Raw genomic sequence first — 57,671 nt, forward strand, 5'->3', positions numbered from 1 at the left:
GCTCCTGCGCTTCGATCGGCCGGTCGCGCGGGTCCTGCACCGACAGCGCGCTGGCGATGATCAACACCTCCTTCAACGCCTGCTGATCGCGCGCGGCCAGAATCATCCGGCCGACGCGCGGGTCGAGCGGCAGGCGCGCGAGTTCGCGGCCGAGCGGCGTGAGGCGGTTGTCGTCGTCGACGGCGCCGAGCTCGTTGAGCAACTGATAGCCGTCGGCGATCGCGCGGCCTGGCGGCGGCTCGATGAACGGGAACGTCTCGATGGCGGTCAGGTGCAGCGACTTCATCCGCAGAATCACCGAGGCCAGCGACGAACGCAGAATCTCCGGATCGGTGAAGCGCACGCGGCCCGTGAAGTCGCTCTCTTCGTACAGACGAATGCAGATGCCGTCCGCCACCCGGCCGCAACGCCCGGCGCGCTGATTCGCGGCGGCCTGCGAGATCGACTCGACCTGCAACTGCTCGACCTTGTTGCGATACGAATAGCGCTTCACGCGCGCGAGGCCGGTGTCGACCACGTAACGGATGCCCGGCACCGTCAGCGAGGTTTCGGCGACGTTGGTCGCCAGCACGATCCGGCGCGCGTTCGAGGTGCGGAACACGCGCTCCTGATCGGCGGCGGACAGCCGCGCGAACAACGGCAGGATTTCCGTGTGCGGCGGATGGTGTTTGCGCAGCGCCTCGGCGGCATCGCGAATCTCGCGCTCGCCGGGCAGGAACACCAGCACGTCGCCGGGGCCTTCGCGGCACAGCTCGTCGACCGCGTCGACGATCGCGTCCATCAGGTCGCGGTCGGCTTCGCGCTGGGTTTTCGGGCGCTCCGCGCGATCGCGCGAACCAGCCGGCGCGTTTGCCGGAGCGCGCGTGCCCTCCGCCGCCTTCACCGCCGGACTGTCCTCGACGACTGGCCGGTAACGCACCTCGACCGGGTACAGACGGCCACTCACTTCGATCACCGGCGCGGGCTTCTCCTCGCTGCCGAAGTGACGCGCGAAACGATCGGCGTCGATGGTCGCCGAAGTGACGATCAGCTTCAGATCGGGCCGCTTGACGAGGATTTCCTTCAGATAGCCGAGCAGAAAATCGATGTTCAGGCTGCGCTCGTGCGCTTCGTCGATGATCAGCGTGTCGTAGGCCTTCAGCAGCGGATCGGTCTGCGTTTCGGCGAGCAGAATGCCGTCGGTCATCAGCTTGACCGATGCGCCTGGCGCCAGGTTATCGGTGAAGCGCACCTTGTAGCCGACCACTTCGCCGAACGGCGTGCCGAGCTCCTCGGCGATGCGGCGGCCGGTCGCCGACGCGGCGAGCCGGCGCGGCTGCGTGTGGCCGATCAGGCCCGTGCCGCCCGCGCCGAGACCGCGCCCGAGCGCGAGGCAGATTTTCGGCAACTGGGTGGTCTTGCCCGAGCCGGTCTCGCCACAGACGATCACGACCTGGTTCGCGGCGATCGCCCTGGCAATTTCCTCGCGGCGGCCGGATACCGGCAACGCTTCGGGAAACGTGATCGGCGGAATCGGGTTCGGTTCGACAACGCGCTGAGGACGCGCGGAACGCGGAGGACGAGGCTCGCGCGGTTCACGTGGTTCGCGCTGCTCGCGCGATTCTGGCGATTTCCGCTCGTCGGAGCGGCCGCCTTGCGGCCCGTTTTCCTTGCGCGACGGTGCCTCGCCGCCGCCTCGCGGACGACGCGCTTCGCGCGCCGTGTGCGGCGTGTTCCGGTTGGCGTCCTGCGCGGGACGGCGTGCGGCATCGCCGGTGTTCTTTCGATCAGCGGCCGGCGCCGGATTCTCGTTCGCCGCGGCGGGACTTTTGGGTACATTCGACATGGGGGCGCATTATAATCCCCGGCATGAATTCCCAAACCGACCTCGTCCCCGCGCCCGCGAGCGTTCCGGCCCCCGCCGGCGACACGGAAACCCTCGCCCAGCACGCGCAATTCGTCGACTGGATGCGCTCAGTCGCCCCTTACATTCACGCGTTCCGCAACAAGACGTTCGTCGTCGGTTTCGGCGGCGAAGTGGTGCATCAGGGGCTCCTGAATGCGCTCGTGTCCGACATCGCGCTGTTGCAGGCCATGGGCATCCAGATCGTGCTGGTGCATGGTTCGCGGCCGCAGGTCGAGGAGCAGATGAGTCTGCACGGCGTGGAGTCCGAGTTTTCGCACGGCATGCGCATTACCGATGCGCGCGCGCTGGAGTCCGCGAAAGAAGCGGCCGGCGAAGTGCGTCTGGATATCGAGGCCGCGATCAGCCAGGGCTTGCCGAACACGCCGATGGCACACGCGCACATCAGCGTCGTGTCGGGCAACTTCGTGACCGCGCGGCCGGTCGGCATTCTGGACGGCGTCGACTTCGCGCACACGGGCGTGGTGCGCAAGATCGACGCGGATTCGATCCGCCATTCACTCGCCAGCCGCAAGCTCGTGCTGCTGTCGCCGCTCGGCTTCTCGCCCACCGGTGAAGCCTTCAATCTCGCGATGGAAGACGTGGCCTCGGCCGCGGCGATCGCGTTGCGCGCCGACAAGATCGTGTTCCTGACCGAAACGCCGGGCTTGATGGAAGCCGGCGAGGAAGGCGCCGAACTGATCCGCGAACTCTCGCTCGACGACGCGTACAAGCTGCACGAAAGCGGCGAAGTCACCGGCGACGCGGGCTTCTATCTGAAGCATTCGATCCGCGCGTGCCGCGGCGGCGTGGCACGGGCGCACATCATTCCCTACGCGCTCGACGGCAGCCTGCTGCTCGAACTGTTCCTGCACGACGGCGTCGGCACGATGATCTCCTACGAGAATCTGGAAAGTCTGCGCGAAGCCACGCCGGACGACGTCGGCGGCATTCTCGCGCTGATCGAGCCGCTGGAATCGGACGGCACGCTGGTGCGGCGCGGCCGGCATCAGATCGAACGCGACATCGACCATTTCTCGGTGATCGAGCACGATGGCGTGCTGTTCGGCTGCGCGGCGCTGTATCCGTACACGCAGGAACGTATCGGCGAAATGGCGTGCCTGACGGTCGCGCCCGAAGCGCAAGGCACCGGCGACGGCGAACGCCTGCTCAAGCGCATCGAACAGCGCGCGCGGGCGCGCGGCCTCACGCGTATTTTCGTGCTCACCACGCGCACCGAACACTGGTTCCTCAAGCGCGGCTTCGTGAAGGCCACCGTCGACGATCTGCCGGAAGATCGCCGCCGGCTCTATAACTGGCAACGCAAATCGCTCGTGCTGATGAAACAGCTTTGAGCGGCGCGCCGTGCATGCGCGCGGTTCTCCCGCGATTCACGCGCCGCTCAAGCGTCACTCACACTAAATACTGCCCCACATCGATACAGCAACCGGACGAAGCGCAACACGCGAGCGCCGGTCGACACAGGAGAAACACAGCATGACTCGTATGGTTCAATGCGCGAAGCTCGGCAAGGAAGCCGAAGGCCTCGATTTCCCGCCGCTGCCGGGCGAACTCGGCAAGCGGATCTACGAAAGCATTTCGAAGGAAGCGTGGCAGGCCTGGTTGAAGCAGCAGACCATGCTGATCAACGAAAACCGCCTGAACATGGCTGATCCGCGTGCGCGTCAGTATCTGATGAAGCAGACAGAGAAGTTCTTCTTTGGCGAAGGCGCGGATACCGCGCAGGGTTACGTGCCGCCGTCGGCGTAAGGCCGATCGGGCGAACATTCTGCCCGTTACGATTCACAACGAAAAGACCCGGTCACTTGCGTGATCGGGTCTTTTTTCATGCGCCGCGATGCGAATTTTTGGGCGTCAGTTGTAGTAAAGATTGACGGTGGCCAGTGCGCTGACGCGTCCCGCCTTGACGGGCGTTGCGTCGGGACGCACGTAGCGCGCCTGAAACGGCACCGTCTGAACGCCCGACAGCGTGCCCAACGATACGCCGTTCACGGCCGGCGTATTGCTGGCCGTGTACGTGTAGGCGGCGGGCCCCACTACCAGCGGTTGCATACGATAGAGAATCTGCACGCCGACGCCGCTAGCGGTCGAATCTGGCGCAAGCGTCAGCGCGTTGGTCTGATTGAACGGCATGCTGGAATCGGTCAGGCTGATCGACGGTTTTGCGTTGTCGTCGCATAGCAGGCCGAGGTTAAAGGACGTCAAGCCGGCAGTCTGCCCTACCGCGGAAAAGGCCGAGGTCGACACCGTCGGCAAGGTGACGGCGACGTTCGTCGTGGTGAGCGAACAACTGGCGACGGTGGTGGGGAGGAGCGTGTAGGAAAATTTCAGCGTGCTTGCGTCACCGCTTCCGCCGTTCGCGTATTCCTGGCCCGGCACATGGATGTAGTCCGCGAAACTAAAACTCCCTGCCGTCGTGTTGCCTGTTTTTACAAGCTCAAAGGTGGCACGTATCGAATTGCTCCCCTTCTGTGCCGTTCCGAAGACAAAGGTGGTGACCTTGCCGCTATACGAAATGGGAGCCATCACCGCCCCTCCCGCATTGCGAATGCGAAAGCCAATACCAGGAGTCATGCCGGCGATCGTATAGACATCGCTAAACCCCGGCACCAAGGTCACACCCGAGCTGTAGTTGTCGGTCATATACCATTGACCATTAGGCGTAACCGTGCAGTTGATTTGAAGGTCGAACGCCGCGACGGCGCCCGGAATCGTCTGCCCCACGGGCAGTTTCGCGGGAACGCTGACCGCCGGCAGATTGACGGTCATCGGCAATGGCGCACTGCAGTCGTTGTACGCCGCGAACGCATATGACGGCGCGCCAAGCGACATCGCGATCAGCAATAGAATTTTCAGGTTTCGGAAAAACATGGGATATCCCCGGTTGAAGACGAGGCCATGCGAGTGGTCTCGCCTCGTCAAAAACGCTTGCGCGGCTCATCCGACAGCATGCGTCGACCTATCTCGTATTTCTGTCAGATCATTCTTAAACCGGTGCCGAAAACATTGCGCTTGATGCGCCCACGTACGCCGCCGAAAGCCCCGCCCATAGGGCGACTTGCACGATCCTCCGTCATCGTGCTATCATGTTCATCTTTCGAACAGCATTTCACTGTCAATTCGCGTTCTTTGAACATGGCCCGTACTGCGCGTTTGTTGTTTGCTGCAAAGCGTGCGCCACGTTAAAAGAACCTGTTTTATACAAGAAGGCTCGTCGGTCGTTTCACCACCCTTGATTGCCCGAACGCACGTTCAGGCGCGCTCAGCGGGCGGCGAATAAAAACACCGGCCTTTTTCGTTTCAAGCCTTCCAGCGGCGTGTGGGCCAGCTTTCAGCCACCCCATCGTCCTCATGCACCTGCCCCCCATCCACGGCCACGCAGGTGCAACAGCAAGCACAATCTAGACGAGTGTTTTTTCGCGAGATGCCTCGCGAGGCACGGGCGTTCTGTTTTTTCTTCGCGTCCACTTCGCTCCTTCGCCGGCTCCGGCGCAGGCGCTGCCTTCGCTTTTGCTCGCGAAACTGCACTTCCCCAGCACCCGTGGCGGAACGTTCATGCGCATCATGAGTTTCGTCGCAGTCATTGGAGTTTTCACCTTGACCGCTTCCAGCAACGGCTTCTGGCGACACAACAAAGAAGAACAACGCCTTTCTCTCGACGACATCACCGTCGTCGACAAATCTCTCCTCAAGCGGGCCGTCGGCGCCATGGCGCTCGGCAACGCGATGGAATGGTTCGACTTCGGCGTGTACAGCTATATCGCCGTGACGCTCGGCAAGGTGTTCTTTCCGTCGGCGAGCCCGGCCGCGCAGCTGATCGCCACGTTCGGCACGTTCGCCGCGGCGTTCCTCGTGCGTCCGGTCGGCGGCATGGTGTTCGGGCCGCTGGGCGATCGCATCGGACGGCAACGCGTGCTGGCCATGACGATGATCATGATGGCGCTCGGCACCTTCGCGATCGGCCTGATTCCGAGCTATGCATCGATCGGGATTTTCGCGCCGGTGCTGCTGCTGGTCGCGCGGCTGGTGCAAGGCTTCTCGACCGGCGGCGAGTACGGCGGCGCCGCGACTTTCATCGCCGAATTCTCGACGGACAAGCGCCGCGGCTTCATGGGCAGCTTCCTCGAATTCGGCACGCTGATCGGCTACGTGCTCGGCGCGGGGACGGTGGCGGTGTTGACCGCGACGCTCTCGAACGACGCCCTGCTCACCTGGGGCTGGCGCGTGCCGTTCCTGATCGCGGGTCCGCTGGGTCTGGTGGGTCTGTATATCCGGATGAAGCTCGAGGAAACGCCCGCGTTCAAGAAGCAGGCCGAGCAGCGTGAAGCAGAGGACAAGGCGCTGCCGAAGCAGTCGTTCGGCCAGTTGCTCGCGCAGCAATGGAAGCCGCTGCTGCTGTGCGTCGGCCTCGTGCTGATCTTCAACGTCACCGATTACATGGCGCTGTCGTATCTGCCGAGCTATCTGTCGGCCACGCTGCATTTCGACGAAACGCACGGCCTGTTTCTCGTGCTGCTCGTGATGGTGCTGATGATGCCGATGACGCTCGCCGCCGGCCGCCTGTCCGACGCGATCGGCCGCAAGCCGGTGATGCTGTTCGGCTGCGTGGGTCTGTTCGCGCTGTCGATCCCTGCCCTGCTGCTGATCCGCATGGGCACCACGCTGCCGGTGTTCGGCGGCCTGATGATTCTCGGCGTGCTGCTGTCGTGCTTTACCGGCGTGATGCCTTCCGCGCTGCCGGCGCTGTTCCCGACCAAAATCCGTTATGGCGCGCTCGCCATCGGCTTCAATATTTCGGTGTCGCTGTTCGGCGGGACGACGCCGCTGGTGACCGCATGGCTGGTCGACCGTACCGGCGATCTGATGATGCCCGCGTACTACCTGATGGGCGCGTCGCTGATCGGTATCGCTTCGGTGGTTGCGTTGCGCGAAACGGCGCGCAAGCCGCTGCTCGGTTCCGGCCCGTGCGTGGCGACGCGTGCGGAAGCGCATGCGGTGCTGCGCGGCGAGCGTGAAGCGGCGGAGATGGATGAAAGTTACGCGGCGGCGGCAACGGCGCGCGCTTGATACGCGCCAGAATACGCGCTCGATGAGACCTTCCGCGGCGATGCCGACGTGAGCAGCAATGCGCGGGCGACGCCGTGAGTTTTACGCGCGGCGTGCCGTGACGTAGCGCATCCGATGCGGCGCGAGTCTCGACCATCGAGCGACTCGCTCATCACGATTGAATTGATTTGCCTCGAATGGGCCGACAGCGATGTCGGCCCTTTTTTTCGTCTTTCTTCCGGCTTTAACGCCGGCCTAAGACAGCAGCGAATCGAAGCGCGCGCTCGCCTTCGATCCATCGATCAGCAGCATGCCCGCGCTGACGGGCAACTTGAAGCGTCGCGGGCCCGCGCTGCCGGGGTTGACGAACAGGACGCCATCGCGCTCGCTGACGGACGGCTTGTGCGAGTGCCCCGTCACCACCACGCCGATGCCCGCGCCGCGCGGATCGGCGCTCACGTCGGCAATGTCGTGCACGACGAGGATCGTCACCTGCTGAACGGTCAACGTGACCTGCGCGGGCAGCGACGCGACCCAACCCTCCGTATCGTTGTTGCCGCGCACGGCGGTGACAGGCGCGATCTGCGTCAAGGCGTCGAGCACCTCGCGACGGCAAATGTCGCCCGCGTGGATGATCGCGTCGCAGCCTGCCAGATACTGTAGCGCCTCGGGACGCACGAGGTTATGCGTGTCGGAGATCAGACCGATGCGGCGGATGAGCGGCGCCGCGGTCGTCGGCGTAGCGGGCGTGGCGGGTTTGCCGGGTTTGGCAGGTTTGGCGATGCGTGACGACATACGGTCTCCAGGCGCGGCGGCAAGAGTCGATGCGCGGATCGATGCCCGCGCCTAGGCTTCCAGCACGTGCTCGATGCGCCGGTCCGGCACCAGCCACCATATGGCCGCCAGCGTGTACAGCGCGACCGAACCCCACGGCACGACAAAGGCCAGCGCGATACCCGCGAGGTAGATCACCACCGACACCTTGCCCTTGAAATCGCTACCCACCGCGCGCGCAAGCGTCGAGTCACGCCCATGCTCGCGGATCAACGCGCGGGTCAGGATGAAATACGCGATCGCCGACATGAACAGCACGACGCCATACAGCGCGGTCGGCCAGGCGGCCAGATGGTTTTCGCCGACCCAATGCGTGACGGCCGGCAGCAGCGACAGCCAGAACAGCAAATGGAGGTTAGCCCACAACACCGCGCCGTTGACCTTCTGCACCGCGTGGAACATGTGGTGATGGTTGTTCCAGTAGATGCCCACGTAGATGAAACTCAGCACGTACGCGCAGAACACCGGCACCACGGGACGCAGCGCGGCGAGGTCGAAGCCCTCCGGTACTTTGATCTCGAGCACCATGATGGTGATGATGATGGCGATGACGCCATCGCTGAAGGCTTCGATGCGGCCTTTGCCCATGGGTGGGTTCCTGTGATGAGTGCGGCGGATGGTTGGAGGATTATCGGAGATGGGTTGACGGTTGTCGATGCGAGGGCCCTGCGCCGCGACGACGGTAAGCAGGGTGTCTATCGATGTTGTCGAGGCCAATGGGTAATGCTTTTGGGCAGCAAGCAGCCGCCGATCCAGATTGCAGCGCGCGGAAAACGACCGGGCGTTATTCATTTCGCAAACCCTACATGGACGTATCGCACGTCATAAAATCCATATCGCATACAAAAAACATACAAATGACAAAAATATCATTCTCAAGTCACACGTACCGTTCCGCGGTTTTCTAGCATTTTCATAACAAACGGCGATGACAGCCAGCGGCAAAAAACAACATCGAAAATACATCAATCTATCAAGTTGCAATTCAAGCAGGCAGCCGCTGAGTCGGGATTTTTTTAATTTATTGCCCAATAACCATCCCGCAGTTTTCGATTTGAAGACGCAACAATAATAACCAGGCTTCCGGGCTCACACCGATTATCAACGCAGGACAGGGTTAACACCCAAAATATACGAATTGCATTGTGAAATACGGTCGTATAAGAATGCATCTGCCGAAGCGGTTCGACCGATACGACAGGACCTTGAGGAGGCGATCCATGGAGAAGCACGTCTGCGCCGTCGTTTGCAACTTTTCTTCAGATCGCTGGCATGACAGATCAACCTCAAATTATGCCAATTGCTTATCCCGCAAGGAGATTTCCGACACGAATACCATGTGCAAGAAGCATCAGAGGAAATTCACAATTAACAAGATCGATAGCTTGAAATCGACTATCAAAAACAGTCAAACACAGTTTTTACAGATCGACTCCGCCACCTTAATCAAAATAAGCGTCAAAAATCATTTTTCAACCATCCAAACACATCTGGAGGACATTGTCGTGCTGACATAACGAACACTTCCAGTCAATTCAAGACTGCGCAGATACCGCGCCGGTATCGCGCTGATACGAGGCGTCGCCCGGCAATACCGCGCGACGAAATAACAGCCGTCACGGACCAGGCCCGAACACATCTGGAATCAGATGCGGCCGTTGAACGTGACTCTCGACGAGGGTTTTACTGCTATGCGTATTTTGATCGTAGGGCGGACGCATCATATGGGTGAATACCTGACCAGGGCGTTGTCAGAGGCGGGCTTTGTCGTCGACTGGATGCGTGATGGCCCGGATAGTCATATACAGGCGGGATCCGAAGACTATGACCTTGTCATTCTGGACCTGGCTCTATCGTGCGCCGAGGCGTGGCTCGGCCCAGGCCACGACGATCGGGGAGAAGGCACGCCGTTACTGTTATTGGGTAGTTTGCAGGAAAATAATGCAGACGGACGACAGGATGCCGTCGACGCCAACCGCGGCACCCGATTCGAATTCCCAAAACTACTTAAGCAAATCCGCAATCTTCTTCATTGCGGAGACGACGCGTCGATCCTGAAGCTAGCCGATCTTCAGTTGAACCTGAAACGCCGCAGTGCAACACGTCAAGGACGTTCGATACTCCTGACATCAAAAGAATTCTCGCTACTGTGGCTACTAATGCGACATCAGGGCGAAATTCTGCCTCGCGCGATTATTGCCTCCCAGGTATGGGATATGAATTTTTCCAGCGGCACGAATGTCGTCGACGTATTGGTGCGACGGTTGCGCCTGAAGATTGACAACGGACAGTTCCCAAAGCTGATCCACACGGTCAGAAATATGGGGTATGTATGCGAGGATCGCTCGGGGAAGCTGGGCATGCCGCCAGACCCGAACGGTAGACCCATTGCCGTTTAGCCGTTCTTTTACGGTTCACGTGTTTTTACCTGGTCTCATTCAACGCACCGGGATCTGATTTCCCCGGTGGCGTTGTGCGCGAACCGGTTCTGGCGCACACACGCATGACAAAAACATCACGGTCAATTCACGCCATTCAAGCCGATTTTTGTATCATACAAAAACAGTCTTTTCGAACAGGCAAACTGATAATAAAGGCTGAGCCGACCACTTTTCCCGGACATCAAAATCATCATGTCGATCATTTACTCTTCCGCATTCAACGAACTGGGTAGCGTCGCTGGACAACCGGACCCGAGAACTGGAATCTATTCGAAGAAAATCAGTCTTGGGCAGATTATCGGGAGCTATGGATTGGGACCTAAGTTTTCCTTAAATCTTCAGTTCAATCCGCTCGATACGATCGGCATGATTTCGACTCCATTTGGTTGTGGATGGAGTTTGACTATTCCATGTTATCAATATGATTCAAGTACGAGCAGCGGCCAGCTGATCGTACTTGACGGACAAAATTACGTGATGAGGAATGCCTTCGCCGGCAGACAGCCCACGCTGGACGGGTACACGCTACAGAACATGAAAGTGTCAATCCCGGATCCGCAAACTATCTCCGTCATTTACGCAAGTGGAGAAAACCTGATTCTCACTTATGACAACACCACGTTCGCATCAATCAAAACACTCACAAACAAACACGGCCGCAGTTTAAATTTTAATTATCTTGTCCAGAACGACGCGTCAACCCTGACTTCCATCAAGGACGATACAGGCGCGACGCTCGTCACCATGACCTATTCGGGACCAAGCACGACGATCACCTTCTTCCCGGACTATGAGTCCGAGACTTATTCCGTGGTGCTCAGCATGCTCGGCTCCCTTCTCGATAATGTCTCTTTTTCAAACGATCTTCATACGTCTAATTTTTTATATCAATCGATCGTTACCGGCACCGAAGCCATTAATTATATTTCCGGATACAACGATTCCAATGGCCTTTCTGAACAGGCGACATATTCGAGTACGCTTGCCCTGCCCAACGGCGCCCCCGTTCCGGCCATGTATGCGGTCACGACATTTACAAGCGATCCGGGAGCCGGCCAGCCGGCCAGTTACACGACGTATGAATACGGCGTCGGATCCGACGATCAGTCCGACGCGCAGGCGAACAACTATTTCGGCAACAACACGAACGTCATGTTCGCAAGTAACGTCGATACCCTCTCGAATTACCCGCGAGCGTACAGCTATACGAACAGGCTAACGCAACGTATTGACGGCAATCTCGCCAACGTGGAAACCTACACCTACGACAAGTTTCACTCACAAGTGAAACTTGTCACGACTCAGGACAATGGCGCGCATTTGAAGACGGAAACCGCCGAATATTATGTGAGCGAGGCCGATCCGATCACGAATCAGTCGCCCATCTACATGTTTCCCAAGCAAAAAAAAACCTTGTACGAAGCGGACGGAAAGTCGCGGGAGGAAGTGATCCAGTTCGAGTGGGATGAAACGAGCGGCAATTTGCTGAAGAAGACCTCGGCAACGGGGATCGTCACCACCTTCGAGTACTACCCGGCTGACGGCGAAACCGGCCTGTGCCCCCCCGACCCCAATCAATTCTCAATCTATCTTAAGGAAAAGATCGTCTATCCGGTCCCGGATCTTGCGGCCGCGCCTATTCGCCATCGCACGTACACATACGACCAGCACCCGCGTGTCGATAGCGCCGACGGATACTACGTCGCGGTCACGACCCGAACGGAGGCCGACGATGACGGAAATATCTATCACCGCCGCAGCCTCGAGTATTACGACGACACCACCCAGTTATTCACCGCGGGCCGCAAGAAACAGATCACCGACACCTTCCTGTCTCCAGAGTCCGGCTCGACAACTTACGATACAACCCATCAACTCACCTATACACAGGACACAGCCCTCTGCCAGGTAACGTCCACCCACGCGACCAAAGGCTTTGACGGAACAATCGACAGTTCGGCGAGAACGAAATCCTATCTGTCGGGTTTGCTTTACTCGACGGAAGACGTCACATCGGCAAACGTCGCCCTCAAGACCGCCTACTCGTACGATGGTCTGCGCCGCATCACCTCCCGCACGGTCTGTCCCGGCACACAGTACGAAGCGAGCAATCAGTACGAGTACATCAACGCCGGCGACAACACGCCCACGCAAAAAATCATCACCAAGGCAAACGGGTCGAAAACCAGGCAATCAGTCGATGGACACGGCAAACTGGTCAAAACCGAGACGCTCGACATCGACAACATACTGAGTACCGGCACACCGCAGTATTACGTGACGGCCGAATGTCTCTATGACGCCCTGTCCCGCAAAGCGTCCGAATCCGGATACGACTACGTCGCGGGAGATACCGCCGACGCGCCGTCGGTTTCCGTCACCACCACCTACTCGTACGATTCATGGGGTGAAGTAGAATCGACGCAGGTCAACGGCGGTTACACGGTAATCGGACAAAGCGATCCGATCGCTCAAACGCGGTCAAGAACGGTCGTCATCGACGACGTCCCGCAGCAGCAGTCTCTCGTCGAATACGACCCGTTCAACAATCCGAAGACTCAGACTCAATTCGAGGCGGACGGCACCACGCCGTACGCAACGACCAGCTCGGTTGGCGACGGCGCCGGGCGGACGATCAGCAGCACCGACGCGCTCAGGAATGTCACGCAAACCAGCTACGACTTCTTCGATCGAAGCGTACAAACGACACATCCGGACGGCAGCCGGGAAGCGTTGACCTACGCTCCCCACTCCGATCAGGATTTGCCCACGTCGTTCACCTGGTTCGCCGACGAAAGCGACACCACGGGCATCGTGGCTGGCGAGCAGGAGTTCGACGGGCTTGATCGAGTCACGACGGTACAGATTGGGCAACGAAAATTTCTGTCTGAATATACCGGCAACGCGCCGGTGCCCGATTCGATCACCACACCCGCACAGAACACCTTACTTTTCACGCGTCAGCCTGAACTTGGGTACGCGACGCTCGAAAGCAGTCTCGCCGCGCCGCCGCCGTCTACGTCGGATGAAGCCGGGTTGACCTATACCTATGATCCCGTGAGCGGCGCATTACTGACTTCCAGTGCACTCGCGCCTGATGGAGACGAAGTGCGGCGGACGGTTACCTACTACCCGTCAGGCAGAGTCAAGACGAACCAATACGACAGTACGCTTGCTTCCAGCAAGGCGACGGGTTGTGCCACGTACAGTTATTCCCTCGGCGGTTCGATTACGTCGTGGACAGATGCAGTCGGCAACTCGCATACGATCAAATATTCGCCCGAAGGGTTCAAGAGCGAGCATCACGTCAACGACCAGCTTTCCGCTATCTACCACTGCGACAACTCCGGACGGGTCACGTCGACGCAAACCAGCGATGCGGACGGCAACACGCTGACGTGCGCCCTCGCCTTCGATACTCAAGGTCGCGAAACGACCCGAACGCTGACTCTGCCGGGTAACAGCGTACAGCAGCAGGTTCTGGGTTACGACCTGAACGACCGTGTCATCAGCCGGAACTGGACACGCGACGGAACCTTGGTACGCGCCGAAACCTACACGTACGATTCTGTGAATCGCTTGACCGACTATGGCTGTACGGGGCCGGAATTACCTGATCTGCCCGACGGCTACAAGTTGACCGCGCAACACTTCGAATTCGATGTCTGCGGCAATGTATCGTCAGTCAAGTCGACTTTGCTGAACGACCAGCAACTAACGATTACGAATACAGCCACACTCAGTTACTCGAGTGCGGAGCCGACACAACTCACGCAGATTTCGAATGACAGTGTTAGCGAATGGAACGTGACGCTGCAATACGATGCCGATGGCAATATGGTCACCGACGATCGAGGTCGGCAATTAAGCTTTAATGCGCGCGGACAATTGCTCGGTCTATCGGCATCCGCAGGCACGGGCGCCGCGCAATTGTGGTACGACGCGAGCGGCTTGCTGGTCGGCGAGAAATGTGAAGACGAAACTGATGCAACGCTGTTGTACTACGCCGGCTCTCAAGTGGTCAACGAAGTCCAAGGAGCGGCCAGCGCAACCTGGCTGGAGTCTCAGGCACGTTTGCTGTCGGGTTTCTCGGCGCAGGACAGCCAGCAGCTTCTGGGCAGCGATCAACAGGGATCGATCGTCAAGGCCTATGAAGGCGGCGAGGAAACCAGCCTGGTTTATTCGCCGCACGGCTATTGTGCCGTGACCGGCGAAACGCTGAACACTGTTCCGGCAAGCTATACCGGCGCAAGGCGGACGCGTGCGTCTGGCTATTACTTGCTTGGTAACGGGTATCGCGGCTATAACGCCGTACTAGGAAGATTCGCGAGCTGGGACAGTTCAAGTCCGTTCAACATCGGCGGCGGCAATGGGTATATTTATTGTGCCGGCGATCCTGTCAACAGGATTGACCCTTCGGGACACGGAATTTTCAGACTCGTAAGAAGAATCGTGATGCGCACTGTAACGCACGTGATAAGTGAAGCCGCAGATGCAGGTGTCATGAGCGAAGATGTCGCGACAGGCGTGGAAGCTAAAATAATCGCTGTGGATGAAAGCCCTTTTACCGAGATTCCTCAGACCGTACTGGATAATTTTGATCCACTCGACACGTTTGGCGTGAAAGTTGCCACCGAATTTGCCGGAGATGCCACGGATTCTGGCATCGAAAATGGATTTGAGATAATCAAGCGAGGACTAGGACGCCAGAATGAATATCGCCTGCGAAAAGCTCGTACGCTCCGCGAGGAAGTGTGTAAACAAACCAGACTCGCTGCAAGCCACCTGAAATCGGCAGTCTGGAAAACAGCTCAAACATCCGTTCAAGAATACCGGGATACGGTCGAAACAATCTCGCCGTTTGGCCACAATAATCTGTTAGAACGGACATTTGAAAACGCAGAAAAAAACGCAATTAAAGGAGCAAGCCAAGAAGCGTTAAGCGATAAAGAAACACTTAAGCGCGCGAATGATATCCAGCAAATTAATGCTTACGCGACTCACAACGGCATGCCGAAAGAATCCGGGGCGCACTCGACGAACACGATTTATCACGATAATAAATCACCCGTACAATTAACCGGCTACTATGCAAATTCTCGCGAATCCTATATTTGAGTTACAACGATATTTTGCGTTTTTTTCGAGAGCATTTTTCACAGCGACGCTCGAATCCGTGATCGAAATAGTATCGGGCCAAACCGACAGCGACACGCGGCGTCCTCCTTTCTCTTCCGAGCCAGCCCATCATGCTTACCCGCCTCCGGCACACCGCCCCCCTCTGGCTCGTCCTCCTGACGAGCTGCACCTTCGTCTCCATCGAAGGCAACTCGAACACGGTCAGCGACACCGGCGGGCATGGCGGCGGCGTGACGCTGCCCGCCGCCTCGTCGCAGCCGACGCTCGCCGATCGGCTGCACGAGTGGAACGCCAAACCGAACTAACCCACCCTCACGCCAACACTTCACCGCAACACCTCCAACCCATCCAGCAACGTCGGCACCAACTCCCCCACCGTGGGATGCACATGCATCGCAAACTGCAACGTCGGATACGTCGCGCCCGCCGTCATGATGTCGATAAACGTGTGAATCGCCTCATCCCCTTCTATCCCATGAATCGCCGCGCCGAGAATCCGTTTGCTCTGCGCATCCACCATCACCTTCATCAGCCCATCGGTCTCGCCGCGCTCGCGCGCGCGTCCCACACGTGACATCGGCAGGGTCGCGAACAGCGCCGCGCGCCCGTCCTTGCGCACCTCGGCCTCCGACATCCCGACCCGCGCCAGCGGCGGATCGACGAACACCGCATACGCCATGATTCGCGTGTCGACGCTGCGCGACCCACCGTCCAGCAGATTCGCCGCGACGATCTGAAAATCGTCATACGACGTATGCGTGAACGCGCCGCGTCCGTTGACGTCGCCGATCGCCCAGACGCCCGGCACGTTGGTGCGCAACTGACCGTCCACGGGAATCGTGCCGTGCCGGTCCGTCACGATGCCGGCCAGGTCGAGCCCGAGATCGTCGGTATTCGGCTCGCGGCCGGTCGCGAACAGCAGATGCGACGCCTCCAGCGCGGGCACGTTCTGCTCGAAGCCGATACACACCTCATGCTCGCGATGCGGATGCGGCTCGACCCGCACCGGCTGCACGCCAAAACGGAACACCACGCCTTCGCGGGTCAGCACCTTCTGCACGGACTCCGCGAGATCGGCGTCCTCGCGCGTCAGCACGCGTTCGCCGCGCACCAGCACGGTCACTTCGCTGCCGAAGCGTCTGAAGATCTGCGCGAATTCAAGCGCGATATAGCTGCCGCCGACAATCGCCAGATGTCGCGGCAATGCCGTCAGTTCGAGCAGGTTCGAGTTGGTGTAATAGCGAATCCGTTCGAGGCCTTCGAGCGGCGGCACGACCGCGCGCGTGCCCGTGTTGATGAAGATTTCATCGGCGCGGAGTTCGTCGAGCAGGGCGCCGTCCGCCCCGCTGATGGATAGCGTGTGCGCGCCCGTGAAGCGCGCGTGGCCGGTGAACACGGTGACGTTGTCCGCGCCGCGCAGCCACTTCTCGACGCCGTCGCGCGACTGGCCGATGATCCGGTCCTTGCGCGCCTTGACGGCCGCGAGATCGACGCTGACCGCGCCGCTCACCTGCACGCCGAGTTCCGCCGCATGACGCGCCACGTGCGCCGCGCGTGCGCTCGCCACATACGACTTGGTCGGCGTGCAGCCGACGTTCACGCACGTCCCGCCGAACGCCCCTCGCTCGATCACCGCGGTTTTGCGGCCGCTCTTGCCGAGACGCACGGCGAGCGGCGCGCCGCCCTGGCCCGTGCCGATCACGACGGCGTCGGAGTGCTGTGTCATGGCAACGCTCCCGATGCTGGTGTGCAGGTCGAAGCATCTTACGCCGCGGCGGCCGGCTCGCGCCGGATCGAACGCGCGCTCAGCGCGCCTGATCAACCGTCGTCACTCGACGTCGCGCTCAGCGCGCGTCGGGCACGGTATCGGGCACCGCCACCACCTGAACGGCCTGCCGCGCGTCGCGCAGGCCGCGCGCATACGCGCTCGCCCCCACCGGACGGCTGTACAGATACCCCTGCTGCTTGTCGCAATGGATCGCTCGCAGAAACGCCGCCTGCTCGACGGTCTCGACGCCCTCGGCGGTCACGTTCATGCCAAGCGAATGCGCCATCGCCACCACCGCCTGCGTGATCGCAATCGAGTCGCGATGATCGGGCAAGCCCGCGACAAACGAGCGGTCGATCTTCAGGTTATGCAGCGGAAAGCGTTTCAGATACGACAGCGACGAATACCCGGTGCCGAAGTCGTCGACGGAAATGCGCACGCCCATCGCGTTCAATGCGCTCAGGATCGGCAGCACGGAGTCGCTGTCGTGCATCAGCAGCCGTTCGGTGATCTCCAGCTCAAGCGCGGACGGCTCCAGTCCCGAACGCGACAGGCAGCGTTCGATCCGTTCCAGCAAACCGTCGTTGAACTGACGCGGCGACAGATTCACCGCGACGATCAGTTCCGGCGCCAGCGTGTCGCGCCACATCGCGGCCTGTTCGCATGCGCGCGCGAGCACCCACTCGCCGATCTCGGCGATCAGCCCGGAGTCTTCCGCGACCGGAATGAATTCGGCCGGCGACACGTTGCCGAGTTCGCCGTTGTACCAGCGCAGCAGCGCTTCGGCGCCGATCGTGCGGCCGTCCCGGCTATCGACGATCGGCTGATACACGAGGCTCAGTTCGTCAGCGGCCAGCGCGCGACGCAACGCCTGCTCGATCGTGAAGCGGCGTTGCAGATGCTGGTTCAGCTCGGCGGTGAAGAACTGGAAGTTGTTGCGCCCGCGCTGCTTCGCGTGATACATCGCCGAGTCGGCGTTGCGCATCAGCGTGGCGACGTCCTGGCCATCTTCGGGGAACAGACTGATGCCGATCGACGCGCCCAGGTAGTACTCGGTATCCGCCACCGCGAACGGCAGCGCGATCATGTCGAGAATGCGATGCGCGAGGCCGATCAGATACGCGGTGTTGTCGTACGAACTGACGACGATCACGAACTCGTCGCCGCCCACGCGCGCGAGCGTGTCGTCGCGTCCAATGCATGCCGACAGACGTTCGGCGACGCTGCATAGCAACGCGTCGCCGGCTTCGTGCCCGGCGGTGTCGTTGACCTTCTTGAAGCTGTCCAGATCGACGAACAGCACCGCGACGCTCGCCAGTTCCGGCATGCCCGGCGACGAACCCGGCTTGAACAGATCGCGCATGCGCTCGGTCAGATACGCGCGGTTGTAGAGACCGGTGAGCGAATCGCGGGTGGCGAGAAACTTGAGCTGGCGTTGCGCCTCGCGCACCGGTCCGATGTCGGTGAACGAGATCAGAACGGAGCCCGGTTCGGTTTCGCCGGGCTTGACGATCGGCACGACGTTTTCGGTGATCCACACCACGTCGCCGTTCACGAGTTCCACGCCGATCGTCACGCCGAGCTTCGGGCGGCAGGTCGCGAGCACTTGAACAGTCGGCAGGTCGGCCTGCGCGATGATGGAACCGTCCTCGTGAAAAGCGCGCTTCATCACCGTATGGATGCTGCGGCCGATCACGCGCGCGGTGGTATGCAGCAGACGCTGCGCGCTCGGATTGCAGGCGAGCACGATGCCCTCGCGCGACTGCACGACGATACCTTCGATCAGATGATCGACCACCAGCCGGTGATGCTCCTCGCTGTGTTCGAGGCGCTGCATCATCGCGTCCTGGTGAACGGCCAGACCGACGCTGCGGCTGATGTCGCGCAGCAGGGTTTCTTCCTCGACGGTGGGCCGGCGCGGCGCGCGGTGATAGACGGCGAATGCGCCGAGCACCACGCCGGCGTCGTTCTCGAACGGCACCGACCAGCAGGCGCGCAGCCCGAGCGGCAACGCGAGGTGGCGGAATTCATCCCACAGTGGATCGGTTTCGATGTCTTCGACGGCGACGAGCTGGCGCTCGAACATGGCCGTGCCGCACGAGCCGTTGTGCGGGCCGATTTCGGCGCCGTCGATCGCGGCGTTGTAGTGCGCCGGCAATGAGGGCGCGCCGCCGACCCGGATGTGCAGACCGTCGGCGTCGAGCAGCAGGATCGAACAGGTCGCGCCGCCGCCGATCAGCGCTTCGGCGCGGCGGCAGACTTCGTCGAGCAAAGCCGGCAGCGGCGTATTGCAGGCGATCAGCCGCAATACGCTGCGCTCGCACGCCAGCATCTCCTCGGCCAGATCCGGCCGGGCGCGCGTGTTCTCAGGCGTTGCTCCCGTTGCGCTAACGGATGTCGCTTCACAAGTCATATGTGCGCCCCCCCATCCCAACATCGGCAGCTTAGTGTACGCGGTACACCGGGGTTTACGCGAATCGGGCGCGATTTAATGCAGATGCTTTACTTCAAACGCGCAATACCCGGTCGCGCGAGGTGCAAAACCTCATAAACCGTGCGCCCCGCCGACTCGACCGGCGCCGCCGACGACAGCGTCAGCCGGATCAGCCGCCAGTTCGCGACGTCGAGCGCGGAGACCACCGCCACCGTGTCGTCGCGCTCGGCGATGCGGCGGTTCCCGGCCGCGTGTTCGGCGCGCAGACGCGCGCGGTCGTCGTGCTCGCCGATCGGCTGCTCCTCGCGGTGCAACGACAGCGCCTGTTGCGCCGGACCCTTGCGCGCGTCGAGCGGCAACCAGGTTTCGACTTCCGGACGGCCGAAGTCGTCGATCACGTTCTGGAAGCGCGCGCCCATGAAGAAGTCGGCGGTCTGCTCCGCGTCGAGCCACAGATACACGGCGGAATAGACGTTCGCGGTCGCGCCGAAACGGCCGCGTTCACGGACGACGAACGCCTTGAAACCCAAGCCCTCGGTGGCATCCCAAAGCGGGCCGCGGCGCGTCGCGCGCTCGCGGATGATGCCCATGTCATAGCTCGACGGCAAACGGTGCGAATACTGTTTGGCAAACATCGCTGACTCCTGATGAGAAGAACTGGCGATCAGCTTGCGCCCGCCCAGTCATTAGAGCAACATATGACCGAATATATCTACGATAAATTTTTGATATGTCTACCCTGCCCCGTCCACTCGATCTCGATTCGATCCAGGCGTTCGTGCTGGTCGCCGATCTCGGCAGTTTCACGCGCGCCGCCGAGATCATGGATACGTCGCAGGCCGCGATCAGCCTCAAGCTCAAGCGGCTCGAAGAGCGGCTGGGATACCGTCTGCTGGAGCGGACGCCGCGCGTGGTGCGGCTGTCGGCACGCGGCGACAGTTTCATCGGCGCCGCCCGGCAGTTGCTGCTGGCCCACGAGCAGGCGCTGGCCGGCGCCGCCGACGCGCCCGAGCGCCGTCTCAAACTCGCCATCAGCGATCACGTGGCGGGGCCGAATCTGCCCGCCTTGCTGGCGCGGCTCGCCGCTTACGATCCGTTGCTGGTCATCGAAGTGCGGATCGGCGCGTCGCGCGACGTGCTGGCGTGGTTCGAGCGCGGCGAGGTGGACGCGGCGATCGGGCGTCGCGAGGGCGGCCGGCGGGAAGGACGTGAGGGGCTTGCTGGACGCGACGAACGCGCGGGCCGCTCGAAACGCGAAATGCGGGATCGCTACGATCGGGACGACGGCCAGTTGCTCGCCGAGGAGCGGCTAGGCTGGTTCGCGGCGCCGGGCTGGCAGCATCGCGAGGGGCAGCCGCTGCGGCTCGCGACGCTGGCCGCGCCGTGTGGCATCCGCGCGATCGCCACCGAGGCGCTCGATGCGGCGGGAATCGCGTGGACCGAGGTGTTCGTGGGCGGCGGCGTGATGGCGGTCGGCGCGGCGGTCAGCGCGGGGCTGGCGGTGGCCGCGCTCGCGCATCGGGTGGCGCCGCCGGGCGCGGTGGAAGTCGGCGAGCGGCTGGGCTTGCCGGTGTTGCCGATCGCGCAGGTCGTGCTGTTGACGCGATTGAGCGATCCACGTTCGCGGGAGACCTTGCGGGCCGTGAGTTCGGCGTTTATGAGTTCGGCATATTGAAGGGGGTGTTGGTCTTCCGCGCGTCGGATCTGCGCTCGATCGACCTTGACCAACGCAGAACGATGGATCTGGGCGTTCGGATTCGCCTCGTCAGAAAGCGCATCGCGGCCATCAGGTTCGCATCCGCTTACGACGGGTTCGACAAACCGGCCACCGACGGCGGATGAAAAAGAATGGCCCGCTGTGTGCGGGCCATTCGACGTTTCTGGTCAGGTCAAGGTGAGTGCCGACTGGTTAAGTCGAGCGTGGTGTCGGGAAGCGCAAGTCTGATCCGTGATATCGCTTTCGATCAGTTGCGTTGATCAGGCGGACGGCCACGGTCGCCGCCACCGCCACCTCCACCACCGCCGCCATTTGGCGGCCGGCCTCCGCCACCTTGCGGAGGTCCGCCCGGACGACCGCCTCCGGCTCCCGGTGGCGGCCCACCTGGTCGACCACCATCCGCTCCCGGCGGCGGACCACCCGGCCTGCCTCCCCCCGCTCCCGGCGGCGGACCGCCCGGCCTACCACCGCCCGCGCCCGGCGGCGGACCACCCGGCCTGCCTCCCCCCGCTCCCGGCGGCGGACCACCCGGCCTACCTCCCCCCGCTCCCGGCGGCGGACCACCCGGCCTGCCTCCCCCCGCTCCCGGCGGCGGACCACCCGGCCTGCCTCCCCCCGCTCCCGGCGGCGGACCACCCGGCCTGCCTCCTCCCGCTCCCGGCGGCGGACCACCTGGACGCCCCGGCGGCGGCCTGCCCGCCCCCGGTCTCGGCGGCGGAGGCGGCGGATGATGCGCCCAACGCGACTGCTGCCCATACCACGGGCGGCCGCGATAGTAGTTGCCCCAATACGAGCCGATCGAAAACGTCACGATCGGCAAGCCGATCGCCACGCCGTAATTCATCACCGGCACGTTGCTGCCTTGATACGGATAGGTGAGGCGTCCCGCGTAGACCCAGCCGCGCAGATTCGGCGCGGCGACGTCGCACCATTGATAGTTGCTCAGACAGCCCATCACCGTCAGCGGTACGCCGCCGGGCAACTGGGTGACGATCGGGTAGTCCGACGCCGGACCGGCGCGCACATTGACCGTGCTGCTCGTGTAGGCCTGCGACTGCGCGTTCGCCGCGATGGGCACGGCCAGCAGTCCAGCCGCCGCGAACATGCATCGATGAAGACATCGAACGAGGGGTTGTTTCATTCTCTTTCTCCTCTGCTTCCCGCCTGTTTTACGTCTTCCAAGGGACCGGGCGCCGGACGCGGCACGCGTGACACCGGCAATTCGCGGCAATGTACAGCGACACTCAGCGGCACCCGGTGCCACTGGCGATGCCGGCGACGCCGACGATACCGCGCAGCACTCACGCGTCATTCACCCCGGTTGCACGCCGCATGCCTGAAAGCGTTCCGTCACCGCCCCCGGCCATTCATGCGTCGTCCCTTCCCGCACCGCAAGATTTCGTAACCACCCTGCCGAACTCACGCGTTGTTCCGGCGTCCGGATCGCCGCGACTGGACCGATCATCCGAGGCACGAAAAACCGATGCCTTCCCGGGAGCGCCATGAACCACCTTCGCCCGTGCCTGATTCCTTCGCTGGTCGTCACGCTATGGCTTGCCAGCGCGTCCGTGAACGCCCGCGCGGCCAGTTTCGATTGCGGCAAGGGACGCTCATCGACCGAGCAGATGATTTGCCACGATCCCGCGCTCTCCGCGCTCGACGACACGCTGGGTCAACTGTACTGGAAAGCGCGGCGGCGGGCGGTGAACCGGCGGGCGTTCATCGTCGATAGCGACAGCAAGTGGGCATGGCGGGAAGCGAATTGCCGCGACGCCGCGTGTCTTCAGACGTGGTACGCGACGCGCATCGAGGAACTGCGACGCGCGAGCGAAGGCGCAGCGGAAGTCGCGAACACGGCGGGCGTGGAACTGGACACGGAAGCGGCGAAAGCACCCGTGCCGATCACCAGGGACAAGCCAGCCAGGCCACGATCGGCACACGCACTGAGCGCCGCCACAACGCCGCTCGAATGCACGGCCTCGAACCTTGGCATCGCAATCAGCGAGCAATGCGCCACCGTGATCAAAGGCAGCAACCCGTGGCACTACACCGCGCACAACGGCGACTGGTTTTGCGGCATCGCGACGTTGCCGGCCGCCGCGGCGGAGGTCGCGGCGAACGCCGCACCGTGAACCGCGTCGCCGCCTGAGCGTGGCGACACGGCGTATAAAAAGGCGCGACACCGGCCGCGCGAACAGTGCGGCCAGTGCCCTCGGCGTGGTGCCCCTACAAAAAAACAGACTGCGACGCCCCTTACTTCGGCAACGTCCCATCCACGCCCTGCACGAACCAGTTCAGGCGCAGCAGTTCGGGATCGCTCAACGCCTTCCCCGCCGCGACCTTGACCGCGCCGGATTGATCGACGATTGGTCCGGCGAACGGATTGAAGCGTCCCGCGACGATGTCGTCGCGCTTCTGGTTCAAGGCCTTCTGCGCGGCGGGCGACACCGCGCCGGTATTGATGTCGGCGAGGTCGATCGCCTTCTCCTTCAGCCCCCACCAGACCGGCGTGTTATTCCACGTGCCCGACATCACCTGATCGACCAGATGCGTGTAGTACACGCCCCAGTTGCTCACGCACGCGCCGAGCTGCGCGTTCGGCCCGAACTTCTTCATGTCCGAATCCCAGCCGAACGCATGCACCTTCTTCTGTTCGGCGGTCTGCATGGTCGCGGTCGAATCGGTGTTCTGGATCAGCACGTCGGCGCCCTGCCCGATCAACGTTTCGGCGGCCTGCTTCTCGCGGCCCGGATCGAACCAGCTGTTGATCCACACCACCTTCACGCGAACCTTCGGGTTGACCGAGCGCGCGCCCATCGTGAAGGCGTTGATGTTGCGCACCACCTCGGGCACCGGCACCGAGCCGACGAAGCCGAGCGTGTTCGACTTCGTCGTGTACCCGGCGACGAGCCCGGCAAGGTACGCGCTCTGATACGTGCGCACGTCATAGGTGGCGAAGTTGGCGGCCTTCTTGTAGCCGGTCGCGTGTTCGAACACGGCATCCGGAAAGTCCTTCGCGACCTTCAGTTCGAAGTCCTGGAAACCGAAGCTCGACCCCACCACGATCTTGTTGCCCTTCGACGCCAGATCGCGAAACACCCGTTCCGAATCCGCCGACTCCGGCACGTTCTCGACGCGCGTCACCTTGATCCTGTCGCCGAACTTCGCCTCGACTTCCTTCACGCCCTGTTCATGCGCGTAGGTCCATCCCGCATCGCCAGGATTGCCGAGGTACACGAAGGCGACGCCGATCGGCTGCGTGGTGGCCGCCTGCGCCGCCGTACCCGGGAACGCGCAGAGCGCGCCCAGTGTGCCGAATGCCGCCGCCGCGCCGAGCGTGGTGGAGAGCATCGCCGCTGCCACGGCGCGCAGAGTCTTGATACGCAATGAACGATGCAGTGCTCGCGCCGACTTTGTTGTCATGGGTTCTCCGAGGGGATGAAGGTGCTTGCGGTCCGAGCCGCGACGCCGGGCGTACGCGGCTGGGCTTCAGCATAGGCGGCCATATTCGTCGGTCAATTTCAGCGCAAAAAAATAATTTTTATTCCGTCTGCATCGTTTTTCTAATTTTGGTGTGTCGCCAACCTGTTCGATGAAATCGGACGGGTGCATCGGCCAGGCGGTACGGCAACGGCTGCTTCAACGCGCAATATGCAGCTCATCAACGCGGCATCGCGAGATCGTCTTCAGGCGGCCCGGCGTCGCCGAACAGATCGGCGCACAGACTCTCGCCGATCTCGCTCAGGCGGGCGGTGCCGGTACCCGCCTCGCTGAAGGTGGTATGCACGAGACCGCCGTCCGTCAGCGCGGTGAGTTGCCGGCGCAGCGCGCTCATCGGCATGCCGGCCTGCTTCGACAGCTTGGCGAGCGACCACGCGCCGCCGGGGCTTTCGCGATGCGCGCGCCAGAGTTGCGAGAGTACGGCGACGAGCGCCGGGTCGATTTCGTCGTCTTCCATTTTTTGTTGCCTCCCTGGCCACGTCCACTATCGCTGACTGCCTTTCGTTGATCGCCTGCCATACCGCCTATGCGCCGCCTTCACCCCACGCGCGGCACGTCACACCATCCCCGCGACCAGCTCGCCCAACACCTTCAATGCCGCCTCGGTCTGCGCGGTCCATGGATAGCTGTAATTCAGCCGGATGAAATGACGAAAGTCGTGACGCGTCGAAAACATCATCCCCGGCCCCACGGTGATGCCGCGTGCGAGCGCCGCCTGATAGAGCCGCATCGAATCGACGTGCGCCGGCAACTCCACCCATAGCACATACCCGCCCTGTGGCGACGACATGCGCGTGCCGTCGGGAAAGAACCGCTGCACCATCGCCGTCATGATGCGCGCCTGCTGCCGGTACACCTTGCGCACATGCCGCAGATGCCGGTCGTAGCCGTCGTGCCGCAGATAATCGGCGACGGCGACCTGCGGCACAGAGGGCGTGGTCAGCGTATTCAGGAACTTCAGCTTCTCGACCTGCGCGCGATAGCGCCCCGGCAACGCCCAGCCGATCCGGTACGACGCGGTCAGACTCTTCGAGAACGACGCGCAATGCAGCACCAGCCCCTTGCTGTCGAAGCTCTTCAGCGTCGACGGCCGCGCATCGCCGAAATACAGCTCCTGGTAGACGTCGTTCTCGATCACCGGAATCTCGTGCGCGCCGAGCAGTTCGACGAGCTGGCGTTTGCGCGCGTCGGGCATCTGGAAACCGAGCGGGTTCTGGAAATTCGGCATCACCATGCAGGCGGCGATCTTCTGTTCGCCGATCGCGCGCGCCAGTGCCTCGATGTCGATGCCGTGCTCGGGATGCGTCGCGACCTCGATCGCCCGCATGCCCAGACGCTCGATCGCGTGCAGCATCGCGTAGTAGGTCGGCGATTCGACGGCCACCGTGTCGCCGGGTTTGGCGACCGCCTGCAGGCTGAGGTTGATCGCCTCGGTCGCGCCGAGCGTGATGACGATCTCGTCCGGATCGACCGGCACGCCGTTCTCGGCATAGCGCCGCGCGATCTGACGGATCAGTTCGGGATTGCCGGGCGGCAAATCGTCGATCAGATTCCAGCTCGCCTGACGGCGCGCGATCGCGTTGGCGTACTGGTTGATGCGCCGCCACGGGAACAGCGACGGATCGGGATACGGCGAGCCGAACGGCACCGCGTCGTGCGCGCGAATGCTGCGCAAGGTGGACAGCACGAGCCGGCTCACGTCGACGGCGGCGGCCACCGGTGTCGTCTGCGGCGCGGGCGGGCGCGTCAGGCGCGCGGCGGCATTCGTGGCGCCGCCGGACAACGACGTGGCCGCAGCCGGCGCCTCCAGCGCAGCCGCCACCGACGCCGCGTCGCGCACGAAATACCCGGACTGCGGACGCGTCTCCACCAGCCCGCGGCTTTCCAGCAGCGCGTACGCATGCAGCACCGTCTTGATGCTGACGCCGTGCTGCTGGCTCGCCTGCCGCACTGACGCGATCCGCTCGCCGGGCGCGAACACGCCACGGCGCATGGATTCGGTGATATCGGCGGCGAGCTTTTCGTACAGGTTCACGGACGTGGGCTCAAGGATGGATTCGCCGGGAGGCGCAATAAAGGACACGAATAAGACACGGGCAGGACACGGCGAGGACACCACGCTGATCCATTCTCATGCCCGCCGGGCAACGGCCCGCACGCCAGTCTATGACAAAAGCCCCACAACTGTATCCCTCGCCTTTCCATTTTTCTGTATGCTGCGCGATCTTTGGAACACAGTAGGCTGTCCGGTATCGGCTGACCAGGCCATGTCGACGCCCAATCCGGCGGCATCATCATGAAGAAACCCGAAGCTCGCATCGAACCCTATACGCACCCCGCCGCCGGCTGGGGCGCGCTGAAGTACGTCGCCATCAACCTCATCAAGGAAAAGGTGGCGGGCGGCAACTACCGCACGCTGCTCAAGCAGAATCAACCGGACGGCTTCGACTGCCCCGGCTGCGCGTGGCCGGACCGCGAGCACGCGTCCACCTTCGAATTCTGCGAGAACGGCGTGAAGGCGGTGGCCGCCGAGGCGACCAGCAAGCGCGTGACGCCCGCGTTCTTCGAGGAGCACACGGTCGAAGCGCTGATGGCGCAGTCCGACTTCGAACTGGAACAGCACGGCCGCCTGACCGACCCGCTCGTCTACGACGCGCTGCGCGACCGCTACGTGCCGATCGGCTGGGACGAAGCCTTCGACCTGATCGCGCGCCACCTGAACGCGCTCGACAATCCCGACGACGCCGCCTTCTACACCTCGGGCCGCGCGAGCAACGAAGCCGCGTTCCTGTATCAGCTGTTCGTGCGCATGTACGGCACCAACAACTTCCCCGATTGCTCGAACATGTGCCACGAAGCGACCAGCCGCGGCCTGCCGGGCACGGTCGGCATCGGCAAGGGCACGGTCACGCTCGACGATTTCGAACATGCGGACACGCTGCTGATCTTCGGCCAGAACCCGGCCACCAACCATCCGCGCATGCTCGGCGAACTGCGCGAATGCGCGAAGCGCGGCGCGACCATCGTGTCGATCAATCCGCTGAAGGAACGCGGCCTCGAACGTTTCGCGAGCCCGCAGCATCCGGTGGAAATGCTGACCATGGGCAGCACGAAGATCAGCTCCGTGTTCATCCGCCCGAAGGTCGGCGGCGATTTCGCGCTGATCAAGGGCGTCGCCAAACGCGTGATCGAACTGGACGACGAAGCGCTCGCATCCGGTCTCGAACGCGTGCTCGACGTCGCCTTCATCGCCGAACATACGGTCGGCTTCGCGGCTTTCGCGGACGATCTGCGCGCGCAAAGCTGGGACACGGTGATCGCCGAATCCGGCGTGCCGTTCGAAGACGTGCTGAAGCTCGCCGACATCTACGTGAAGGGCCGCGCGGTGATTTCGACGTGGGGCATGGGCCTCACGCAGCACAAGAATTCGGTGCCGACGGTGCAGTTGCTGTCGAACCTGATGATGATGCGCGGCAATATCGGCCGGCGCGGCGCGGGCCTGTGCCCGGTACGCGGCCATTCGAACGTGCAGGGCGACCGCACGGTCGGTATCGAGGAACGGCCGACCCAGGCGTTTCTCGACCGCCTCGGCGAGGTCTACGATTTCGAGCCGCCGCGCGAGCACGGGCTCGACGTGGTGAATACGATTCAGGCGATGCTGGACGGCAAGGTGAAAGTGTTCATCGGCCTCGGCGGCAATTTCTCGATCGCGACGCCGGACACGCCGCGCACATGGGACGCGATGCGTTCGTGCGCGCTGACCGTGCACATCACCACCAAGCTGAACCGCAGCCACCTCGTGCACGGCCGCGACGCGCTGATCCTGCCGACCCTCGGGCGCACCGAGATCGATCTGCAGAACGGCGTCGCGCAGGGCGTGAGCGTCGAGGACTCGATGAGCATGGTGCACATCTCGTACGGGATGAACAAACCGGCGTCGGAGAATCTGCTGTCCGAAATCGCGATCGTCGCGCGCATGGCGCAGGCGACGCTCGGCAGCGACAAGGTGGACTGGCTCGCGCAGGCGGCCGATTACGCGCTGATCCGCGACGGCATCGCGCAGGTGATCGACGGGTTCCAGGACTACAACGAGCGTCTGAAGAACCCCGGCGGCTTCCACCTCGGTGTCGCATCGCGCGACCGGATCTGGAAAACGCCGAGCGGCAAGGCGCAATTCCTCGTGCACGCGATCGCCATGGATACGCCGATCCATCAAGCGCGCAAGCAGCACGGCGAGCGCCTGATGACCTTGATGACCACGCGTTCGCACGACCAGTACAACACCACGATCTACGGTCTCGACGATCGCTATCGCGGCGTCTATGGACAACGGCGCGTGCTGTTCGCCCACAAGGACGACATCGCGATGCTCGGTTTCGCCGCCGGTCAGCGCGTGGACATCACCAGCGTCTGGGCCGACGGTATCGAGCGTCACGCGGACGGTTTTCTGCTGGTGGAGTACGACATTCCGCGCGGCTGTCTCGGCGCCTACTATCCGGAGACCAATCCGCTGGTGCCGCTCTCGTCGGTCGCCGACGGCGCGGGCACGCCGACGTCGAAGTCGATTCCGGTGCTGTTGAAGGCGTCCCGGGTTCAAGTGGAAGCGGATCGCGTCAGCGTCGTCGAGGCGGACGACGCCGTGACGGCGTGATGCTTACTTTGCGGGAACGCCCGAGGTAGAGGCAGCAGCAACGGCAGAGGCAGCGCCCTGCTTCGCCAGATCGCGCTGCGTCAGATACAGGCGCAGATCGAATTCGATCTGGTGGTAACCCGGCTGCATGAATTCGCACAGTCGATAGAAAGCCTTGTTGTGATCGCTTTCCTTCAGATGCGCGAGTTCATGCACGACGATCATCTTCAGAAACTCCGGCGCGGCGCTTTTGAACAGCGACGCGATGCGGATTTCCTTCTTCGCTTTCAGCTTGCCGCCCTGCACGCGCGAGATGCTGGTGTGCAGACCGAGCGCATGACGCATCACGTCGAGCTTGCTGTCGTACGTGACCTTGTCGATCTGTTCGGCGCTGCGCAGATGCTCGCGCTTGAGATCGGCACAGTACGCATATAACGCGCGGTCCGTCTGCACGTCGTGGGTATCCGGATAGCGCGCGGCCAGCCAGGCGCCGAGCTGGTCGTCGGCGATCAGTTTCCTGACCTTGTCGAGCAGCGGCGCCGGATAGCCGCTCAGGTATTTCAGTGGCGTCGGTTGATGCATCATGCCGGCCGAAGGTTGTCCTCGCAATCGTCCCAGTAGCGCAGCGGATCGCGGTGCGCGGGATATTGCGCGTCGAGCCAGTCGGACAGCACTTTCCATTGCGGGTGGCTTGGGCCGCTGCGCGTGTCCCAGAACGAGTCCTTGAGCACCGCGTTCTTGCGCGCGCGATCCCGCACGACGATCCGGCAGTGGTCGTTCTGATCGTGGAACTCCGCCTTCAGGTAGTAGCGCGGCAGAACCAGCAGCGTCGCGCCTTTCACGAGCCGCCCTTCCGCACGCACCACCCCGCTGCTTTCGATGCGCAGCACGCCATCCACCGACTTGTCCGCGATCCAGCCGACAGGCAGGCGAACCACGCATTCGTCCTTGCCGATCTTGATCCAGTCCATCCGCCATGCGTGCGTAAGCGCATCGCGCAAAGCGGCGGCATCGGCGTAACCCGGCGGCAGGTCGAATTCGGCGGGCAGCACGACGAGCTGATCGTCCGCCGGCACGTAGCGGTCGGAGGTCGCGAACGGATCGTCGCCGAACGGATTCGCGGGCCGGCTCGCGGCCTTGGCATTGCTTGCGGCAGGCAGGCCGCCGAACAGGCTTTCCGCGGCCTGGCGGGCGCGCTTCGATTTTTCGTTACTCATCGCGTTGTTCCTGGTGGTCTGCTTTGAACGTCCAGACGTCCTCGTCGCTCGACGCGCCGACGCTCAGGTTCGTGCCCGCCGTCTTCGGTGAAGCGGTTGAAGATGTTTTTTCCATCCGCGAAGTCTAACCTGGCCCATGCTCCGCCATGCGTAACGCCCGCTGCGCGGCGTCGGCCGCGCAGCGGGCGTCGGGTGCGACGGGGGCGTCGGGACATGCGCTTCAGCAAGCTCGATACGTTCAGCTCGACAGCGGCGTCACGCCGATCGAAAAACTGCCGCTATTGAGCGTCAACTGGGTGCGCGAGTTGAGGATCGGCGACGGCAACACGCCCTGCGTGACCACCGGATTGACCTTGTTGAACACCGCCGCGAACTGGTCCTTCGTGACCGTCACGCTGACATAGCCGATCGAATCGCAATCCGCATGCGCGATCTCCGGGTTATAGGCCTGCACGGACGTATCCCAGATGTTCTTCGTGGTCCCGTTCGGCTGCTGCTGAACGACGAGCGGCGCCAACGCCGGCGCGACCGGCAGAAACAAGGACAGCAGCGAGCTGTAGAAGCTGCTCGAACTGATCCCCGCGCTCACGAAATCCGTCATCACCGGCCGCGGGTTCGGCGCGTCCGGATCGTCCATCACCACGCCCGCGAGGAACGCGTGAATGTCGCCGGAAATCGACACGACGTTGCTGATATTGTTCGCGCCGATGTAGGTCGTGATGTCCTTCTTGCTGCCCGGATAGCCTTCCCACGAATCGCCGTACACCACGTATTCCGTGTTCGAGCCGGGGTTCGCCGGGTCGGGCAGCGGCACGTTGATCTTCAGGAACGTCACTTCGCTGCCCCAGATCTTCCACGCCGCCGTCGAGGTGGAGAGCTTCTGCTTCAGCCACGCGGTTTGCGACACGCCCAGCACGCTCGGCGGCCGGCCGTTCTGCGTGGTGAGTTGCGCGTCGTACGAATCGAGCACCGACTTTTCCATCAGATAGCGCGAGCCCTTGGCGAGGAAATTGGTCGGCGGCGGCACCGCGGCCGGCGGAATCGGATGCGCCTCGCGGAATAGCCGCTGGTCGGTGATCACCAGATCGACCAGCGAACCGAACGAGAAGTCGCGATAGATCGAAATGTTCTGGAAGCCGCTGGCGGCCGGATCGTACTGCACGTCGTCCATATCCACCGGCATGTACTCGAACCACGCCTGGGTCGCGTCGCAGCGGCGCTGCGGCTCGGCGGTCTGGGCTTCGTCGTAGGTTTCGTGATCGAGCCAGCAGTCGTCGGAAAACTCGTGATCGTCCCAGACCGAGATCATCGGGAACAGCGCATGCAGATTCATCAGACGCGGATCGCTGCGGTAGGTCTGATACAGATACCGGTAGTCGTTCAGCGTCACCGCGTACGGCACCTGGGTGGTCGTGCCGGGGATCAGGAACGTGCCGCCGTTGGGCAACGTCAGCGGACCGTGCGCGGCCTCGGTCCGGCCGCTCGGGATCGTCAGCTCGTAAATGTAGTCGCCCAGATTGACGATAAAGTCGAGATCGTCCTCGGCGGCGGCGAGGTTCATCGCCTCCCAGTGATTCGCCGTCCACGACTGGCAATTGATGTACGCGAACCGCACCTGCGACGGCTCGCCCGCCATGCCCGCGAGCGGCGCGGTTTTCGTGCGGCCGACCGGGCTCACGTCGCTGCCCGCGATGAAACGGTAGTAATAGTGCTGATACGGCTGCAAGCCCTGCACTTTGTGACGCACGGTATTGCCGAACTGCGCGGTCGCCGTCAGCGGCTGATCCACCAGCGGCTGCGAGAAATCCTGGGTGGCCGACAGTTGCACGCGCAACGGCATGTCGCCGGTGACGGTGCGGCTCGTGACGCGCGTCCACAAGACCACGCTGTCCGCACGCGGATCGCCCGATGCGATGCCTTGCGGGAAACCGAAGGTTCCGGCCGGCGCAACGTTCGCGCCGACCGAGCCGCCGCACGCCGCCAGCGAAGCGCCGATCGTCGACACGGTAATGAATCCACTCAACTTGAGGAACTGCCGCCTGTCCATGCTCAACTTCATTCTCCTGTGGGAACCGATTCTGCTCTGACTGATTGGCTGTACTGATCTACGGGCGTGTTAAGACGCACGACGCGCTGTACGCGTCGTGACCATTCACCTCATGAAACAGGGCTGGGGTGGCGAGCCTTCGTTCCGGCGTCGAGGGGTGTTCGACTAGAATCCGGCGTGGACGATGTCGCCGCGCGCATCCGGGTGACGGTCATGCGGGCGCCGGCATCGATCACACGGCGAAGCGCATTGTGCGAAAGAATTGTTACTGATGTATTACACATGTTCAATCTAAAAAATTGAACATGAAAAGAAAAACACGCAAATTCACGTGATTTATCACCTGACAACAAAACTCATAGTACAGATGTTCAAGTCAAATTTCGTGCACGCCCAGTCATTCGAAGCGCGCCCGGCGCGCCGCCGCGCGCCATGAGCACGGCCGGCCAGCCCGCCTCCACCGCCCGGTTGCTCATGGATGCCGCCCATGCGCTTCTGCGCGACCACGGTCCGGGCGCCGTCACCTTCCGTTCTGTCGCCGAAGCCGCCCAGGTGTCGGTCGCGACCGTGCAGCACCATTTCGGCGACAAGGAACAATTGCTGTCGCAGATCCTCGACGCGGTTCTGCGTGACGACGCGCAACGGCTTCGCCCGTTTGACGATGCGTGGCGTTCAGACGCACCGGCAACCTTCGCCAGCGTGCATGCGATCGTGCGCGGCATCGTCGCCGATGCGTGCGGCGCCAATGCCGACCGCACGCGCGCGCGATTGTCCGCGCTGATGGCCGCGACGCGCGAGCGCAACGCGCGCCATGCCGCGCGGCGCTGGCTGGCCGCGCATCGGCGTTTTTTCGCGCGGCTGCTGGAGGGCGTCGCGCCGCAACCACGACACGCGGCGCGCTATCTGGTCGAGCTGACGATCGGCATCGACATCGTGTCGCTCGGTTGCCGGCGGCGACCGCTGATCCCGCTGCTCAACGACGAACTGCTGCGCTATGCCGTCGATGCCGCGCTCGGCCATGGCAAACCAGCCTGCCCCGATGCGTTTCGCGCGAACGTCACGGCGCTGCTGCAACAGCGCGCGACGCAGCAAGCAGGCATGGATCAACAACCGGCGAAAGGGAAGAAGGAAGACGGGACGGCGAAGACCGGAAACGCCGCGAGTAAAGCGGACAAGTCGGCGCAGGTACGCCGCGACATCCTGAACGCGGCGGCGGCCGTGATGTCGCGCGGTGGCGTGACGGAGCTGACGCATCGCGCCGTAGCGAAAGAGGCTGGCATCGGCGCGTCGCTCGTCAGCTACCACTTCGGCTCGATCGATATCCTGCTGCACGCCGCCTATCGCCACATCCACGACGGTTTCGCGCGTGTCGCGATGCCCGCGCGCGGCCCCGCGATGGGCCCGTTCGAGGCCGTACTGGCGGCGATGCTCGGCACGCGGCACGGCGGCGCGCCGGCCGTGCTCGGCTCGCTGGAGGCGCTGCTCGCATCGGCTTACGACGACCAGTTCGCCGACATGGCCTGGCAAACCCGGCTGATGCGCGGCGTCTACTATCTGCACGCACCCGACGCAAAGACATTCCCGGTGGGCAGCGCGGATTACTTCGCGCATATGCTGTCGATCTGGGCGTTGGGGCTATCGCTGGTATCGCATGCGGGCTGGAGCGAGCGGCGTTTCGAAGCGTGTCTGCGCAGCCGTTTCGACGCGGTGGCGCCGTTGTTCCCGGCTTCGACGCGCTGACCTCGCAGCACGCGCCGCGATGCCGACGCCGATGCCGATGCGGTGCGCGCGCCGCGGCAACGCCCATGAAAACCGCCGCGCCGCCTACTTCAACCCAAGCCGCTTCGCGAGCCGGTTGAGATTGGCGCGATCGAGCCCAAGCTCGCGCGCCGCCGCGGCCCAGTTCTGATCGTGACGCGCCAGCGCATCGAGCACGACACTTCGCTCGAAAGCCGTCACCGTACTCCGGAAATCGCGTTCGACAACCACGGGCGCGGCGGCGGAACTGGACACGGCATCCGCCGGTCGCCCACCCTCGCCGCGCGTACCGTCATCGCCCGAAAAAGAGAAATCCGCCGCGTTCAGCGTGAGAATGCGGCGCCGGTCGCGATTCGCCGCCAACGCCTTGAGCGCGCTACGTCCGATCAGATGTTCGAGTTCACGCACATTCCCCGGCCACGGGTAGCGCATCAGCGCGGCTTGCGCGTCGGCGGCGAGACGCAGGCTCATCAGACCCAGGCGCGAGCGGTTCTGCTCGAGAAAGAAACCGGCCAGCAGCAGGACATCGCGGCCGCGCTCGCGCAGCGGCGGCACACGCAGCGGATAAACACTCAACCGATGATAGAAGTCCGCGCGAAAGCGCCCCGCCCGCACCTCGTCGGCGAGATCGCGATTGGTCGCGGCGATCAGGCGCACGTCGACCTTATGCTCCTGATCCGAGCCGATTCGTTGCAACTGACCGTTCTGCAGCACGCGCAATAGTTTCGCCTGCACCGCAAGCGGCAACTCGCCGACCTCGTCGAGAAACAGCGTGCCGCCGTCGGCCAGTTCGAACTTGCCGCGCCGGTCCGACGACGCGCCGGAAAACGCGCCACGCACATGCCCAAACAGCTCGCTCTCGACCAGCGTGTCGGGCAACGCCGCGCAGTTCAGGCTGATCAGCGGCTTGCCCGCCCGCGACGACAGCGCATGAATCGCGTTCGCCACCAGCTCCTTGCCGACGCCGGTTTCGCCCGTCACGAGCACGGTCAGATCGCTGCCCGCCACCACCTCGATCTCCTCGATCAGATGCCGGTGCGCGCCGCTGCTGCCGATCATCTCGCGACGGCTCTGCCCGCTCGCCTGCCGGTACGCCTCCGCGCGGCGCCGCTCTTCCTCGCTCGTGCGCGCCAGCGTGTCGATGCGCTCCGCGACGCTGACGGTCGCCGCCGCGAGGCTCAGAAAAGCCTGCAGCGACGGCATGTCGATGCTGTCGAAGCGCGCCGGGTCCAACGCATCGAGCGTGAGCAGCCCCCACGGCCGCCCGCCGATGAACAACGGACAGCCCAGGCAGTCGTGCACTTCGAGATGACCCGCGACGCCCTGCACCAATCCGTCGTACGGATCGGGCAGATCGGAGTCGGCCGCGAAACGCGTGGGCTCGGGCCGCGACAGCAACTGCGCGAACCGCGGATGCTCGCCGACGCGAAAGCGCCGCCCGAGCGTGTCGCTGCTCAAGCCGTCGATGGCGAGCGGCACCAGCGTGTCGCCCTCCAGCCGCAGCAATGCCGCGGCGTCGCCGGGAAAGAGCGTGCGCAGACCGCTCAGCAAGCGGCGGAAGCGCTCGCGATCGGACAGGTCGCGCAGCAGATCCTGCATCAGCGGCGTGAGCACGTCGAGCAAGGCCCGCGCAGTCAATCCGACTACGTTCGGAGTCTCTTTGACTAGAGTCGATTCGACCATCACAAAAATTAATTCGTTGATTTATATGGATTTTACACATGGCACAAAACATGGATAGAGAGAGTCGCCGGCCACCTCATGGCCGTCAGTCACTCTCAACGGAGATTTCCATGCTGTCCCCCGAACATCGCGCCATCGTCAAAGCCACCGTGCCCCTTCTCGAAACCCGCGGCGAAGCGCTGACCCGGCACTTCTACGACATGCTGATCAACGGCAACCCCGAGGTGCGCCCGCTGTTCAACCAGGCCAATCAGGCAAGCGGCACGCAGCAGCGCGCGCTCGCCAACGGCGTGCTGATGTACGCGCGGCACATCGACCAGCTCGATCAACTCGGCGGTCTCGTCGCGCGGATCACGCACAAGCACGTCGCGCTGAACATCCTGCCCGAGCATTACCCGATCGTCGGCCGCTGCCTGCTTCAATCGATCCGCGACGTGCTCGGCGCGGAGATCGCCACCGACACCGTGATCGCGGCGTGGGCCGCCGCCTACCAGCAACTCGCCGATCTGCTGACCGGCGCCGAGGAATCGCTGTACGCGCGGAAAGCCGCAGCGACCGGCGGCTGGCGCGGCACGCGAGTGTTCCGCGTCGCGCGCAAGGTCCGCGAGAGCGACGAGATCACGTCGTTTCACCTGCGTCCCGCCGACGGCGGCGCATTGCTCGCGTTCGACCCGGGGCAATACATCGGCGTGCGGCTCTTGATCGACGGCGAGGAAGCGCGGCGCAACTATTCGTTGTCGGCGCCGGCCGACGGCCGCGAGTATCGGATCAGCGTGAAGCGCGAACCGGACGGCAAGGTGTCGAACCATCTGCATGCGCACGTCGAGGAAAACGACACGCTCGACCTGTTCGCGCCGTCCGGCGACTTCACGCTGCGCGCCGGCGACAAGCCGCTCGTGCTGATCAGCGGCGGCGTCGGCATCACCCCGACGCTGCCGATGCTGCACGCCGCGCTCGAAACCGGCCGCCCCGTGCACTTCATCCACTCGGCGCGTCACGGCGGCGTGCACGCGTTTCGCGACAGCGTCGACCGGCTCGTCGCGCGGTATCCGCAACTCAAGCGCTTCTACTGCTACGAGCAACGCCGTGCGCAGGATGCCGACGCGCACGGCACCGGCTATCTGGATGAGGCGCTGCTCGATCGCTGGTTGCCGCGCAGCCGCGACGTCGATGCCTATTTCCTCGGGCCGCTGCCGTTCATGAAGGCCGTGAAGAAGCATCTGAAGGCGCTCGGCGTGCCTGAATCGCAAAGTCATTACGAGTTCTTCGGGCCGGCGGCAGCGCTCGACTAAGGCGCGTTGGATGCACGATCCACGCGTCACATGACGATTGCCCGGCGGCTTTACGGCATCGAGCTCGCGAGCCGCCGGGCACGCATTCCTTCTCCCTGAGCAACATTGTGTTTCGCCGAGCCGTGTTGCGAGGCATCGGCAAATCCGGTTATCATCCTAACTACGATACAACGAGTCGGAGTTAAGGACATGTCGCACATCAGTACCGGAGTCGAGTACGGGCTGCATTGCCTGCTCTATCTCAGCGATCCCGCCGCCGGCGTCAGCGACGCCAGCGCGAAGGATCTCGCGGAACTGCAGGGCGTGCCGGTCGAGTACGTGGCCAAACTGTTCACCAAGCTGTCGCGAGCCGGCATCGTCGCCGCGACGGAGGGCGTGCGGGGCGGCTTCCGGCTGGCCCGCCCTGCCGCCGAGATCAGCGTGCTCGACGTCGTGAATGCGATCGACGGCAACAAGTCGCTGTTCGACTGCCGCGAGATTCGCGCGAACTGCGCGGTGTTCGGCGAGAAGCCGCCGTCCTGGGCCACGCGCGGCGTGTGCTCGATCCACGCGGTGATGCTGGACGCGGAAAAGCGCATGGCCGAAGCGCTCGCGTCGCATTCGCTGGCCGACCTCGCGTCGCGCACGGCGGACAAGGCGCCGGCGGCGTACGGCCACCAGGTCGTCAAGTGGCTCGGGCATCGCTCGTCCGCACGGCGCGGCGACGGCGGCCACCCTCATCGAAATCCCCCCCATTCCCATCCAGGAGAGAAGTCGTGAAAATCATGCATGTCGATGCGAGCGCGAAGCGCGAACATTCCAACTCGCGCGCGTTGAGCCGCTATTTCATCGAGCAGTTGCGCGGCCAGGGCGTAGCGCCTGAAATCGATTATCTGGACGTGACGGTCGATACGCCCGCGCACGTGACCGAGGCCTTCACCATCGCCACGTACACGCCCGAGAACGAGCGCACGCCGGCCATGAAAGCGACATTGGCGGCATCGGACGCGCTGTGCCGCCGTCTGCTCGACGCCGACGCGTTCATCTTCGCGATGCCGATGTACAACTGGTCGATGCCGTCGTCGTTCAAGGCGTTCATCGACAACATCATCCGCACCAACCTGACTTACGTGTTCAACGCGCAAGGCGGTATCGACGGGGTGCTCACGCGGCAGAAGACGCTTTTCATCACCAGTCGCGGCGTGGATCTGCGGCCCGGCTCGCCGTTCGCGTCGATGGACGCGTTGACTCCGGCGTTGAAGGCGGCGTTCGGATTCATCGGCGTGGCGAACCCGACGTTCGTCGACGCACAGCCGATGCAGTTCTCGGATCAGAAGTCGCGCGAGGCAGCGCTCGAACGCGCTCAGCGCGAACTGGACGCGGTCGCCGCGCAATGGGCGACCGGCGTGTCGACAGTCGAAACGGATCAGGCGGACGAGGCGTCGCTTACCGTCTGAGGAAGCGCATGGCGCGCCGACTAGCGGTACCAGGTGTTGGGTAACTAACCGGCGTGCCGACCACTCACGTCACGCCCCTACCCCCGAGCGCGATCGATCGCGGCCAGCGCGACTTCCCGCGCCAGGTCCGCGTACAGTTCCGCCCATTTGCCGAGCAGACTCGGGTCGGCCATCAGGAACAGCGGATGTTCGGCCCACGCGCTCACCTGCGAGCCCTTCCACGCGAGCTCGAAGATGCGCAGCTCTTCGTCCTCGCTGACGCCGATATCGACCAACTCGCGATACGACGCGAGATTGTCGAGCGTCACGTCGTGCGCCTCGATGCGGTGAATGGCGGCCAGCGCGGCGCAGGCGCGCGCGCGGGCGTCGTCGCGATTGTCGGCGCTCAGGAACACGATCCGCTCTTCGTGCTCGTGGGTAAAACCCGCGCGATACAGCGACGTCTTGCACAGATGACTGAGTTGCGTGCCCATGGTTGCCATGACCCCCGTAAGCTTTCTGTCATTTTTGAGCATTGCCGGGTGGATGCTTTGCTGCGTCACGCGACGCCGCTGCCGGTTGCGGTACCGGTCGCTGCCCCAGTACACGTACACGCCGCACACTATCAGGCAGGCCAGTGCGAGCATGCCCACGCCCCCGAGAATCGCCAGATCGGTCTGCGCCATGTCAGGCTCCCTGTAGTCTCGCCGCCGTGTGGCGGCCGCAGTCCGGGACCCCGCCCACGTGCCCGGCCGAAAGCCGGGGCAATGCGGCGTCGATGGGGTCTGCTCTCGTCGTTGGCTGGGCCATGATCGTGTAGAGCGAGGGGACGTTACGGCGAGTATCGGACTGCTTACGTCAGCGAGCAATTGAGCACAGGTCTCTATTGACCAAAACGCGCAGCTATAGGACGCTATGTGGCTGATTGTCGCAGCCGGGTTCACCAAATTCATCGCGCATGTCGCGCATCAGGGCACACCCTGGGGACGCTTCCTGGCGTTGCCGCGCATTGGGTAGGTTGAGTGCGTTGTGCCGGCTTTCCTTCTTCCTGATTGCCTCGTTTCAAACGCGCGCCTGCGCTGCACCGCCGCGCGCGAACGGCAGCGGGCACGTTCGTTGCGGGACTTGATATCCATCAACCCGCAGGCGAACACGCGATGATTCGACGCGCGCTGACCGATCGAAAAAGTCTGTCCTTTTTTGCCTGGCTATCCATCGGCACGGGCACGGTGTTTCTCGTGCTCGCGCTGCCGCTGGCCGCGCTTGGCGCGTTTGTGATTGGCGCGGGTTATGCCGCGCGTTATGCCTATGCGGCGCGGCGGCATCCGCCGCAATAAGCCCCTTCGGACGGACTGCGATAGTCTTGCGATGCAGATTGCCGCCGCGCTCACTTCTGGGCCTGGCCGCGAACCCGCCGACGCTCAAGCTCAACCCAACGCGACCGTAAATTCCACGCCCGATTCGAAATCCAGCGTCGTTGTCGTGAAGCGCGGATGGTTTTCGACGTAGCCTTTGTAGTCCTGCACCGCATCCTCGGCTGTGTACATGTTGTCGGCGAGCACGATTGAACCCGGCCGCAGGAAGCGTTCGACCTCGCGGAACAGACGCAGATACGCGTCGGCCCAAGCATCGATGAACACGATATCGAACGAGCCGTCGAGCCGGGCGAGCGTATCGAAGACATCGCCTTCGCGCAGATCCACGTAAGCATCCACCCCCGCGATACGCACGTGCTCGCGCAAGCGCGCGCACTTCGCGGCGTCGAGTTCGGTCGCGATCACGGTGCCGCCGCCGAGACTGCGCAGCGCATCCGCGAAATACAGCGTCGACACGCCGTACGAACTGCCGAGTTCGAGAATGCGCGAGGCCCGGTTCGACAGCGCGATGTTGCGCAGAAAGCGCCCCATCTCCGCCGATACCGCCAGGGACATGCTGGTGCCCTGCGAGGTTTCGGCGTCGTCGCTGGACAAACCGTGATCGCGCAGAAACTTGCCGCGCAAACGCGGCGCAAGCTCGTTGTATTGATCGGCGAGCACGATGAATTCGTCGGTCGTGCCGATGAATTGCGAGCGTGCGCGCGTCATGGTTTCGATCGTGCTCTGCTGGTGAAGTTGATTGAGAAGAACAGTGCTCGACGGGTACATGGGTTTGCCCTTTCAGCGCGATGATGTCCGGCGTCGCATCGTCGATGCGGACCTGCTGCTCGCAGGCCGGCGACACTCGCGACGCACCCTGGTTCATTGACGGCGCCCGGATCGCGGGCGGAACCATCGATCTCTAGACGTTTGGGCGCGGGAAATATTGTGGCGACGCATATTCACTCATTCGCCGCCGACGCCGCGCACTACGGAGGTCTGCGTCGATATCGGAGACATCCGGCTTGTCGAGCAGGCGTCCAATCGCCGGTCGCTCTTGAATTTTACGAAAATCACTATAAACTCAAATTTAACGGCCATTAATTTGAGTTTATAGTGAAAAAAGCGCAGCATCTCGACATGCTCCCCTTCGAAGCGGAGGAGGTCGCAACGTCAATCGGCAAGAAAATTCAGCTTGCGCGCAGGGCACGCGGCTGGACCCAGAGCGACCTCGCCGCGAAAATGGGAGTGAGCGTCAACATGATCGTCAACCTCGAAAAAGGATTGCCATCCGTCGCATTCGGCCAGGTTGTCATGGCGTTGTGGGTACTGGATGGTCTGGATGTGCTGCGCGAAGCGGCCCGCGTCGATCTCGACCCGGTGATCCAGCAGGAGGCGTTGAGCCGCTTGCCGCAACGAACGCGAGGTTCTCATGGCTGATCAGGTTCGCCCTGTTTGGGTTTGGCTTCCGGGCCAGACGACGCCGACAGAGTGTGGCACCTTCGAATGGTCGCCCGGACTAGGCCGATTCGCCTACGCCGAGCACTACAAGGAGAGCGACGGCGCGTTGCCGCTCGATCCGATCAACCTGCCGTTCAGCCGCTCCCAGAAGCCATCGACAACGACCAACATGAACGGCGTATTTGGCGTGCTGCGTGATGCCGCCCCCGAAGGCTTCGGTCTGGACATGTTGCTTGCCAGATATGAAACGGAAACGCTAGATGAAGTGGAGAGGATGGACCTTGCGCCGGGTGATGGCGTTGGCGCGGCCGAGGTTTGCCGCCCTGAACATATCGAACGGAAAATCGCTTTCCGCCCCCCCTCTGAAGCCGAGTTGAAGGACATTCTCGCCGACACCGAAGAAAGCTTTTCGCCGATGCGTGTCGTTCAGCGTCTTTCCGGCGTGGACGATGCCACGAGCCTCGGTGGAGAGAAACCGAAATTGACCGTATGTTGCGCGGCGAATAACGTTTCTACGTGGTGGATTGCCAAATTGCAGGAGCGCGGAGGATCACCATTCCTTCCTTCCCGCGAATATGTCGCGATGAAGTTAGCCGCGCAATGTGGCATCGACGTAGCCGACGTGAGGTACGACCGCGCCGGGTCGCACGAAGTTGTCTTCGTCAAGCGCTTCGATCGCAACGTCGTCGAAGGTGGCGTGGAAAGAGTGCTCTTTGCAAGCGCCGCCACCGTACTTCGCCTACGCAGTGATTCGACGCCGGAAGATCCGGATAGATCGTATGTCAAGCTGGCTCACGAATTAAGGCGTTGGTGCGGAGATCGCACGCAAGGATATGTCGGGCAGCAGCGAGAGCTGTGGCGTCGCATGGCGTTCAACGCCCTCGTCGGCAACTACGACGACCATCCACGCAATCATGGTCTGCTTTGTCGCGCCGGAACCTGGACGCTATCACCCGCGTACGACATCGTTGCGATTCCGCGTCGACGCGGCGTTCAGGCGATGGCCTTGAACCGCGCGGGCACGCGCGTGGCTACGCCCGAGTCGCTGGTCGTTGACGCTGAACTGTTTTCATACGGTATCGAGGAAGCGTGGGACGCGTTACGTGCGATGGCGGCTACAGTGCAGACATCATGGCGGCAGCTATATCTCGAAGTCGGTATGGACGAGGCGAATCTTGAATCGCAGCGTCCGGCATTCCAGCTTGCCGAACAGATCGACACCCGTGAGCACACTCTGGACCTGTCGCGGATCGAACGACCGCGTCGTACGCGAGCGGCGCGCTGATGGGTCTTTCCCTGAAAACTTGTCGCCCTACCCGCACGTATCTCGCCCACCAGCAATCGGACCACTCCCTCGGAGCAGTCATCTTTCCACGCTAGTCAATCCAACCTGAACGCGCACCGCATACTGAGGGCGGACATGCACGGTGCTCATACCCCTTGCCGATCAGCGGACAATGACACTCGCACACACGCTCACGCAAACCTTCCGCGCCGCGTTTTCCGCACTCGGCCGGGAACTGACCATCTGGAACATCTCACGCGCACGCGCGACGTTCGGCGCCGAGGCGATGCTGTCGGTCGCGCTAGCGGTTGCGCTGGCCAACGCGTTGAATCTGTCGGACACATGGTGGGCCGCGATCAGCGGCTTCGCCGTCATGCAAACCAGTTTCGCGGGTTCCGTGCAGCGCGCCGCGCACCGGATGCTTGGCACGGTGACCGGCGCGGCATTGGGCGTGGTGCTGGGACCGTGGATCGGCGACCGTCCGTGGCTGTTCGTGCCGGTGCTGGGCGCGATCGGCGGAATCGCGGTGTATCGGGCCAATGGTTCGAGAGCGTCGTACGCGTGGATTCTGGGCGGCGTCACCGCGTTGATGGTCACGTATGAAGCGCACAGGCTGGTGACCTTCCGCGCGACGACGTCGTTCGCGACGCTGCGCATCGCCGAGGTCGCGGTCGGCACGCTCGCCTGCCTGGTGGTGGCGAGTGCGTTTCATTTTGGCGCGAAGGGATATCGCCTTCTGCATGAACGGTTGCGGCCGCAAACATCGGTTGAAAGTGCGTCCGGCGAAACCGGCGCGATGCCGCCGGATAGCGCCCCAGCCGCGCCCCTCCAATCGGCACGATCGACCCGCTTGCTGCTCGGCGTGCAGTCCGCGTTATCGATCGCGATTCTGGCGTCGCTGACCTACGCGTTGCATCTGCCCGGATTCGCGCAGGCGATGGTCACGGCAATCGCGGTGTCGATCCTGCCGGCGGGTCTCGCGCTCCATGAAACCCGGCAGCCGGCGTGGGAGAAGATGGTGCAGCGCGTCGCCGGTTGCCTGCTGGCCGGCGTCATCGCCGTCGTGCTCCTGCCGTTGATGCACGGGCAAGCGGTGCCATGCGTGATCGCGTTGTCGATCGGCGTATGGGCCGGTTGCCACGTGCAGACCGGCCGCGAAGGCGCGAGCTATGTGGGCCGGCAATTCACCATCGCGTTCATCATGGTGTTCGTGCAGGACCATCGCTGGTCGGCCGATCCGGCGCCCGCGCTGATGCGGCTGTCGGGCATTCTGATGGGGATTGTCGTGCTGACGGTGGTGATGCTGGCGACGGACAGGCTGCTTGCGGCGCCTCGACCGCACGACGCGAGGCAATGAGTTCAATCCGACGCCGATAGCTCGTCTCGAAGTATTTCACGCTCGCGATGAACTGCGGGAAGAATCGCTTTGGGAAGCAGCCGCGACCTGACGGAATGGGAAGGTCGGGAGATGGAAAACCTGGAAGGAACCCATGGTGCCGGGGACCGGACTCGAACCGGCAAGCTGTGAAGCGGCGGATTTTAAGTCCGCTATGTTTACCAATTTCATCACCCCGGCCGGGGTTGCGTCTTGCGTGGACGCGAATTCTACCATCGCCTCGCGGGTGCACCAAACCAGCCCGCCGCAACCCCGCCCGCCCCCCGCCGGCAAGCCACTAGCAAGCCATCCGCGCGTCATCCGCCAGTCATAAACCTTGCCGATAATCCGCTCACGAAAACGTTTACAACCGGACGTTTTCCAACCCAGCGTTTCCAGTTTCCAACCCGAGCGGAACTCCATGACCCCGACGATCAAAGATGTCGCCGCGCACGCGGGCTTCTCCATCGCCACGGTATCGCGCGCGATCAACGCGCCGCACACCGTCAATCCCGTCACGCTCGACAAGGTGCGTCAATCCATCGACGCGCTGAACTTCCGCCCAAGCCCGCTGGGTCGCCAACTGCGCGGCGAGCGCACGCGCCTGATCGGCGTGGTGCTGCCGACCATCGCCAATCCGGTGTTCGCCGAATGTCTGCAAGGCATCGACGACCTCGCGTCCGCGCAAGGCTACCGGCTCATGCTGATGACCACGCAATATGACGCCGACCGCGAGCGCCACGCGATCGAAACGCTGCGCGAACACCGCGTCGAAGGACTGATCCTGACGGTCGCCGACGCCGACACGCATCCGCTGCTCGACGAACTCGATCGCGCCGGCCTGCTCTACGTGCTGATGCATAACGACACGGTGCGGCGTCCGTCGGTCTCGGTCGACAACCGCCTCGCCGCCTACGACGGCGTGCGCATGCTGATCGCTCACGGCCACCGCCGCATCCTGATGCTGGCGGGTTCGCTCGCCGCCTCCGACCGCGCGCGTCAACGCCACCTCGGCTACACGCAGGCAATGCAGCAAGCGGGCCTCACGCCGATGCCCGCGCTCGAAGTCGATTTCAACGCGGATGAACTGGCGCCCTCGGTGCTCGCGCATCTGACGAGTGGCCCGAACCGCCCCAGCGCACTCTTCTGCAGCAACGATCTGCTCGCGATGGTGGTGATGCGCGGCCTGCGCCGCGCGCGTCTGCAGATTCCGCACGACATGTCGATCCTCGGTTTCGACGGCCTCGCGATGGGCGAGCTGCTGTCGCCGTCGCTCGCCAGCGTCTGCGCGCCGAACCGCGCGATCGGCTGCGCGGCATGGGAGCGGCTGATCGCCCGCGTGACCGGCGCGTACGAGGCGTTGAACGAGACTTCGCACACGCTGACCTTGCCGCACAGCCTCCGGCCCGGCGCGACGATCGCCACGATCGCGAGCCGCGACGAGACCTCGCTGAAATACGCGGCGAGCCCGGCTGAAAAACCGTTCGCCTGAAACGCAGGACGCAGGACGCCGCGCAGGACGCAAGCCGTATGTCGTAAGCCGCGCCCGGCCATCAAAAGTCATCAAAAGTCATCAAAAGCAGACCCACCACCAACCCGAACCACCCGCTCTCTTTCTCCAGGAGATCCGCAGTGATCCGCTCGTCCACACGCCCCGCTGCATCGCCGACAACGCCTGAATCGATCAGGCCCCTCGCGTCGCTCTCCATCTCGCTGCCCAGGCGGCTGCGCCGCCTCGCGAACACTGCCGTCGCGAGCGTCGTCACGCTCGGCGCCGGCCTGATCGTCAGCGCGTCGCTGGCCACGGTCGCACCGCAAACCGCCCATGCCGACGAAACCGCGATCTGCTACAACTGCCCGCCGGAATGGGCGGACTGGGCGAGCCAGATCAAGGCGATCCAGCAGAAGACCGGCATTCGCGTGCCGTTCGACAACAAGAACTCCGGCCAGGCGATCGCCCAGCTGATGGCCGAACAGAAGAGCCCGGTCGCCGACGTGGTGTACCTCGGCGTGTCGTCGGCCTTCCAGGCGAAGGACAAGGGCGTGATCCAGCCGTACAAGCCCGCGCATTGGGACGACATTCCCGCCAACCAGAAAGACCCGCAAGGCTACTGGTTCGCGATCCACTCGGGCACGCTCGGCTTCTTCGTCAACAAGGACGCGCTTGAAGGCAAACCGGTGCCGCGTTCGTGGGCCGACCTGCTCAAGCCCGAATACAAAGGCATGATCGGCTACCTCGATCCGTCGAGCGCGTTCGTCGGCTATGCGGGCGCGGTCGCGGTGAATCAGGCGCTCGGCGGCACGCTCGACAACTTCGAGCCGGGCCTCGACTGGTTCCGCAAGCTGAAGGCCAACGCGCCGATCGTGCCGAAGCAGACCGCGTACGCACGCGTGATGTCCGGTGAAATTCCGATCCTGCTCGACTACGACTTCGACGCCTACCGCGCCAAATACAAGGATCACGCGAACGTCGAGTTCGTGATTCCGAAGGAAGGCACGATCTCGGTGCCGTACGTGATGAGCCTTGTGAAGGGCGCGCCGCACGAAGCGAACGGCAAGAAGGTGCTGGACTTCGTGCTGTCCGACGAAGGTCAGAAGCTGTGGGCCGACGCGTATCTGCGCCCCGTGCGCGCCAACGCGATGAGCCCGGAAACGGCCGCCAGATTCCTGCCCGCAAGCGACTACGGCCGCGCCAAACCCGTGGATTTCGGCAAGATGGCGGAGAAGCAGTCGAGCTTCGGCGAGCGTTATCTTCAGGTGATGCATTGAACGACATCACGTTCCCGCTGCGCTGGCGCATCGCGTTGATCGCGCCGGCGCTGGCGGTGTTCATCGCGTTCTGGCTGCTGCCGATGGGCGCGCTCGCGCAACTGAGCGGCAACGCTCACGCTTTCGCGACCTATCGCGCGATGCTGACGAATCCGCGCTACATGTCGAGCCTCGGCGCGACCGTGCTGCTCTCGGCGGCGGTCACCGCGGCGACGCTGGTGCTCTCGGTGATCGCCGGGCTGCTGCTGGCGCGCCGCGAATTTCCGCTCAAGCGCACGCTGCTCGCGCTGCTGACTTTCCCGCTCGCGTTTCCGGGCGTCGTGGTCGGCTTCATGGTGATCATGCTGGCGGGGCGCCAGGGTTTGATCGGCGCGCTGTCGCTCAAGCTCACCGGCGACCGCTGGGTATTCGCGTATTCGATGAGCGGGCTCTTTCTCGGCTACCTGTATTTTTCGATTCCGCGCGTGATCGTCACCGTCATGGCGTCGGCGACCAAACTCGACGCGTCGCTCGAAGAAGCGGCGCGTTCGCTCGGCGCATCGCCGTGGCGCATCACGCGCGACATCGTGCTGCCCGCGCTGTCGCCCGGTTTGATCGCGGCGGGCGCGGTGTGCTTCGCCACCGCGATGGGCGCGTTCGGCACGGCCTTCACGCTCGCCACCGACATCGACGTGCTGCCGATGACGATCTACACCGAGTTCACGCTGAACGCGAACATGGTGACGGCCGCCGGTCTGTCGATCGTGCTCGGCCTCGTCACGTGGGCGGTGCTGGCGTTCGCGCGCAGCGTCACCGGATCGGCGGTAGCGGCGAGCGCATGACGCGGCCCGCATGAAGCGACCCAGCGACAAGGCGGCAATTAGCCACCGACACCCTCCCCCTCACCCTCACCATCGGACTCCGAGACTTTCATGAACGCCGTCCCCGCCTCGCGAGAACCGCATCGGGCACAGCCGCGAGCGCGGCTGCGTCTGCCCGCGGTCAGAACCTGGCTCGCCGCCGGCCAATGGCTCGTCACGCTACTGCTGTGCGCGTTCCTGATCGTGCCGGTCGTCATGTCGATCATGGCGGGGCTGACCGTCAACTACTTCAGGGGCGTGTCGAGCGGTCTCACGCTGCGCTGGCTCGGCGAAGTGTGGACGCAATATCACGACTCGGTTTTTCTGTCGCTCGAAGTCGCGGCGGCGACGCTGGTCATCACGTTGCTCACCGGCGTGCCCGCCGGCTACGTGCTCGCGCGCAGCAAGACGCGGCTGTCGCGCCTCATCGAGGAATTTCTCGTGCTGCCGATCGCGCTGCCCGGTCTCGCGTCGGCGCTCGCGCTGCTGGTGGTGTACGGCGGCTTCACGATGTTCCGCATGAGCGTGGCCTTCATCGTGGTCGGGCACGTGGTGTTCACGCTGCCCTTCATGGTGCGGGCGGTCGCCGCGGTGTGCGCGAGCAGCGACCTGCGCACGCTGGAGGAAGGCGCGGCCAGCCTCGGCGCGAGCTTCTGGCAGCGCTTCACGACGATCGTGCTGCCGAACGCGCGGCCGGGCATCGTGGCCGGCGCGCTGGCGGTACTGACGCTGTCGATCGGCGAATTCAACCTGACGTGGATGCTGCACACGCCCGACACCAAAACGCTGCCGGTCGGTCTCGCCGATACCTACGCGTCGCTGCGCATCGAGATCGGCAGCGCGTACACGATCCTGTTTTTCATCATGACGATGCCGCTGCTCGTCGCGATGCAATGGCTCGGCGTCGATGCGACCGGCCAGCGCAGCGCCGCGAAACGACGCGCCAGGTCCGTGCCGTCGAATGCCGCTTCGACGTCTTCATCGCAGTCTTCCACCACGCCATGACCCTTGCCTCCGTTCCCGCTGCTGTCCCCATCGCGCTGACGCAATGCGCGAAAACGTTTCGCGGCACACGCGTGCTCGAACCGCTCGATCTGCACATCGGCGCCGGCGAAACGCTCGTGCTGCTCGGGCCGTCCGGTTGCGGCAAGACCACCACGCTGCGCATGATCGCCGGACTCGAAACGCCGGATGCCGGCGGCCGCATCGCGTTCGGCGACGACGACGTCACCGCACTGCCCATCGAGAAGCGCCAGGTCGGCATGGTGTTCCAGAGCTACGCGCTGTTTCCGAATCTGACCGTGCGCGGCAACGTCGGCTATGGACTGAAGATCAAACGCACGCCCGCCGAGGTGGTGCGCCGACGCGTCGACGAACTGCTCGCGATGATGCGTCTCACCGCGCACGCGGATAAGCCGATCGAGCAGTTGTCCGGCGGACAGCGCCAACGCGTCGCGCTGGCGCGCGCGCTCGCCGTGCAGCCGCGCGTGCTGCTGCTCGACGAACCGCTCACCGCCCTCGACGCCCGCCTGCGCGACGCGCTGCGCGGCGAAATGAACGCGCTGCTGCGTGAGCTCGGCATCACGACGGTCTACGTGACGCACGATCAGGCCGAGGCGATGGAGCTGGGCGACCGCATCGTCGTGATGAGCGCGGGCCGCATCGAACAGATCGGCTCGCCGCGCGACATCTACTACCGGCCGGCCAACCGCACGGTCGCGCAGTTCGTCGGCACCATCAACCGGATCGCGGGCGACGTGCGCGACGGCATGCTGAAGACCACCGGCGGCGCCGTGCCGCTTCCGGCAAACGGTCTAAGCGGCCTGAGCGCCACCCATGCCGCCAATGCAGCGCGCGGCGCATCGGGCGAAATCTTCTTCCGCCCCGAAGACGCCTATCTCGCCGACCCAACCACCGCGCAACTACGCGGCCACGTGGAAAGCAGCGCGTTTCTCGGCGAGCGGACCCGGCTGACGATCGGTGGCGCCGCGCCGGACGCCCTGCTGATCGACGTCGCGGGCCGCGTCGAGCTGGCGCGCGGCACGCCGGTCGGCATCTCGATCGTGCAGGACGCGCTGATTGCGCTATCTTGAGAACATCGCGCGGTGCTGCCGCGCGCTATAAAAAAGGACGTCCCCATGCTGCTCGCTCAAATTAGCGACCTCCATATCAAGCGGCCCGGCGCGCTGGCTTATCGGCGCGTCGACACCGGCGCGTATCTGGCGCGCTGCGTCGCCGCCCTCAATGCGCTCGACCCGCGGCCCGACGCCGTGATCATGACCGGCGACCTCGTCGATCAGGGCGACCCGGAACAATACGCGCACCTGAAGGCGCTGCTCGCGCCGCTCGACATCCCCTACTTCCTGCTGGTCGGCAATCACGACGAACGCGGCGCCCTGCGCGCGGCGTTTCCGGACCATCCGGAGCTGCAAACCGGCGGCGAGTTCGTGCACTACGCGGTGGATATCGGCCCGCTGCGCGTGATCGCACTCGATTCGATGGTGCCCGGCCAAAGCGCGGGCCTGCTCTGCGACGCGCGCCTCGCGTGGCTCGCCGCGCAACTCGACGACGCGCGCGGCAAGCCGACCGTGGTCGCGCTGCATCATCCACCGTTCGTGTGCGGGATCGATCATATGGATGCGCTGCGGCTCGATCCGGATTCCGCCGGCAAACTCGCGGCGCTGATCGCGCGTTACCCGAACGTGGAGCGCGTGATCTGCGGCCACGTGCACCGGCCGATGTTCGTGCGCTTCGGCGGCACCATCGCGTCGGCGGTGCCCGCGCCCGCGCATCAGGTGGCGCTCGATCTGCGCGAAGACGGACCGTCGGCCTTCGTGATGGAACCCGGCGCGTACGCCTTGCATCGCTATGATCCGTCGACGGGGATCGTCACGCATCACGCGTACGTCGATGCCGCCGACGGCCCGTATCCGTTCTACGAGCCCGAAGGCGCGCTGATCGATTGAGGGCTTGCCGGCGCGGCTTTTAGCGGCCAGCGCGAGCGGCTCGCCCGTCAGCACGATCCGCCCCGCTCCGGTATGATCGGCACGCTTGAGGACCGCGCATGGGCCGGTCCGCCGATGCCCCCTTCTCATGTCCACATCCAATCCGTCCACCCCCGCAGCCGCCGACCGGTCGCTGCGCGCGCTGCTGTTCCTGCTCGCGACCATTGCCGGCGTATCGGTCGCGAACATCTATTACAACCAGCCGCTGCTCGACAACTTTCGTCAGTCGTTTCCGCGCAGCGCGGCGTGGGTCGGCGCGGTGCCGGCCGTCACGCAGCTCGGCTACGCGGCCGGCATGCTGTTGCTGGCGCCGCTCGGCGACCGCTTCGACCGGCGCCGGCTGATCCTGCTGCAGATCGCGTTCATCTGCGTCGCGCTGCTGGTGGCCGCCACCGCGCCGACGCTGCCGGTGCTGATCGCCGCGAGTCTGGCGATCGGCGTGCTGGCCACCATCGCGCAGCAGGCCGTGCCGTTCGCCGCCGAACTCGCGCCACCGTCCGAACGCGGGCACGCGGTGGGCACCGTGATGAGCGGGCTGCTGCTCGGCATTCTGCTCGCGCGGACCGCGGCGGGTCTGGTGGCCGAATACTTCGGCTGGCGCGCGGTGTTCGGCGCATCGGTCGTCGCGTTGCTGGTGCTGGCGGTGGTCATCATCCTGCGTCTGCCGAAAAGCCAGCCGACCTCGACGCTGCCCTACGGCAAGCTGCTGGTGTCGATGTGGCATCTGGTCGTCGAACATCGCGCGCTGCGTGAAGCGTCGCTCACCGGCGCCGCGATGTTCGCCGCGTTCAGCATTTTCTGGTCGGTGCTCGCGCTGTTGCTGGCCGGCGCGCCGTTCCATCTCGGGCCGCAGGCGGCGGGACTGTTCGGTATCGTCGGCGCGGCCGGCGCGATGGCCGCGCCGCTCGCCGGCAAGTTCGCCGACCGGCGCGGGCCGCAGGCGATCATCACGGTGTCGATCGTGCTGGTGGCGATTTCGTTCGTGATCTTCGGTGCGTCCGCAACGAGTATCGTCGGCCTCGTGATCGGCGTGATCGTGCTGGATATCGGCGTGCAGGCCGCGCAGATTTCGAATCAGTCGCGCATTTACGCGTTGAAGCCCGATGCGCGCAGCCGCGTGAATACGGTGTACATGGTCGCGTATTTCATCGGCGGGGCGCTGGGATCGGGTGTCGGCGCGGTGGTCTGGCCGATGTTCGGCTGGCTTGGCGTCAGCGTGGCGGGACTGGCGTTCGCCGGCTTCGCGGCGTGGAATCATCTGGCGTTGCCGGCGCGGGCCAGACGGCGGGGTGAGGTTTAACGCCTGGTTTAATGCCTGGTTTAATGCCTTCGCGGCAAGTCGGCCATCAGAGGCTGAAACCGCGGTGAACGCGCGGCGCGCTCCGGGGTGCGTCTATCCCCCGCTGCGCCCATAGGCATACTCGTGCAGCGCGTCGATCACGCGGTCGAATTCGAACGATTTGTCGTAGAAGTGGCGCACGCCGTACTGCTCGCAGCGTTCACGATACGCGGGCAACGCATGATTGGTCAGCACCGCGGCGAACACCGTGTCGATCAGCCCTTCCTTCTGCAGATAAGCCAGCACCGGCACGCCCGAGCCCTGCTTCAACTGCAGGTCGACGATCACCGCGTCGAATGCTTCGTCGCTCAGCAGCGCGATCGCCTGGTCGGCGGAATCCGCGTAAGCGCTGACACGCAGCAGACCCGACGCGTCGATCGCTTCCACCAGGCTGCGACGGATCAGCGGCGAATCCTCGATCAACAGCACACGCAACGGCGCATGCGCTGTCTGGGCCACGGTGTTCGGATCGCTCGTCATCGGCTCATCTCGATCGTCCATCATTCGATCAAACCGTTCTTGATCGCGTAGTAAGTCAGATCGGCGTTGTTCGCGAGGCGCATTTTTTCCAGCACGCGCGCCCGGTACGTGCTCACCGTCTTCACCGACAGATGCAGCTCTTCCGCGATTTCGGTCGGCAGGCGGCCGGCGGCGAGCTTGCAGAAAATCTGGAATTCGCGCTCGGACAGCGACTCGTGCGGCCGGCCGGCGGCGGGTTTGTCGAGATTGTCGGCGAGCGTATCGGCGACCGCCTCGGACAGATAACGATGACCGCGCGCCACCGAGCGGATCGCCCGCACGATTTCGTCCGGCTCGCAGTCCTTGTTCAGATAACCGTTCGCGCCTGCGCGCAACAGGTTGATCGCATACTGGCTCTCCGGATAGCCCGACAGAATCAGCACGCCCTGCTCGGGCCGCACCTGCTTGATCACGCGCAACGTATCGATGCCGTTCTTGTCTGGCATCGCGATGTCGAGCAGCACCACGTCGAACGCCTGCTCGCGTACGAGGCTGATGGTTTCATCGCCGGTGGCGGCTTCCGCCGCGACGCACATGTCCGGCTCGTCCGCGACGAACTGTTTGAAACCCCCTCGGACGATCGCATGGTCGTCGGCTATCAACACTCGAATCATCGGTTTGGCGTCCCTGCCGTGGATATGCTCCAGAGCAGACATTGTAAAGATGTCCGGCGTGAACCGGATGCGGGAACTGGCTAGACCCGCCCGCATCCGGATGACGGGGGCAAACTGAGCGGCAACCTCGGGCGGCAAACCCGGCTGACGAACCCGCCCACCGCGCGCCCTTCGTGCCGGTTCAATGCCTGCACCGTGTGCTTATTCCCGTCCTTCGAGCAGATCCGCCATGTCGTCGGCGTGCTCTTCCTCGACCGCGAGAATTTCCTCGAACATGCGGCGCGTCGTGACGTCCTTCTCGCCGAGATAGCGCACGATCTCGCGATACGTATCGATCGCGATCCGCTCGGCGACCAAATTCTCCTTGATCATGTCCGTCAGACTGTCGCCTTCCTTGTACTCCGAGTGCGAGCGCGTCTTCAGACCGTCCGGCGCGAAATCGGGTTCGCCGCCCAGTTGCACGATGCGTTCGGCGATCCGGTCCGCGTGTTCCTGCTCTTCTGTCGCGTGCTCGGCGAACTCCGCGGCCACGGCTTCCGAATTGATGCCCTTGGCCATGAAGTGATGCCGCTTGTAGCGCAACGTGCAGACGATTTCCGTCGCGAGCGCATCGTTCAGCAGTTTCAGCACGGTCTCCCGATCGGCGCCGTAGGTCTGCGTCACGGGACCGTCGGACATATGCTTGCGTGCATCCGCGCGGATCTTTTCCAGATCCATCACGAACGGGTCATGAGATTGGGTGGGTGCGCTGGTGGGTGCGTTCTGCGCGCCGTGTGACTTCGCCATTGAATTTCTCCTTAATCCGTATTGGGGGGAACAACGCATCACGCACGAATCGCGCCTGATGCGCCGGTCAAAGAGGAATCACCGCGCGGCTACGTTCGGAACACGCCCAACAGCAAAGTGACCACGAACACGACGAGGAAAATGTAGAACAGGATCTTCGCGATTTCCGCCGCACCCGCTGCAATGCCGGTAAATCCGAACACGGCGGCAATGATCGCGATCACGAAAAACACGATGGCATAGTGAAGCATGGCAACTCTCCTTCTTGTTGATTTCCGTTTCAGCGTGACGCGGAGCACGCGCTCCGCCGAGCTTCGCTAATCGACGATCTTTTTCGTGATCACGAAGCCGAGCACGAGAAACACCACGCACAGCACGACAAACACAAAGAACAGGAACTTCGCGATCGCCGCCGCGCCCGCCGCGATACCGGTGAAGCCAAGCAGACCGGCAATCACCGCGATGACGGCGAAGAACAACGCCCATTTCAGCATGATGGCTTCCTCCCGAAAGCTGGTTTAAAGGCTCTGGGTCATCGTATCGACAGGCACACGTCCGCGCATTCCGACGCTGGCCGGTTTTCGTGTGAGAATCCGCTTACATTGGATTACGACGGCGTTACGGCATCGCACGCGCGGTCCTGCATCGCGCGGCCGACGTTACACTGATGCCCCGTCCAAGGAGCCGACCGTGTCGAACATGTCAAACGCGCAGAACATGTCAAACGCGCAGAACGCGTCGAATCTGGCGCGCCCGGCCATCGCCGCTCGAATCAGCCAGTGGATGCGCAATCGCAGCTGGGCGATCGCGATGACAGTCGCGATCGTCATCACGGTGGGCGGGCTGGTGATTCTCGAAACCGCGCGCGAACGCATTGCCGCCGAATACGAAACCGCGCTCGAAGCGCGCGACGTCACCGTGCAACTCAGCACACTCGCGAGCCATCTGTCGCGCTTGAGCGCGCAGCAAAGCGATTTTCTTCTGACGAAGCAGGACACCGCCGCGCACGCGTTTTGCGCAACCGCCGAGCGGATTCGTCAGAGCGAGCAGCAGTTGAACCGTTTCTATCGCGGCGGCAAGGCGGACAGTGCCGAACTCGCGAGCTATACGCAGATTCGCGCGCTGATCGATGCGCGCATCGGCGCGGGCGCCGCCACGATGCAACGCGCGGCGCCACGGCCGCTCGATCTCGCGGCTTGCGGCACGCCGCAGTCGATCGATCCGGCGGATGCGTCGCTGGTGGACAGCACGCTCACGCTGCTGCGCGACAACGAGGAGCGCCGCGCGCAGCACGCGCTCTCCGCGAGCCGCGCGGACCAACGCATTTCCACGTTGTGCGCGGCCGGCCTATCGGCACTGAACATCGTGCTGTTCATTCTGCTGTTCCGCAATCTCGGCATCCAGATCGACCGGCAGGCGCGCGTGCAGCGTCAGTTGATCACCCAGCAGGAAGAGCTCGATCAACTCGTGGGCGAACGCACGCGGCAACTCGAAGCATTGGGCTGGCATCTGCAGGCGGTCAGCGAAAACGAGAAGACGCAGCTCGCGCGCGAACTGCACGACGAACTCGGCGCGATTCTCACTGCGAGCAAGATGGATGTGGCGTGGGCGAACCGCAAACTGAAGGACAGCGCGCCGGATATCTCCGACAAGCTGAAACGCGCGCTCGCCAATCTGGATCAGGGCATTGCGCTGAAGCGGCGCATCATCGAGGACATGCGGCCGACCGTGCTGGCGAATTTCGGGCTCGTCACCGCGCTGCGCACGCTCGCCGACGAAGCGGCGCAACGCAATAGCTGGACGCTCGATCTCTACCTTCCCGCCGACGATATCCAGCTCGACGAGCAGACCGAGATCGCGCTGTTCCGCGTCGCGCAGGAATCGCTGACCAACGCGGCCAAGTATGCGCGGGCGTCGAAGGTGTCGATCGCGTTGCGGGTCGGCGACGGCCAGGTGGCGCTGCATATCGCCGACAACGGCGTAGGCATCATGCCGGCCGATCTGACGCGCACGCACACGCACGGGCTGCTCGGCATGCGGCAGCGGGTCGCCGCGCACGGCGGGCGCTTCGACATCCGCCGCGGCGAGCCGAACGGCACCGAGATCGACGTGACGATGCCGAGCGTGAGCACCGCGACGCCGTCGATGGAGTTGTAGGACGGCGCCGACGCAAACACCGGAGTGCGCCTACAACAAAATCGCGACGCAGCCGACAGCGCGATCCCCGCCCTTTTTTTACCATGCAGTCAGACCGGATCGACTGGCGTCAATTCACAAGCCCCGGTCGGACGACAGCTAGCCCAGCTAGCGCGTGCCGGACAACACGGGCACGTCAACCGATGCATTCTCGACAAGGAGAACTTTCATGAATCGACTGATCGCTTTGCTTCTCATTGCAGGGACCGCTGCGCTCGCCGGTTGCAACACCGTCGCGGGGGCTGGCCAGGATATCTCGAAGGGCGGCAACGCCATCACGAACTCGGCCGATCAGGCGAAGTAAGCCGCACGCTGGAGGATCGGCAAGCCCGTCGCGGGAAACCGCGACGGGCTTTTTTTTGCTTTTTTTGCGCGCCGGCGCCGGCGATCGTCTAACACAACCGGCGCCGGCGATCGCCCAAAACAAAACGGCGACCCACTCGCGTGGATCGCCGCCCGTCCTCCCCAGGACTATTTGCTGGCTCCCCTTGCCTTTGCCGCCGCGGGGAGCCGCCGGCAGGCGCATCGCGCGCCCGCCGTTCACCGCATGCTTACTGGCCCGTCAGCGTATTCGTCAGCTCCTGGCTCGGCGTGGTGGTGTTGCCGTTCTGCGAGATCAGCAGATGGATCTGGCCCGGCAGCAACTGGCTCAGCGTGCCGCCGATCGGCACCGACGAGATCAGCCAGTCCGCGTTGTTCGACAGCGAGAAAGCCGCCGACTGGAAGATCGGCGTCTTGCTGCCCGACGCGGTCACGATCAGCGAATACTGACCGCCCGACACATAGATCGAATCCTGGCCGCTGGCCGGAATCGCATTCTTGTACTGGATGCCAGCCATGTTCGGCGTGAGGGTCGTCACGTCGGTGACGCCGGCCTGCACCAGGTAGAAGTCGAGATTGCCGGCATTCTGCGACGCGTTGAAGCCGCGCAGACGCGCGCTATTGGACAGCAGGCCCTTGTCGAACGGATCGTCGATCAGGCCGATATCCGGCGCGGTCACGTTCGGCAGCGCGATCACGGTGTAATCGTGGCCCTTCGCGACGTTCGGGAAGTTGCCGCTCGCGAGCGCGGTCGTGGTGCCGGTATTCGCGTAGCCGACGTTGGTCGAACCAGTGCCGATATTGGTGAAGTTGGTCACGCCTTTATACGCGACGTTGGTTTGTCCCGACGGCGCCGCGCCGTTGACGAGGAAGTCGTACGGCGTGTTGGTGGTCGAACTGCCCGGGTTCGCGTTGATGAAGTGGATCTGCGCGTCGACGAGACCGAGCGTCTTGCCTGCATCGCTGGTACCGCCGCCGCCGC

Annotated in this window: 50 protein-coding genes and 1 tRNA gene (2 of these 51 only partly in view); 26 read left to right on the forward strand and 25 right to left on the reverse strand. The window is 63.6% G+C overall.

Translation table 11 applies throughout. From position 1 onward, the window contains the following. Window positions 1–1,825, reverse strand: the 5' end (the start) of a protein-coding gene (gene hrpA / locus LFL96_RS12555; RefSeq protein ID WP_280995564.1) for an ATP-dependent RNA helicase HrpA. 2,468 nt of this gene lie to the left of the window's left edge; 1,825 of the gene's 4,293 nt are visible here — the first part of the coding sequence; its start codon is at window positions 1,823–1,825; its stop codon lies beyond the left edge, outside the window. Between the two features lie 23 nt (window positions 1,826–1,848). On the opposite strand from hrpA, the gene argA reads away from it, so the two are divergent. Then, window positions 1,849–3,237 carry an amino-acid N-acetyltransferase gene (gene argA, locus LFL96_RS12560; RefSeq protein ID WP_280995565.1) on the forward strand — a complete coding sequence of 463 codons (1,389 nt, stop codon included), beginning with the start codon at window positions 1,849–1,851 and terminating at the stop codon, window positions 3,235–3,237. 142 nt (window positions 3,238–3,379) lie between these two features. Then, entirely contained in the window at window positions 3,380–3,652 is a 273-nt protein-coding gene (locus LFL96_RS12565; RefSeq protein WP_007181244.1) for an oxidative damage protection protein, read from the forward strand. 105 nt (window positions 3,653–3,757) lie between these two features. Here LFL96_RS12565 and LFL96_RS12570 read toward each other — a convergent pair whose 3' ends face one another. Then, a complete protein-coding gene (locus LFL96_RS12570) occupies window positions 3,758–4,747 on the reverse strand; it encodes a fimbrial protein (protein ID WP_280995566.1) in 990 nt (329 codons plus the stop codon). A 131-nt stretch (window positions 4,748–4,878) separates the two neighbouring features. Next, a complete protein-coding gene (locus LFL96_RS12575; protein WP_280995567.1) occupies window positions 4,879–5,040 on the reverse strand; it encodes a hypothetical protein in 162 nt (53 codons plus the stop codon). A 427-nt stretch (window positions 5,041–5,467) separates the two neighbouring features. Here LFL96_RS12575 and proP point away from each other — a divergent pair, with 427 nt between their 5' ends. Beyond that, window positions 5,468–6,970 (forward strand): glycine betaine/L-proline transporter ProP, encoded by a 1,503-nt coding sequence (gene proP / locus LFL96_RS12580; RefSeq protein ID WP_280995568.1) that lies wholly within the window; start codon window positions 5,468–5,470, stop codon window positions 6,968–6,970. A 234-nt stretch (window positions 6,971–7,204) separates the two neighbouring features. Here proP and LFL96_RS12585 read toward each other — a convergent pair whose 3' ends face one another. Further along, window positions 7,205–7,744, reverse strand: a complete 540-nt coding sequence (locus tag LFL96_RS12585; protein WP_280995569.1) for a metallophosphoesterase family protein — start codon at window positions 7,742–7,744, stop codon at window positions 7,205–7,207. A gap of 51 nt (window positions 7,745–7,795) precedes the next feature. Further along, window positions 7,796–8,371 (reverse strand): TMEM175 family protein, encoded by a 576-nt coding sequence (locus LFL96_RS12590; RefSeq protein WP_280995570.1) that lies wholly within the window; start codon window positions 8,369–8,371, stop codon window positions 7,796–7,798. 1,103 nt (window positions 8,372–9,474) lie between these two features. Here LFL96_RS12590 and LFL96_RS12595 point away from each other — a divergent pair. The 3 genes from LFL96_RS12595 to LFL96_RS12605 all read left to right on the forward strand — a co-directional run bounded on the left by LFL96_RS12595 (window position 9,475) and on the right by LFL96_RS12605 (window position 15,668). Continuing rightward, complete coding sequence (locus LFL96_RS12595; RefSeq protein ID WP_281000722.1) at window positions 9,475–10,182, forward strand: winged helix-turn-helix domain-containing protein; 708 nt, start codon at window positions 9,475–9,477, stop codon at window positions 10,180–10,182. 234 nt (window positions 10,183–10,416) lie between these two features. After that, window positions 10,417–15,342 (forward strand): RHS repeat-associated core domain-containing protein, encoded by a 4,926-nt coding sequence (locus LFL96_RS12600; RefSeq protein WP_280995571.1) that lies wholly within the window; start codon window positions 10,417–10,419, stop codon window positions 15,340–15,342. A 131-nt stretch (window positions 15,343–15,473) separates the two neighbouring features. Then, window positions 15,474–15,668 carry a hypothetical protein gene (locus tag LFL96_RS12605; protein ID WP_280995572.1) on the forward strand — a complete coding sequence of 65 codons (195 nt, stop codon included), beginning with the start codon at window positions 15,474–15,476 and terminating at the stop codon, window positions 15,666–15,668. 20 nt (window positions 15,669–15,688) lie between these two features. Here LFL96_RS12605 and LFL96_RS12610 read toward each other — a convergent pair whose 3' ends face one another. The 3 genes from LFL96_RS12610 to LFL96_RS12620 all read right to left on the reverse strand — a co-directional run bounded on the left by LFL96_RS12610 (window position 15,689) and on the right by LFL96_RS12620 (window position 20,200). Beyond that, window positions 15,689–17,089 (reverse strand): FAD-containing oxidoreductase, encoded by a 1,401-nt coding sequence (locus tag LFL96_RS12610; RefSeq protein WP_280995573.1) that lies wholly within the window; start codon window positions 17,087–17,089, stop codon window positions 15,689–15,691. A gap of 118 nt (window positions 17,090–17,207) precedes the next feature. After that, a complete protein-coding gene (locus LFL96_RS12615) occupies window positions 17,208–19,544 on the reverse strand; it encodes an EAL domain-containing protein (protein WP_280995574.1) in 2,337 nt (778 codons plus the stop codon). Between the two features lie 89 nt (window positions 19,545–19,633). Then, a complete protein-coding gene (locus tag LFL96_RS12620) occupies window positions 19,634–20,200 on the reverse strand; it encodes a DUF4865 family protein (protein ID WP_280995575.1) in 567 nt (188 codons plus the stop codon). A gap of 95 nt (window positions 20,201–20,295) precedes the next feature. On the opposite strand from LFL96_RS12620, the gene LFL96_RS12625 reads away from it, so the two are divergent. Then, window positions 20,296–21,240: a LysR family transcriptional regulator gene (locus LFL96_RS12625; protein ID WP_280995576.1), complete on the forward strand. Its 945-nt coding sequence runs from the start codon at window positions 20,296–20,298 to the stop codon at window positions 21,238–21,240. Between the two features lie 289 nt (window positions 21,241–21,529). Here LFL96_RS12625 and LFL96_RS12630 read toward each other — a convergent pair whose 3' ends face one another. Continuing rightward, on the reverse strand, window positions 21,530–22,423 hold the full coding sequence (locus LFL96_RS12630) for an SH3 domain-containing protein (protein WP_280995577.1): 894 nt from the start codon (window positions 22,421–22,423) through the stop codon (window positions 21,530–21,532). Between the two features lie 361 nt (window positions 22,424–22,784). On the opposite strand from LFL96_RS12630, the gene LFL96_RS12635 reads away from it, so the two are divergent. Continuing rightward, entirely contained in the window at window positions 22,785–23,414 is a 630-nt protein-coding gene (locus LFL96_RS12635) for a hypothetical protein (protein ID WP_280995578.1), read from the forward strand. A 121-nt stretch (window positions 23,415–23,535) separates the two neighbouring features. On the opposite strand, the gene LFL96_RS12640 is transcribed toward LFL96_RS12635, so the two are convergent. The 3 genes from LFL96_RS12640 to LFL96_RS12650 all read right to left on the reverse strand — a co-directional run bounded on the left by LFL96_RS12640 (window position 23,536) and on the right by LFL96_RS12650 (window position 26,818). Beyond that, a complete protein-coding gene (locus LFL96_RS12640; RefSeq protein ID WP_280995579.1) occupies window positions 23,536–24,705 on the reverse strand; it encodes a BMP family ABC transporter substrate-binding protein in 1,170 nt (389 codons plus the stop codon). A gap of 238 nt (window positions 24,706–24,943) precedes the next feature. Further along, window positions 24,944–25,240 (reverse strand): helix-turn-helix domain-containing protein, encoded by a 297-nt coding sequence (locus LFL96_RS12645; protein ID WP_280995580.1) that lies wholly within the window; start codon window positions 25,238–25,240, stop codon window positions 24,944–24,946. 99 nt (window positions 25,241–25,339) lie between these two features. Continuing rightward, window positions 25,340–26,818, reverse strand: a complete 1,479-nt coding sequence (locus LFL96_RS12650) for a PLP-dependent aminotransferase family protein (RefSeq protein WP_280995581.1) — start codon at window positions 26,816–26,818, stop codon at window positions 25,340–25,342. A 261-nt stretch (window positions 26,819–27,079) separates the two neighbouring features. Between LFL96_RS12650 and LFL96_RS12655 the strand changes: the two genes are divergently transcribed. Next, window positions 27,080–29,434, forward strand: coding sequence for an FdhF/YdeP family oxidoreductase (locus tag LFL96_RS12655; RefSeq protein ID WP_280995582.1), 2,355 nt, complete (start codon window positions 27,080–27,082; stop codon window positions 29,432–29,434). Between the two features lie 3 nt (window positions 29,435–29,437). On the opposite strand, the gene LFL96_RS12660 is transcribed toward LFL96_RS12655, so the two are convergent. From LFL96_RS12660 to LFL96_RS12670, 3 genes are all read right to left on the reverse strand, one after another. Continuing rightward, window positions 29,438–29,995 carry a M48 family metallopeptidase gene (locus tag LFL96_RS12660; RefSeq protein WP_281000724.1) on the reverse strand — a complete coding sequence of 186 codons (558 nt, stop codon included), beginning with the start codon at window positions 29,993–29,995 and terminating at the stop codon, window positions 29,438–29,440. Beyond that, a complete protein-coding gene (locus LFL96_RS12665) occupies window positions 29,995–30,630 on the reverse strand; it encodes a hypothetical protein (RefSeq protein WP_280995583.1) in 636 nt (211 codons plus the stop codon). The genes LFL96_RS12660 and LFL96_RS12665 overlap by 1 nt, the downstream gene beginning before the upstream one ends. A 238-nt stretch (window positions 30,631–30,868) precedes the next feature. Next, the gene (locus tag LFL96_RS12670) at window positions 30,869–32,677 is read right to left on the reverse strand and encodes an alkaline phosphatase D family protein (RefSeq protein ID WP_280995584.1); all 1,809 of its coding nucleotides are present in this window, start codon (window positions 32,675–32,677) and stop codon (window positions 30,869–30,871) included. 432 nt (window positions 32,678–33,109) lie between these two features. Between LFL96_RS12670 and LFL96_RS12675 the strand changes: the two genes are divergently transcribed. Further along, on the forward strand, window positions 33,110–34,417 hold the full coding sequence (locus tag LFL96_RS12675) for a TetR family transcriptional regulator (RefSeq protein WP_280995585.1): 1,308 nt from the start codon (window positions 33,110–33,112) through the stop codon (window positions 34,415–34,417). An 84-nt stretch (window positions 34,418–34,501) separates the two neighbouring features. On the opposite strand, the gene norR is transcribed toward LFL96_RS12675, so the two are convergent. Then, the gene (norR, locus tag LFL96_RS12680) at window positions 34,502–36,118 is read right to left on the reverse strand and encodes a nitric oxide reductase transcriptional regulator NorR (RefSeq protein ID WP_280995586.1); all 1,617 of its coding nucleotides are present in this window, start codon (window positions 36,116–36,118) and stop codon (window positions 34,502–34,504) included. Window positions 36,119–36,228: 110 nt separating this feature from the next. Between norR and hmpA the strand changes: the two genes are divergently transcribed. The 3 genes from hmpA to LFL96_RS12695 all read left to right on the forward strand — a co-directional run bounded on the left by hmpA (window position 36,229) and on the right by LFL96_RS12695 (window position 38,846). Beyond that, window positions 36,229–37,410, forward strand: coding sequence for an NO-inducible flavohemoprotein (gene hmpA, locus LFL96_RS12685; RefSeq protein ID WP_280995587.1), 1,182 nt, complete (start codon window positions 36,229–36,231; stop codon window positions 37,408–37,410). 189 nt (window positions 37,411–37,599) lie between these two features. Next, window positions 37,600–38,169 carry an Rrf2 family transcriptional regulator gene (locus tag LFL96_RS12690; protein ID WP_280995588.1) on the forward strand — a complete coding sequence of 190 codons (570 nt, stop codon included), beginning with the start codon at window positions 37,600–37,602 and terminating at the stop codon, window positions 38,167–38,169. Then, the gene (locus tag LFL96_RS12695) at window positions 38,166–38,846 is read left to right on the forward strand and encodes an NAD(P)H-dependent oxidoreductase (RefSeq protein ID WP_280995589.1); all 681 of its coding nucleotides are present in this window, start codon (window positions 38,166–38,168) and stop codon (window positions 38,844–38,846) included. Before LFL96_RS12690 ends, LFL96_RS12695 begins: the two co-directional genes overlap by 4 nt. 77 nt (window positions 38,847–38,923) lie before the next feature. Here LFL96_RS12695 and LFL96_RS12700 read toward each other — a convergent pair whose 3' ends face one another. Next, a complete protein-coding gene (locus LFL96_RS12700; RefSeq protein WP_280995590.1) occupies window positions 38,924–39,511 on the reverse strand; it encodes a hypothetical protein in 588 nt (195 codons plus the stop codon). Between the two features lie 471 nt (window positions 39,512–39,982). On the opposite strand from LFL96_RS12700, the gene LFL96_RS12705 reads away from it, so the two are divergent. Further along, window positions 39,983–40,162, forward strand: a complete 180-nt coding sequence (locus LFL96_RS12705) for a hypothetical protein (RefSeq protein ID WP_280995591.1) — start codon at window positions 39,983–39,985, stop codon at window positions 40,160–40,162. A gap of 90 nt (window positions 40,163–40,252) precedes the next feature. Here the strand turns inward: LFL96_RS12705 and LFL96_RS12710 are convergent, their stop codons facing one another. Further along, a complete protein-coding gene (locus LFL96_RS12710) occupies window positions 40,253–40,969 on the reverse strand; it encodes a class I SAM-dependent methyltransferase (protein WP_280995592.1) in 717 nt (238 codons plus the stop codon). Between the two features lie 327 nt (window positions 40,970–41,296). Between LFL96_RS12710 and LFL96_RS12715 the strand changes: the two genes are divergently transcribed. The 3 genes from LFL96_RS12715 (at window position 41,297) to LFL96_RS12725 (ending at window position 44,283) form a co-directional block, all read left to right on the forward strand. Next, window positions 41,297–41,620 (forward strand): helix-turn-helix domain-containing protein, encoded by a 324-nt coding sequence (locus LFL96_RS12715; protein ID WP_280995593.1) that lies wholly within the window; start codon window positions 41,297–41,299, stop codon window positions 41,618–41,620. Then, window positions 41,613–42,926: a type II toxin-antitoxin system HipA family toxin gene (locus tag LFL96_RS12720; RefSeq protein ID WP_280995594.1), complete on the forward strand. Its 1,314-nt coding sequence runs from the start codon at window positions 41,613–41,615 to the stop codon at window positions 42,924–42,926. The genes LFL96_RS12715 and LFL96_RS12720 overlap by 8 nt, the downstream gene beginning before the upstream one ends. 172 nt (window positions 42,927–43,098) lie before the next feature. Beyond that, window positions 43,099–44,283 (forward strand): FUSC family protein, encoded by a 1,185-nt coding sequence (locus tag LFL96_RS12725; RefSeq protein WP_280995595.1) that lies wholly within the window; start codon window positions 43,099–43,101, stop codon window positions 44,281–44,283. Window positions 44,284–44,417: 134 nt separating this feature from the next. Here the strand turns inward: LFL96_RS12725 and LFL96_RS12730 are convergent. Continuing rightward, window positions 44,418–44,502, reverse strand: a tRNA-Leu gene (locus LFL96_RS12730). A 220-nt stretch (window positions 44,503–44,722) separates the two neighbouring features. Between LFL96_RS12730 and LFL96_RS12735 the strand changes: the two genes are divergently transcribed. The 7 genes from LFL96_RS12735 (at window position 44,723) to LFL96_RS12765 (ending at window position 52,214) form a co-directional block, all read left to right on the forward strand. Further along, window positions 44,723–45,793, forward strand: coding sequence for a LacI family DNA-binding transcriptional regulator (locus tag LFL96_RS12735; RefSeq protein ID WP_280995596.1), 1,071 nt, complete (start codon window positions 44,723–44,725; stop codon window positions 45,791–45,793). 233 nt (window positions 45,794–46,026) lie between these two features. Beyond that, window positions 46,027–47,070, forward strand: a complete 1,044-nt coding sequence (locus tag LFL96_RS12740; RefSeq protein WP_281000726.1) for an ABC transporter substrate-binding protein — start codon at window positions 46,027–46,029, stop codon at window positions 47,068–47,070. After that, window positions 47,067–47,891 carry an ABC transporter permease gene (locus LFL96_RS12745; protein WP_280995597.1) on the forward strand — a complete coding sequence of 275 codons (825 nt, stop codon included), beginning with the start codon at window positions 47,067–47,069 and terminating at the stop codon, window positions 47,889–47,891. The genes LFL96_RS12740 and LFL96_RS12745 overlap by 4 nt, the downstream gene beginning before the upstream one ends. Before the next feature lie 90 nt (window positions 47,892–47,981). Beyond that, window positions 47,982–48,914: an ABC transporter permease gene (locus tag LFL96_RS12750; RefSeq protein ID WP_280995598.1), complete on the forward strand. Its 933-nt coding sequence runs from the start codon at window positions 47,982–47,984 to the stop codon at window positions 48,912–48,914. Then, window positions 48,911–50,002, forward strand: coding sequence for an ABC transporter ATP-binding protein (locus tag LFL96_RS12755; RefSeq protein WP_280995599.1), 1,092 nt, complete (start codon window positions 48,911–48,913; stop codon window positions 50,000–50,002). The genes LFL96_RS12750 and LFL96_RS12755 overlap by 4 nt, the downstream gene beginning before the upstream one ends. 45 nt (window positions 50,003–50,047) lie before the next feature. Beyond that, window positions 50,048–50,875: a phosphodiesterase gene (locus LFL96_RS12760; RefSeq protein ID WP_280995600.1), complete on the forward strand. Its 828-nt coding sequence runs from the start codon at window positions 50,048–50,050 to the stop codon at window positions 50,873–50,875. Between the two features lie 127 nt (window positions 50,876–51,002). Beyond that, complete coding sequence (locus LFL96_RS12765; RefSeq protein ID WP_280995601.1) at window positions 51,003–52,214, forward strand: MFS transporter; 1,212 nt, start codon at window positions 51,003–51,005, stop codon at window positions 52,212–52,214. Window positions 52,215–52,307: 93 nt separating this feature from the next. Here LFL96_RS12765 and LFL96_RS12770 read toward each other — a convergent pair whose 3' ends face one another. The 5 genes from LFL96_RS12770 to LFL96_RS12790 form a co-directional block, all read right to left on the reverse strand. Further along, the gene (locus tag LFL96_RS12770) at window positions 52,308–52,754 is read right to left on the reverse strand and encodes a response regulator (protein ID WP_281000728.1); all 447 of its coding nucleotides are present in this window, start codon (window positions 52,752–52,754) and stop codon (window positions 52,308–52,310) included. Then, complete coding sequence (locus LFL96_RS12775; protein WP_281000730.1) at window positions 52,754–53,386, reverse strand: response regulator transcription factor; 633 nt, start codon at window positions 53,384–53,386, stop codon at window positions 52,754–52,756. The genes LFL96_RS12770 and LFL96_RS12775 overlap by 1 nt, the downstream gene beginning before the upstream one ends. A gap of 201 nt (window positions 53,387–53,587) precedes the next feature. Beyond that, window positions 53,588–54,172 (reverse strand): ferritin-like domain-containing protein, encoded by a 585-nt coding sequence (locus LFL96_RS12780; protein ID WP_280995602.1) that lies wholly within the window; start codon window positions 54,170–54,172, stop codon window positions 53,588–53,590. A gap of 89 nt (window positions 54,173–54,261) precedes the next feature. After that, window positions 54,262–54,423 carry a DUF1328 family protein gene (locus tag LFL96_RS12785; protein WP_006052455.1) on the reverse strand — a complete coding sequence of 54 codons (162 nt, stop codon included), beginning with the start codon at window positions 54,421–54,423 and terminating at the stop codon, window positions 54,262–54,264. Between the two features lie 66 nt (window positions 54,424–54,489). Next, window positions 54,490–54,666, reverse strand: coding sequence for a DUF1328 family protein (locus LFL96_RS12790; RefSeq protein ID WP_280995603.1), 177 nt, complete (start codon window positions 54,664–54,666; stop codon window positions 54,490–54,492). A 223-nt stretch (window positions 54,667–54,889) separates the two neighbouring features. Between LFL96_RS12790 and LFL96_RS12795 the strand changes: the two genes are divergently transcribed. After that, window positions 54,890–56,329 (forward strand): sensor histidine kinase, encoded by a 1,440-nt coding sequence (locus tag LFL96_RS12795; RefSeq protein WP_281000732.1) that lies wholly within the window; start codon window positions 54,890–54,892, stop codon window positions 56,327–56,329. Between the two features lie 208 nt (window positions 56,330–56,537). Next, on the forward strand, window positions 56,538–56,672 hold the full coding sequence (locus LFL96_RS12800) for an entericidin A/B family lipoprotein (RefSeq protein ID WP_120344515.1): 135 nt from the start codon (window positions 56,538–56,540) through the stop codon (window positions 56,670–56,672). A 247-nt stretch (window positions 56,673–56,919) separates the two neighbouring features. On the opposite strand, the gene LFL96_RS12805 is transcribed toward LFL96_RS12800, so the two are convergent. Further along, window positions 56,920–57,671, reverse strand: the 3' portion of a protein-coding gene (locus LFL96_RS12805; protein ID WP_280995604.1) for a DUF4397 domain-containing protein. It continues 58 nt past the right edge of the window; 752 of the gene's 810 nt are visible here — the last part of the coding sequence; the start codon falls outside the window, past its right edge; it ends in the stop codon at window positions 56,920–56,922.

The organism is Paraburkholderia sp. D15 (genome assembly GCF_029910215.1).
GTDB lineage: Bacteria > Pseudomonadota > Gammaproteobacteria > Burkholderiales > Burkholderiaceae > Paraburkholderia.

Bases quoted from the DNA above. Each gene is read 5' to 3' on its own strand.
- LFL96_RS12660 (WP_281000724.1), bottom strand. From the start codon at position 29,995: ATGCATCAACCGACGCCACTGAAATACCTGAGCGGCTATCCGGCGCCG.
- LFL96_RS12655 (WP_280995582.1), top strand. From the start codon at position 27,080: ATGAAGAAACCCGAAGCTCGCATCGAACCCTATACGCACCCCGCCGCC.
- LFL96_RS12790 (WP_280995603.1), bottom strand. From the start codon at position 54,666: ATGCTGAAATGGGCGTTGTTCTTCGCCGTCATCGCGGTGATTGCCGGT.
- LFL96_RS12755 (WP_280995599.1), top strand. From the start codon at position 48,911: ATGACCCTTGCCTCCGTTCCCGCTGCTGTCCCCATCGCGCTGACGCAA.
- LFL96_RS12665 (WP_280995583.1), bottom strand. From the start codon at position 30,630: ATGAGTAACGAAAAATCGAAGCGCGCCCGCCAGGCCGCGGAAAGCCTG.
- LFL96_RS12800 (WP_120344515.1), top strand. From the start codon at position 56,538: ATGAATCGACTGATCGCTTTGCTTCTCATTGCAGGGACCGCTGCGCTC.
- LFL96_RS12720 (WP_280995594.1), top strand. From the start codon at position 41,613: ATGGCTGATCAGGTTCGCCCTGTTTGGGTTTGGCTTCCGGGCCAGACG.
- proP (WP_280995568.1), top strand. From the start codon at position 5,468: ATGAGTTTCGTCGCAGTCATTGGAGTTTTCACCTTGACCGCTTCCAGC.
- LFL96_RS12705 (WP_280995591.1), top strand. From the start codon at position 39,983: ATGATTCGACGCGCGCTGACCGATCGAAAAAGTCTGTCCTTTTTTGCC.
- LFL96_RS12585 (WP_280995569.1), bottom strand. From the start codon at position 7,744: ATGTCGTCACGCATCGCCAAACCTGCCAAACCCGGCAAACCCGCCACG.
- LFL96_RS12565 (WP_007181244.1), top strand. From the start codon at position 3,380: ATGACTCGTATGGTTCAATGCGCGAAGCTCGGCAAGGAAGCCGAAGGC.
- LFL96_RS12595 (WP_281000722.1), top strand. From the start codon at position 9,475: ATGCGTATTTTGATCGTAGGGCGGACGCATCATATGGGTGAATACCTG.
- LFL96_RS12700 (WP_280995590.1), bottom strand. From the start codon at position 39,511: ATGGCGCAGACCGATCTGGCGATTCTCGGGGGCGTGGGCATGCTCGCA.
- LFL96_RS12765 (WP_280995601.1), top strand. From the start codon at position 51,003: ATGTCCACATCCAATCCGTCCACCCCCGCAGCCGCCGACCGGTCGCTG.
- LFL96_RS12635 (WP_280995578.1), top strand. From the start codon at position 22,785: ATGAACCACCTTCGCCCGTGCCTGATTCCTTCGCTGGTCGTCACGCTA.
- LFL96_RS12725 (WP_280995595.1), top strand. From the start codon at position 43,099: ATGACACTCGCACACACGCTCACGCAAACCTTCCGCGCCGCGTTTTCC.
- LFL96_RS12690 (WP_280995588.1), top strand. From the start codon at position 37,600: ATGTCGCACATCAGTACCGGAGTCGAGTACGGGCTGCATTGCCTGCTC.
- LFL96_RS12630 (WP_280995577.1), bottom strand. From the start codon at position 22,423: ATGAAACAACCCCTCGTTCGATGTCTTCATCGATGCATGTTCGCGGCG.
- LFL96_RS12645 (WP_280995580.1), bottom strand. From the start codon at position 25,240: ATGGAAGACGACGAAATCGACCCGGCGCTCGTCGCCGTACTCTCGCAA.
- LFL96_RS12710 (WP_280995592.1), bottom strand. From the start codon at position 40,969: ATGTACCCGTCGAGCACTGTTCTTCTCAATCAACTTCACCAGCAGAGC.
- hmpA (WP_280995587.1), top strand. From the start codon at position 36,229: ATGCTGTCCCCCGAACATCGCGCCATCGTCAAAGCCACCGTGCCCCTT.
- LFL96_RS12575 (WP_280995567.1), bottom strand. From the start codon at position 5,040: ATGTTCAAAGAACGCGAATTGACAGTGAAATGCTGTTCGAAAGATGAA.
- LFL96_RS12620 (WP_280995575.1), bottom strand. From the start codon at position 20,200: ATGTTTGCCAAACAGTATTCGCACCGTTTGCCGTCGAGCTATGACATG.
- argA (WP_280995565.1), top strand. From the start codon at position 1,849: ATGAATTCCCAAACCGACCTCGTCCCCGCGCCCGCGAGCGTTCCGGCC.
- norR (WP_280995586.1), bottom strand. From the start codon at position 36,118: ATGGTCGAATCGACTCTAGTCAAAGAGACTCCGAACGTAGTCGGATTG.
- LFL96_RS12625 (WP_280995576.1), top strand. From the start codon at position 20,296: ATGTCTACCCTGCCCCGTCCACTCGATCTCGATTCGATCCAGGCGTTC.
- LFL96_RS12590 (WP_280995570.1), bottom strand. From the start codon at position 8,371: ATGGGCAAAGGCCGCATCGAAGCCTTCAGCGATGGCGTCATCGCCATC.
- LFL96_RS12735 (WP_280995596.1), top strand. From the start codon at position 44,723: ATGACCCCGACGATCAAAGATGTCGCCGCGCACGCGGGCTTCTCCATC.
- LFL96_RS12605 (WP_280995572.1), top strand. From the start codon at position 15,474: ATGCTTACCCGCCTCCGGCACACCGCCCCCCTCTGGCTCGTCCTCCTG.
- LFL96_RS12750 (WP_280995598.1), top strand. From the start codon at position 47,982: ATGAACGCCGTCCCCGCCTCGCGAGAACCGCATCGGGCACAGCCGCGA.
- LFL96_RS12600 (WP_280995571.1), top strand. From the start codon at position 10,417: ATGTCGATCATTTACTCTTCCGCATTCAACGAACTGGGTAGCGTCGCT.
- LFL96_RS12670 (WP_280995584.1), bottom strand. From the start codon at position 32,677: ATGGACAGGCGGCAGTTCCTCAAGTTGAGTGGATTCATTACCGTGTCG.
- LFL96_RS12610 (WP_280995573.1), bottom strand. From the start codon at position 17,089: ATGACACAGCACTCCGACGCCGTCGTGATCGGCACGGGCCAGGGCGGC.
- LFL96_RS12615 (WP_280995574.1), bottom strand. From the start codon at position 19,544: ATGACTTGTGAAGCGACATCCGTTAGCGCAACGGGAGCAACGCCTGAG.
- LFL96_RS12795 (WP_281000732.1), top strand. From the start codon at position 54,890: ATGTCAAACGCGCAGAACGCGTCGAATCTGGCGCGCCCGGCCATCGCC.
- LFL96_RS12675 (WP_280995585.1), top strand. From the start codon at position 33,110: ATGAGCACGGCCGGCCAGCCCGCCTCCACCGCCCGGTTGCTCATGGAT.
- LFL96_RS12785 (WP_006052455.1), bottom strand. From the start codon at position 54,423: ATGCTTCACTATGCCATCGTGTTTTTCGTGATCGCGATCATTGCCGCC.
- LFL96_RS12770 (WP_281000728.1), bottom strand. From the start codon at position 52,754: ATGGACGATCGAGATGAGCCGATGACGAGCGATCCGAACACCGTGGCC.
- LFL96_RS12640 (WP_280995579.1), bottom strand. From the start codon at position 24,705: ATGACAACAAAGTCGGCGCGAGCACTGCATCGTTCATTGCGTATCAAG.
- LFL96_RS12780 (WP_280995602.1), bottom strand. From the start codon at position 54,172: ATGGCGAAGTCACACGGCGCGCAGAACGCACCCACCAGCGCACCCACC.
- LFL96_RS12760 (WP_280995600.1), top strand. From the start codon at position 50,048: ATGCTGCTCGCTCAAATTAGCGACCTCCATATCAAGCGGCCCGGCGCG.
- LFL96_RS12775 (WP_281000730.1), bottom strand. From the start codon at position 53,386: ATGATTCGAGTGTTGATAGCCGACGACCATGCGATCGTCCGAGGGGGT.